Origin of the sequence: Caenimonas sedimenti (assembly GCF_007833165.1) — a bacterium.
Lineage (GTDB): Bacteria > Pseudomonadota > Gammaproteobacteria > Burkholderiales > Burkholderiaceae_C > Ramlibacter > Ramlibacter sedimenti.
Genome location: NZ_VOBQ01000030.1, coordinates 1 through 46200, shown reverse-complemented (window position 1 = coordinate 46200; position 46200 = coordinate 1). Strand labels below are relative to the sequence as shown.

The 46200-nt window shown below is 68.2% G+C and carries 51 protein-coding genes and 1 pseudogene; 33 read left to right on the top strand and 19 right to left on the bottom strand.

The window, feature by feature from the left end; all coding sequences use genetic code 11:
* Positions 1–169 precede the first annotated feature (169 nt).
* Together FN976_RS27910 and FN976_RS27905 are read left to right on the top strand one after the other, a co-directional pair.
* On the top strand, positions 170–1102 hold the full coding sequence (locus tag FN976_RS27910) for a hypothetical protein (protein WP_145897224.1): 933 nt from the start codon (positions 170–172) through the stop codon (positions 1100–1102).
* Positions 1103–1665: 563 nt separating this feature from the next.
* Positions 1666–1914: a hypothetical protein gene (locus FN976_RS27905; RefSeq protein WP_145897222.1), complete on the top strand. Its 249-nt coding sequence runs from the start codon at positions 1666–1668 to the stop codon at positions 1912–1914.
* 29 nt (positions 1915–1943) lie between these two features.
* Here FN976_RS27905 and FN976_RS27900 read toward each other — a convergent pair whose 3' ends face one another.
* Positions 1944–2345 (bottom strand): helix-turn-helix domain-containing protein, encoded by a 402-nt coding sequence (locus FN976_RS27900; protein WP_145897220.1) that lies wholly within the window; start codon positions 2343–2345, stop codon positions 1944–1946.
* 86 nt (positions 2346–2431) lie between these two features.
* Here FN976_RS27900 and FN976_RS27895 point away from each other — a divergent pair, with 86 nt between their 5' ends.
* Genes FN976_RS27895 through FN976_RS27880 form a run of 4 tightly spaced genes read left to right on the top strand, consistent with a single transcriptional unit; the run spans position 2432 to position 4737 of the window.
* The gene (locus FN976_RS27895; protein ID WP_145897218.1) at positions 2432–2947 is read left to right on the top strand and encodes a DUF2938 domain-containing protein; all 516 of its coding nucleotides are present in this window, start codon (positions 2432–2434) and stop codon (positions 2945–2947) included.
* A 52-nt stretch (positions 2948–2999) separates the two neighbouring features.
* Positions 3000–3605 carry a flavodoxin family protein gene (locus FN976_RS27890; protein ID WP_255440884.1) on the top strand — a complete coding sequence of 202 codons (606 nt, stop codon included), beginning with the start codon at positions 3000–3002 and terminating at the stop codon, positions 3603–3605.
* Complete coding sequence (locus tag FN976_RS27885; RefSeq protein ID WP_145897217.1) at positions 3602–3832, top strand: DUF2798 domain-containing protein; 231 nt, start codon at positions 3602–3604, stop codon at positions 3830–3832. The genes FN976_RS27890 and FN976_RS27885 overlap by 4 nt, the downstream gene beginning before the upstream one ends.
* Before the next feature lie 56 nt (positions 3833–3888).
* Positions 3889–4737 (top strand): fused MFS/spermidine synthase, encoded by an 849-nt coding sequence (locus FN976_RS27880; protein ID WP_145897215.1) that lies wholly within the window; start codon positions 3889–3891, stop codon positions 4735–4737.
* A gap of 16 nt (positions 4738–4753) precedes the next feature.
* Here the strand turns inward: FN976_RS27880 and FN976_RS27875 are convergent, their stop codons facing one another.
* The 4 genes from FN976_RS27875 to FN976_RS27860 all read right to left on the bottom strand — a co-directional run bounded on the left by FN976_RS27875 (position 4754) and on the right by FN976_RS27860 (position 7248).
* Positions 4754–5050, bottom strand: a complete 297-nt coding sequence (locus FN976_RS27875) for a hypothetical protein (protein ID WP_145897213.1) — start codon at positions 5048–5050, stop codon at positions 4754–4756.
* 111 nt (positions 5051–5161) lie between these two features.
* Positions 5162–5728 carry a DinB family protein gene (locus FN976_RS27870; RefSeq protein WP_145897211.1) on the bottom strand — a complete coding sequence of 189 codons (567 nt, stop codon included), beginning with the start codon at positions 5726–5728 and terminating at the stop codon, positions 5162–5164.
* 9 nt (positions 5729–5737) lie between these two features.
* Positions 5738–7030 (bottom strand): sel1 repeat family protein, encoded by a 1293-nt coding sequence (locus FN976_RS27865; RefSeq protein ID WP_186511254.1) that lies wholly within the window; start codon positions 7028–7030, stop codon positions 5738–5740.
* Positions 7031–7032: 2 nt separating this feature from the next.
* Positions 7033–7248 (bottom strand): DUF7661 family protein, encoded by a 216-nt coding sequence (locus FN976_RS27860; protein ID WP_432417896.1) that lies wholly within the window; start codon positions 7246–7248, stop codon positions 7033–7035.
* Positions 7249–7346: 98 nt separating this feature from the next.
* Here FN976_RS27860 and FN976_RS27855 point away from each other — a divergent pair, with 98 nt between their 5' ends.
* Positions 7347–7943: a 2-hydroxychromene-2-carboxylate isomerase gene (locus FN976_RS27855; protein WP_145897205.1), complete on the top strand. Its 597-nt coding sequence runs from the start codon at positions 7347–7349 to the stop codon at positions 7941–7943.
* On the opposite strand, the gene FN976_RS27850 is transcribed toward FN976_RS27855, so the two are convergent.
* The gene (locus FN976_RS27850) at positions 7940–8392 is read right to left on the bottom strand and encodes an STAS/SEC14 domain-containing protein (RefSeq protein WP_145897203.1); all 453 of its coding nucleotides are present in this window, start codon (positions 8390–8392) and stop codon (positions 7940–7942) included. The two genes, FN976_RS27855 and FN976_RS27850, sit on opposite strands and share 4 nt — an antisense overlap.
* A gap of 246 nt (positions 8393–8638) precedes the next feature.
* Between FN976_RS27850 and ku the strand changes: the two genes are divergently transcribed.
* Genes ku through ligD form a run of 3 tightly spaced genes read left to right on the top strand, consistent with a single transcriptional unit; the run spans position 8639 to position 12940 of the window.
* On the top strand, positions 8639–9565 hold the full coding sequence (gene ku, locus FN976_RS27845) for a non-homologous end joining protein Ku (protein ID WP_145897201.1): 927 nt from the start codon (positions 8639–8641) through the stop codon (positions 9563–9565).
* Between the two features lie 10 nt (positions 9566–9575).
* Complete coding sequence (locus FN976_RS27840) at positions 9576–10409, top strand: tetratricopeptide repeat protein (protein WP_255440883.1); 834 nt, start codon at positions 9576–9578, stop codon at positions 10407–10409.
* A gap of 8 nt (positions 10410–10417) precedes the next feature.
* Positions 10418–12940, top strand: a complete 2523-nt coding sequence (gene ligD / locus FN976_RS27835) for a DNA ligase D (protein WP_145897199.1) — start codon at positions 10418–10420, stop codon at positions 12938–12940.
* Here the strand turns inward: ligD and rtcR are convergent.
* Complete coding sequence (gene rtcR / locus FN976_RS27830; protein WP_145897197.1) at positions 12860–14557, bottom strand: RNA repair transcriptional activator RtcR; 1698 nt, start codon at positions 14555–14557, stop codon at positions 12860–12862. The two genes, ligD and rtcR, sit on opposite strands and share 81 nt — an antisense overlap.
* A 201-nt stretch (positions 14558–14758) precedes the next feature.
* Between rtcR and FN976_RS27825 the strand changes: the two genes are divergently transcribed.
* The 3 genes from FN976_RS27825 to rtcA all read left to right on the top strand — a co-directional run bounded on the left by FN976_RS27825 (position 14759) and on the right by rtcA (position 18946).
* Complete coding sequence (locus tag FN976_RS27825) at positions 14759–16333, top strand: vWA domain-containing protein (protein WP_145897195.1); 1575 nt, start codon at positions 14759–14761, stop codon at positions 16331–16333.
* A 270-nt stretch (positions 16334–16603) separates the two neighbouring features.
* The gene (locus FN976_RS27820; RefSeq protein ID WP_432417895.1) at positions 16604–17833 is read left to right on the top strand and encodes an RtcB family protein; all 1230 of its coding nucleotides are present in this window, start codon (positions 16604–16606) and stop codon (positions 17831–17833) included.
* Between the two features lie 48 nt (positions 17834–17881).
* Positions 17882–18946, top strand: coding sequence for an RNA 3'-terminal phosphate cyclase (rtcA, locus tag FN976_RS27815; protein WP_145897193.1), 1065 nt, complete (start codon positions 17882–17884; stop codon positions 18944–18946).
* On the opposite strand, the gene FN976_RS27810 is transcribed toward rtcA, so the two are convergent.
* Entirely contained in the window at positions 18906–19298 is a 393-nt protein-coding gene (locus FN976_RS27810; RefSeq protein WP_145897191.1) for a VOC family protein, read from the bottom strand. The genes rtcA and FN976_RS27810 overlap by 41 nt on opposite strands.
* A 109-nt stretch (positions 19299–19407) precedes the next feature.
* On the bottom strand, positions 19408–20295 hold the full coding sequence (locus tag FN976_RS27805) for a LysR family transcriptional regulator (protein ID WP_145897189.1): 888 nt from the start codon (positions 20293–20295) through the stop codon (positions 19408–19410).
* A 91-nt stretch (positions 20296–20386) separates the two neighbouring features.
* Between FN976_RS27805 and FN976_RS27800 the strand changes: the two genes are divergently transcribed.
* Complete coding sequence (locus FN976_RS27800; RefSeq protein WP_186511252.1) at positions 20387–20593, top strand: hypothetical protein; 207 nt, start codon at positions 20387–20389, stop codon at positions 20591–20593.
* On the opposite strand, the gene FN976_RS27795 is transcribed toward FN976_RS27800, so the two are convergent.
* From FN976_RS27795 to FN976_RS27785, 3 genes are all read right to left on the bottom strand, one after another.
* A complete protein-coding gene (locus tag FN976_RS27795; RefSeq protein ID WP_145897185.1) occupies positions 20563–21519 on the bottom strand; it encodes a M14 family metallopeptidase in 957 nt (318 codons plus the stop codon). The two genes, FN976_RS27800 and FN976_RS27795, sit on opposite strands and share 31 nt — an antisense overlap.
* 40 nt (positions 21520–21559) lie before the next feature.
* Positions 21560–21748, bottom strand: coding sequence for a hypothetical protein (locus FN976_RS27790; RefSeq protein ID WP_145897183.1), 189 nt, complete (start codon positions 21746–21748; stop codon positions 21560–21562).
* A gap of 119 nt (positions 21749–21867) precedes the next feature.
* Complete coding sequence (locus tag FN976_RS27785; protein ID WP_145897181.1) at positions 21868–23535, bottom strand: tannase/feruloyl esterase family alpha/beta hydrolase; 1668 nt, start codon at positions 23533–23535, stop codon at positions 21868–21870.
* 204 nt (positions 23536–23739) lie between these two features.
* On the opposite strand from FN976_RS27785, the gene FN976_RS27780 reads away from it, so the two are divergent.
* On the top strand, positions 23740–24549 hold the full coding sequence (locus FN976_RS27780; protein WP_145897179.1) for a lysozyme family protein: 810 nt from the start codon (positions 23740–23742) through the stop codon (positions 24547–24549).
* 40 nt (positions 24550–24589) lie between these two features.
* Here FN976_RS27780 and FN976_RS27775 read toward each other — a convergent pair whose 3' ends face one another.
* The gene (locus FN976_RS27775; RefSeq protein ID WP_145897177.1) at positions 24590–25087 is read right to left on the bottom strand and encodes a hypothetical protein; all 498 of its coding nucleotides are present in this window, start codon (positions 25085–25087) and stop codon (positions 24590–24592) included.
* A 98-nt stretch (positions 25088–25185) separates the two neighbouring features.
* Here FN976_RS27775 and FN976_RS27770 point away from each other — a divergent pair, with 98 nt between their 5' ends.
* The 5 genes from FN976_RS27770 to FN976_RS29675 all read left to right on the top strand — a co-directional run bounded on the left by FN976_RS27770 (position 25186) and on the right by FN976_RS29675 (position 29589).
* On the top strand, positions 25186–26490 hold the full coding sequence (locus FN976_RS27770; RefSeq protein ID WP_255440882.1) for a M16 family metallopeptidase: 1305 nt from the start codon (positions 25186–25188) through the stop codon (positions 26488–26490).
* A gap of 23 nt (positions 26491–26513) precedes the next feature.
* The gene (locus tag FN976_RS27765) at positions 26514–27275 is read left to right on the top strand and encodes a glucose 1-dehydrogenase (RefSeq protein WP_145897173.1); all 762 of its coding nucleotides are present in this window, start codon (positions 26514–26516) and stop codon (positions 27273–27275) included.
* Between the two features lie 117 nt (positions 27276–27392).
* Positions 27393–27560, top strand: a complete 168-nt coding sequence (locus tag FN976_RS29070; protein WP_186511249.1) for a hypothetical protein — start codon at positions 27393–27395, stop codon at positions 27558–27560.
* Positions 27561–27608: 48 nt separating this feature from the next.
* Positions 27609–27908, top strand: coding sequence for a hypothetical protein (locus FN976_RS27760; RefSeq protein ID WP_145897171.1), 300 nt, complete (start codon positions 27609–27611; stop codon positions 27906–27908).
* Between the two features lie 217 nt (positions 27909–28125).
* Positions 28126–29589, top strand: coding sequence for a hypothetical protein (locus FN976_RS29675; protein ID WP_145897169.1), 1464 nt, complete (start codon positions 28126–28128; stop codon positions 29587–29589).
* On the opposite strand, the gene FN976_RS27750 is transcribed toward FN976_RS29675, so the two are convergent.
* Complete coding sequence (locus FN976_RS27750; RefSeq protein WP_145897167.1) at positions 29586–30563, bottom strand: LysR family transcriptional regulator; 978 nt, start codon at positions 30561–30563, stop codon at positions 29586–29588. The genes FN976_RS29675 and FN976_RS27750 overlap by 4 nt on opposite strands.
* A 103-nt stretch (positions 30564–30666) precedes the next feature.
* Between FN976_RS27750 and FN976_RS27745 the strand changes: the two genes are divergently transcribed.
* From FN976_RS27745 to FN976_RS27735, 3 genes are read left to right on the top strand one after another with little or no spacing between them, the layout of a single operon-like run.
* Positions 30667–31221 carry a flavodoxin family protein gene (locus FN976_RS27745; protein ID WP_145897165.1) on the top strand — a complete coding sequence of 185 codons (555 nt, stop codon included), beginning with the start codon at positions 30667–30669 and terminating at the stop codon, positions 31219–31221.
* Positions 31222–31232: 11 nt separating this feature from the next.
* Positions 31233–31442: a tautomerase family protein gene (locus FN976_RS27740; protein ID WP_145897163.1), complete on the top strand. Its 210-nt coding sequence runs from the start codon at positions 31233–31235 to the stop codon at positions 31440–31442.
* Entirely contained in the window at positions 31439–31828 is a 390-nt protein-coding gene (locus FN976_RS27735) for a nuclear transport factor 2 family protein (RefSeq protein ID WP_145897161.1), read from the top strand. The genes FN976_RS27740 and FN976_RS27735 overlap by 4 nt, the downstream gene beginning before the upstream one ends.
* On the opposite strand, the gene FN976_RS27730 is transcribed toward FN976_RS27735, so the two are convergent.
* Complete coding sequence (locus tag FN976_RS27730) at positions 31825–32385, bottom strand: DUF1439 domain-containing protein (protein WP_145897159.1); 561 nt, start codon at positions 32383–32385, stop codon at positions 31825–31827. The genes FN976_RS27735 and FN976_RS27730 overlap by 4 nt on opposite strands.
* Positions 32386–32405: 20 nt before the next feature.
* Here FN976_RS27730 and FN976_RS27725 point away from each other — a divergent pair, with 20 nt between their 5' ends.
* Both FN976_RS27725 and FN976_RS29065 read left to right on the top strand, forming a co-directional pair.
* Entirely contained in the window at positions 32406–32876 is a 471-nt protein-coding gene (locus FN976_RS27725) for a hypothetical protein (protein WP_145897157.1), read from the top strand.
* A gap of 160 nt (positions 32877–33036) precedes the next feature.
* Positions 33037–33198: a hypothetical protein gene (locus FN976_RS29065; protein ID WP_186511247.1), complete on the top strand. Its 162-nt coding sequence runs from the start codon at positions 33037–33039 to the stop codon at positions 33196–33198.
* A 13-nt stretch (positions 33199–33211) separates the two neighbouring features.
* Here FN976_RS29065 and FN976_RS27720 read toward each other — a convergent pair whose 3' ends face one another.
* The gene (locus FN976_RS27720) at positions 33212–34543 is read right to left on the bottom strand and encodes a PQQ-dependent sugar dehydrogenase (protein WP_145897155.1); all 1332 of its coding nucleotides are present in this window, start codon (positions 34541–34543) and stop codon (positions 33212–33214) included.
* Between the two features lie 63 nt (positions 34544–34606).
* Between FN976_RS27720 and FN976_RS27715 the strand changes: the two genes are divergently transcribed.
* The 4 genes from FN976_RS27715 to FN976_RS27700 all read left to right on the top strand — a co-directional run bounded on the left by FN976_RS27715 (position 34607) and on the right by FN976_RS27700 (position 39030).
* Positions 34607–35341: an alanyl-tRNA editing protein gene (locus FN976_RS27715; RefSeq protein ID WP_145897153.1), complete on the top strand. Its 735-nt coding sequence runs from the start codon at positions 34607–34609 to the stop codon at positions 35339–35341.
* 53 nt (positions 35342–35394) lie between these two features.
* Entirely contained in the window at positions 35395–37533 is a 2139-nt protein-coding gene (locus FN976_RS27710; RefSeq protein ID WP_145897151.1) for a protein-disulfide reductase DsbD family protein, read from the top strand.
* 10 nt (positions 37534–37543) lie between these two features.
* Positions 37544–38155 (top strand): thioredoxin family protein, encoded by a 612-nt coding sequence (locus tag FN976_RS27705; protein ID WP_145897149.1) that lies wholly within the window; start codon positions 37544–37546, stop codon positions 38153–38155.
* An 80-nt stretch (positions 38156–38235) separates the two neighbouring features.
* Entirely contained in the window at positions 38236–39030 is a 795-nt protein-coding gene (locus FN976_RS27700) for a sulfite exporter TauE/SafE family protein (RefSeq protein WP_145897147.1), read from the top strand.
* A gap of 31 nt (positions 39031–39061) precedes the next feature.
* Here FN976_RS27700 and FN976_RS27695 read toward each other — a convergent pair whose 3' ends face one another.
* The gene (locus FN976_RS27695; RefSeq protein WP_145897144.1) at positions 39062–39436 is read right to left on the bottom strand and encodes a hypothetical protein; all 375 of its coding nucleotides are present in this window, start codon (positions 39434–39436) and stop codon (positions 39062–39064) included.
* Between the two features lie 138 nt (positions 39437–39574).
* On the opposite strand from FN976_RS27695, the gene FN976_RS27690 reads away from it, so the two are divergent.
* Positions 39575–40051, top strand: a complete 477-nt coding sequence (locus tag FN976_RS27690) for a CoA-binding protein (protein WP_145897142.1) — start codon at positions 39575–39577, stop codon at positions 40049–40051.
* A gap of 4 nt (positions 40052–40055) precedes the next feature.
* Entirely contained in the window at positions 40056–41378 is a 1323-nt protein-coding gene (locus FN976_RS27685) for an O-acetylhomoserine aminocarboxypropyltransferase/cysteine synthase family protein (protein WP_145897140.1), read from the top strand.
* 42 nt (positions 41379–41420) lie between these two features.
* Here the strand turns inward: FN976_RS27685 and FN976_RS27680 are convergent, their stop codons facing one another.
* Positions 41421–42515, bottom strand: a complete 1095-nt coding sequence (locus FN976_RS27680; RefSeq protein WP_145897138.1) for a tetratricopeptide repeat protein — start codon at positions 42513–42515, stop codon at positions 41421–41423.
* A 44-nt stretch (positions 42516–42559) separates the two neighbouring features.
* Here FN976_RS27680 and hemE point away from each other — a divergent pair, with 44 nt between their 5' ends.
* Both hemE and priA read left to right on the top strand, forming a co-directional pair.
* A complete protein-coding gene (gene hemE / locus FN976_RS27675) occupies positions 42560–43654 on the top strand; it encodes a uroporphyrinogen decarboxylase (RefSeq protein ID WP_145897136.1) in 1095 nt (364 codons plus the stop codon).
* Positions 43655–44021: 367 nt separating this feature from the next.
* A complete protein-coding gene (gene priA, locus FN976_RS27670) occupies positions 44022–46067 on the top strand; it encodes a replication restart helicase PriA (protein WP_145897134.1) in 2046 nt (681 codons plus the stop codon).
* A gap of 6 nt (positions 46068–46073) precedes the next feature.
* On the opposite strand, the pseudogene FN976_RS29620 reads toward priA, so the two are convergent.
* Positions 46074–46200 (bottom strand): annotated as a pseudogene (locus FN976_RS29620) (IS481 family transposase); the annotation flags it as partial.

Sequence of the window (46200 nt, the reverse complement as noted above, 5' to 3'; positions counted from 1 at the left end):
ACGACCTGGGGGGCCTCCGGCGGCCCCTGCGGGGGGCTTGAAGAAAGGAGAATCCGAAAGCCGAAGTCACCAGACCATCCCGGTCTGACTCACACCAACCAGCCTCCACGAAACCCGGGGCGGTTCACTTTCCGACCTAGCAGATACGTTGAAAAGCAGAGGTTTGAGCTTGAATCTCGCCAAGACTCAGATTCTTTCGTCGATGGAGGTTCGACACCACTTCTGCTTTGCGCAGAATGTGACTCTGGACAAGATTGACTTGCGACTGAAGAAGGGACGCGTGACAGTCCAGGATTGCGCTGAGCTGGACGAGATATTCGCCGCATCCTTGTCCTCCCCTGCCAAGAATGCCGACAAGGTTACAAAGCGCACTCTTCGAATCTTGGCATCTCTGAATTTGGAACTGCCATCACCCTTGATTAGACGCCTCTTTGTGGAGTCGGCCGAGCTTCGGGAAAACGTGGCCGGCCACCTTGCCAAGCTTGGGTATTCCTACGCAAGAGGTCGGCTTTTGCTGAAGATTGCCACCGATGCCCGAGCTCTTGATGATGGGGCACGTTTTGCGGTTAAGGATGTGGTCTTGGCGTGGGATGTTTCGAGTGACGCCACAGGGGTGGACTTCGTGACTGCCCTACTATCATGCGTCAAAGAGTATGCAGGGGAGGTTGGCTTCTGTACTGCTCTCGCAGTCTTCGCCAAATTCGCACCACCGAATAAGCTCCTCTCATTTCTTGAAAGCAAGCGCCGAATTTGGGAGGCCAGCAGCTTTGCACACAGGCAGGTGATCTCGGTATTGCCTCGACTCATGAACTATCGTCCCTACAAGGTCGAGAGGTATTTGGTAGATGCACTCAACTGTGGCAAGGCAGATGTCGTGTCGGTAGCAAAAAATCTCTTCGATCTTGCTGAACTCACCGGAATGTCACCTGAGATCAGAATGGCCTTCTTCCCCACAAACGCAGCTGGTTCCCCCTACCCACTGTCAAAGTTCCTTATTCTGAAGTGGATGTACCACCACGGCGTCACTGCATCGCACCAAACACAGGCAGACATTGAGAAGCAAATTGGCGACCGGTGGTACACATCGGCGTTGCAAGCTTGATGTTTTGGCAGCGCCCCTCCTACCTGCCACCCTAACATTTGCTCGCAACTCCCCGGCTGAGTCGCCGCGTGAATCCCAGACAATGCCGCTCCATGGATCAGCTTCGAATTTCACAGCGTCCTGGCGCGCAATCTTGCTTTCCGTCCACCCCGGATCCGTCTACCACCGCGCTTGGCTGGCACGAGGGCGCAGTGGCCATCGCGTTGCATGGAATCTGCTGGTCCGTGCTCGCGCTTTCGGTCTGGCCGCTGGTTCCGGCCCCTGTGCGGGCAGATGTGGGGCCAAGAATCCAGCGGACACTGGCTCTCGCGCAGGAGTGGGCCTTGTCTTCCTCATCGCAGTTCGAATCCAACGAGGCCGCAACGCCGGCTCGCTCGCGGAGCGATCCGCAGCAGTGCGCACCTGTCTGCCTGCGTCTGGAGCGCTGAGCGATTCGCCAGTGAGAGCCCACGGAAGAGCCAGACTTTCATTGCGCTGACGAAGAGCAACCTCGTGCGGCGCCCGGCTGTTCGAACAGCTAGGATGGCGCAGTGACAAACCAATCTCCCAACTCCCGCCCCATCGTGGACGCCGAGCACCGCGGCTGGACGCTCCAATCCCACTGGTTTCCTTCGTTCTGGGGCGCGCCGGAGGGTTGGATCTGCTATGTCATCGGGCCAGAGTCGTCCCACAAGCTGAATATCGGTCGCTGGCCGACCAGCGACCTGGCTTTCGAGCACGGGCGTGCCTACGTCGATCGCAGGGTCGACGCACCCAATCAGGCCGCCGCGCGGCCCAACCTGTTGAAGGTTCGCCATCAATCGTTTCGTTGAGAGATGAACGCCTCGGGCCGCCCTGACAGCTAGCGAGCCGGCGCGATTCGGCCCTCGCCCGCTGCGCGCACCAACCTCCGAAACGTCGGGCACTCCGCATGACTGGGCGCCGGGCACACCGCCGCGTGCCTGAGCCCGTCGCTCATCGCCTTCAGGCGCTTCACCTTCGCATCGATCTCGTCGGCCTTGGCCGCGAGCAGGCGCTTGTCGATGCTCGGTTGCCCGTCCGCCGTGAACATCGTGCGGATCTCGCCCAGCGAAAACCCCGCCGCCTGCCCCAGCGCGATCAGCGCCAGCTGGTCCAGCACTGTGGGCAGGAAAAGGCGGCGCAGGCCCTGCCGGCCGACGGAGGCGATGAGCCCCTTCTCCTCGTAGTACCGCAGCGTGGAGGCCGGCACGCCGGAGCGCTTGGCCACTTCCGAAATGTCCATGATTCAAAAAGGCCTTGACCTCAAGTTGGCTTGAAGTTGCATCCTGACGGCACTCACCCCCATCGGTCAACCCAAGAGGCGCTGTCATGAACCCTTTTCTTTCTCTCACCCCCATCGCGGAGCCCATCGCCCGCGTGGCCGCCATCGGCGTCCTCGCCACCGCCGTCATGGACGTGTGGCTGCTGCTCCTGCAGCGCCTGAACGTGCCGACGCTCAACTTCGCCTTCATCGGCCGTTGGGTCGGCCACCTGGCGCGCGGGCGCGTGGCGCACGCAGCCATTGCGCAGGCCGCGCCGGTGCGGGGCGAGCTGGCGCTGGGCTGGCTCACGCACTACGCCGTGGGCATCGCCTTCGCCGGTTTGCTGGTGGCCGCGCAGGGCCTGGACTGGGTGCGCAGCCCCAGCCTGCTGCCCGCGCTGTGCGTGGGCGTGGCGACAGTGGCCGCGCCCTGGTTCGTCATGCAGCCGGCCATGGGCACGGGTATCGCCGCGAGCAAGACGCCCACGCCCTGGCGCAATCGCGCGCGCAGCCTGGTCAATCACTCCGTTTTCGGCCTGGGCCTTTACCTGGCCGCCGCTGGCATCGCCTGGGTGGTGCGCTGATCCGGCGCGCCTTGCCCTGCTTCTCTCTCAACTTCCATCAGGAGTCCATCGAATGAACAACATGAATCTCGCCGTCGTCTTCCATAGTGCCCACGGGCACACCGCGCACATCGCCGGCCATGTGGCCGCGGGCGCCCGCGCAGTGCCTGGCACCGAAGTGCAACTGCTGCAGGCCGAAGACGTGGCGCGCGATCCATCCGTGCTGCTGCCTTTCGACGGCATCGTGCTGGGCTCGCCCACCTACCTGGGCGGTGTCTCCGCGCCCTTCAAGGCGTTCATGGACGCCACCGGCCGCATGTGGCGCCATCAGCAGTTGAAGGGGAAGCTCGCGGCCGGCTTCACCGTGTCGTCGCTGCCGGCGGGGGACAAGCAGTCCACGCTGATCTCGATGTTCACCTTCGCCATGCAGCACGGAATGGTGTGGGTCGGGAACCCGATCCTGCCGGAGCAGCAGAGTGGCGTGCCCTATGACGAGGCCGCGAACCGGCTCGGCTCGTGGTCGGGGCTGATGGCGCAGGCCGGGCATGCGTCACCGGCGGATGCGTTTCCGCCCGGCGACGTGAAGACGGCCTTGCTGTTCGGGGGAAATTTCGCGCGGGCGCTGCGGCGGATGGCTTGCGCTGCCAAGATCGCCGATCCCATGGAGGTGCTTGCATGATCCCGGCGAAATTCGCGCCTGCGTTGTTCGGTTTGATTCTTTCGGGGCTGATGTCGCTGGTGGTCTCGGGCATCGCGACAGCGCGCGCTGTGGGGGTGACGTCCGGCTTCCTGGAGGTTTGGGCCGGCAGCTGGATCACGGCCTGGGCCGTCGCTTTTCCGGTGGTGCTGGTGGTGGCGCCGCTCACGCGGCGGTTGGTGCAGCGGCTGGTGGCGGCTCCGGGTTGAGGCGGTGACGGGGACTATCATGGTCGCCCGCCCCTCGGCTCCGACGCAACCAGCCAATGAGTGATCCTGCGCAATTTCGCCTGGCCTTCGATGCCAAAGGCTATTGGAGCCAGCCAGTGCCCTACACATGCGAATCGCTGGCGGCCAGGACACTCCACTTCACGCCGGGGGACATCCAGAGCCGCATGCAGCTGCAGGCCCCCGAGGTGCTCGATCTGGAGTACACGAGGATGATGATGGGCTTCCTGCTGTTCAAGCCGGTCCCTTCCACGATCGCGATGGTCGGCCTGGGTGGCGGGTCGATCGCGAAATTCTGCTTCAAGCACCTGCCCGACACCCGGTTCAGGGCCATCGAAAGCAATCCGCACGTCATCGACCTGCGCGAGAAGTTCATGATCCCGGCGGACGGCCCGAGGTTCAGTGTCTTCCACGAGGACGGCGCCGCCTTCCTCCGGCACCCGCCCAAGCAATATGACGTGCTCCTGATCGACGGGTATACCGACCAGGGCCTGCCGTCCCAGCTGTGTTCCCAGCGGTTCTACGATCACTGCCACGCGGCCCTGCTCCCGGGCGGCATCCTGGTGGCGAATCTCAATGATGACGCCCACAACTTCTCCGCTTACCTGAAGCGCATCGCCAGAAGCTTCCAGGGCAACGGCTTCGCCGTCCAGGAGCAAGACGGATTCAATTGCATCGCTTTCGCCCGCAAGGGCGTGGCGCTTCAAGAGGTTGTCTCGCCGGCGGAGATTGCTTTCCCCGATCTCGACACGACAGCGCGTGCGGAAATGACCCATGCGATGCAGCGCGTGTCCGCCGCGGCGCGGTTGGCTGCAGAAAGGGCGAAGCAGCAGAAGATGACGATCTCGCCAGCCCGGCTGGGTGACTCGGCCGGGACGGAGTCGTGAAGAAGCAGCCCGCGGATCAGGCGCGCTTGCGGATGCTGCGCATCGCCATGCCGGCCACAGCGGCGGGCGAAACAGGCGACAGCTCATAAGACAGCTTCAGCGTCAATGCACCTGCGGCCGGGAAAGCCTCGGCATCCATCCTGGCCACTTCGCGCTGCAGCCATTCGGGCCGCTGGATGCTGCTGGGCGCCGAGATCGAGATGCTCGTGCGCGGCGGCGCTTCGGCGGCTGTCCAGAAGGCGCAGGCGGAGAGCGTGACGATGGGAAAGAGCGCGGCAGCAAAGCGCGCGCCATGGCGATGGAGAAGAGTCATGCGGTACGGCAGCATGGGTACGGGCCTGCGGCGATTCTAGAGGGTGCCTCCTCATCCTTGACGCTCCGCGCCCCTGGATTCCTGCCTTCGCAGGAATGACAACCGCCCTGACTAAGGCACCCCGAGCAGGTCCTGCTCGCTCCAGCCGGCGGCCGCCAGATCGCCAACGCGGAAAGGCGCATCGCTCACCATCAGGAATTCATCGAGCTGAGGCGGCTTGACGCCGGCCGACGACAGCATCGCATGCACTTGCCCGCGATGGTGGGTCTGGTGCATCGCCAGGTGGGCCAGGACGCGATGCGCCAGATCACGGTCGACGCGATCCGGGCGGTCGATGTGCACCACCTGCACGAGGCCGGCTTCGTCGAGCCTGTCGCAAAACACGATCAGCTCCTCGTCGACCTCGCGCTGGCGCCTGCGCAACGACGCGAGATCGTCGGCCGGCACGAAAGCGTAGAAACCGCTGCGCGCCAGCGGACCCTGGCCCAGCAGCGAATCCAGGTAGTACCGGTCGATCACCAGGATGTGGTTGAGCGTCTTCGCCAGGCTCGGGAAGAAGCCGGCCCGCGGTGCGTGGAACGCTTCGGCGGGCAATGTCGCGATCGCCACGTGCAGGCGCTCGTTGGCCAACCGGTTGGCGCGCGCGGCGGCGCGCACGTGCTGCAGCATCAAGCTCATGGCCTGACTCTAACGTGCCTCCGCCCGGATCCGGCTCAGCAAGTCCTGCGCCTCCACGATCGTCGGCGCGGCGGCGCTCAGGTGCTGCAGCGCACGCGCGCGATCGGCGGCGACGCCCAGGCCGAGCCGGTAGGCCATGCCCAGTTGGTAGTGGGCCCAGGGCACGTTGTACTCGGCGGCTTCCTGCAGCAGTTGGAAGCCGAGCACGGGATTGGCGGGGCCGGCGAGCCCTTCCCGCAAGACGGTGCCGTAGACCGCCTTGCCGACCGGGTCGCCCGCCTGGGTGGCACGCTCGCCAAAAGCACGGGCCTTTGCATGGTCCCTGGGCTGGCCGTTGCCTCCGACCAGGTGCTGCAAGGCCTGCCGGCCCAGCGCTTCCGCGTCGGCGTTGGGAATCGTGACGCGCACCCTGGGCGCTGGCGCCGGGACAGGCGCCGCAGGAGCCAACATGCTGATGGCCGCCGAGGCCTGCATCTCCGTCGCCGGTGCCAGCGGCGTCCCCAGGATGACGGTCTCGCGTACCCCTGAGGTCGTGACTTCTTCCTTCGGCCGGTTCTGCGCGAACACCGGTGCCAGCTCACGCGCCCGTGCCGTCAACTCCGCTTCGCGTTCCGCGTGCGGCGGATGGGTGTTCAGCCAGTAGCCTTCCCCCGTGGAAACCGTGCCCGCGACTTGCCGCCAGAAGCCGATCGCCAGCGCCGGGTCGTACCCGGCCTTGGCCATGGCTTCGGTACCCAGCCGGTCGGCCTCGTGCTCCTGGTCGCGCGAGAACTTGGCGTTCACCACGTTGGCGCCCAGCCCGCCAAGTTCGGCGCCGGCGCCACCCGTGTAGTAGCCACGCAGGCCCAGGCCGATGTCGACGACGGCGCCCACGAGCACACCGAACGTGGTCACGATCTGGGACCGTTCGCGCCCCGCCAACCCGTGCCCCGCATGCAGATGGCCGAGCTCGTGGCCCAGCACGGCGGCGAGGTACTCGTCGCGCTCGCCCGCGATCCGGAGCATGCCGGTCGTGATGCCGATGGCGGGCTTGCCGTCGCGGAGCGACGCGGACGCATTCGGCGCGTGGGCTGCCGTCACGTAAAGGTGCGGCGTCTCCATGCCGTAGACCTTGGCCAGGCGCTCCAGGACGTCGGCGGTCCTCTGCACCTGGTCGCGCGACACTTCGCCGACGGTATAGCCGCTCGCCGTCCGCAGGGCGATCGTGCCGGAGTTCGTTTCGCGCAGCATCGCCGCGGCCGGCCAGGATTGGGCGTGGACGGAACCCGCGACGAGCAGGACGCCAAGGAGGAGAGCGCGCAACCTCATTCCCCGATCCGCCTCACGTCGCCCTTGCCCGGCACCGCGCTTTCGTGAAACAGGTCGAACAGGTACTGCGCGATTTCCGCCTCTTCCACGAAATCCGGCACCACGAAGCCCGCGGGGCTCCGCTTGCCGTCGGCACCGATCGCGTAAGCCTGCCACACCTCACCTTCGCGCTCGATGGCGAGGATGCGGCCGAAGGCGTTGTAGCGGGACATGGCCATAGCGTACGTCACCTTGCGCCCGCATCCCCTGTTTGCGCGATGCGAACCGTGCGGCACCGTCGCAGGATGGCGACGCTGACCCTGGAGTGCTCATGCCGACCCTCGAAATCTGGCTGGAATATGCCAGCACCTATTCGTACCTTACGGTGTCCCGCGTCGGCGCGCTGGCGCGCGAGCGCGGCGTACTGCTGGACTGGCAGCCCTTCTGGATGGCGCCCCTGCGGGAGCAGATCGGCATGGGGGCGCCTTTCCCCCATGCGTCCAGCAAGGCGGCCTACATGTGGCGCGATCTGGAGCGCCGGGCGCACACGCTCGGCCTGCCGTACCGCAAGCCGGAGCAGTACCCCGTGAACTCGCTGCAGACGATCCGCGTGGCCCTGGTCGCGGCGCGGCAGGGCTGGTGCCAGGCCTTCACGGAGGAGGCCTTCCGCCTCCACTGGACCGAAGGGGTGTTGATCGGCACCGAGGCCAACCTGCACGCAGCGCTTGGCAAGGCGGGACAGGACCCTGCTGTGGTGTTGCCGCTGGCGTCGTCGCCCGGGAACAAGGAGGCGCTGAAGGCCCAGACGGCCCGCGCGATCGAGCGCGGCATCTTCGGCTCGCCATCGTTCGTGGTGGGCGGCGAGCTGTTCTGGGGCGACGACCGGCTGGAGGATGCGCTGGACTGGGCGGTCGCCCAGGGTGGCTAGGCGCCAGCCTCGAGGGACAACCAACCCAGCGCCTTCACCTCGCTGTCGAACACGCTCATGTCCATGCCAGTGCGCCGGGCGGACCGTTCGCTGATGCGCGTCAGCCGCTCCGGCAACACCAGCAGGGCCAGCCGGCGCATGTGGATGAAGCTGCAGGCGATCTCCTGGCCGATGTGCAGCAGGTCGGCGCGCGGGTAGACCGTGACGAGGCCGCGCAGGTCGATCAGCATCACCTCTTCGGGCCAGCCTTCGCTCTCGATGCCCAGGATGTGCAGGGTGGAGATGAACTTGTCGATGGAGAGCAGGCCGCTGACGCGGGCGAACACACAGCCACCGGCGTGCTCCGTCTCGATCTTGAAGGGGTCCGCGGCGCGCGGCCCCAGCCATTGCTGCTGGGCGCCATCGTGCTGGCGCGCATGCTGTTGCATCGGATTCGGTGCAGTGCCCATGGAGATGGTCCTTCCGTCGACGTCGTAGCTTGCGCCGGTTCGATGACGGTCTGTTGACGCATCGAACGGTGTCCTCCGGGCCCAGTTTCCTCCGCGGCACGGAACATTGCAATGGGGGTCACGTGTCGCGAGAACCCCACAGATCAAGGTGGCCTCGGGCCCTCTGATGTGGCCTTCGGTACGCATGAGGTTCACAGCCGCGTACCACCCTCTTAACATGGACCCCCCACCCCGCAAGGTTGACCCATGGCCGCCGCCCGTTCGATCGCATCGCTCTCCCTCAGCTTCGGCCTGGTGTCGATCCCGGTCAAGCTGTACTCCGCCACCGAGTCCGCGGGCACGGTCAAGTTCAACATGCTCACCAAGGATGGTTCGCGGGTGAAGCAGCAGTACGTGTCCGAGAAGGACCCGGGCGTGGTCGTGCCGCGCACGGAGATGGTGAAGGGCTACGAATTCGAGAAGGACCGCTTCGTGCTGTTCTCGCCCGAAGAGCTGAAGGCACTGGAAGAATCCAGCGATCCTGGCGTCGAGATCCTGTCGTTCATCCCGACGAATTCGGTCGACCCCCTGTTCTACGACAAGGCCTACCTGCTCGCCCCCGACAAGCGCGGCGCCAAGCCCTATGCGCTGCTGGCCGGTGCCATGCGCCAGAGCGGCCGCTGCGCGCTGGCCAAGTGGAAGTGGAAGGCCAAGCAGCACGTGGTGCAGATCCGCGCCACCGATGAAGGCCTGGTGCTGCAGCAGCTGCTCTACGCGGCCGAGGTGCGTTCGCTGAAGGACCTGGACATCGAGAAGGTCGACGTGTCGCAGGCTGAGCTGCAACTGGCGCTGCAATTGATCGACCAGATCGCAGCCGACAGCTACGACCCCACCCAGTACGTGGATGAAGAGAAGAAGCGCGTGCTGGCCGCCATCGACGAGAAGATCGCCGGCAAGCAAGTGGTGGCGGCCACGCACGAGGCCGCGGCCGACACGGGCCAGGTCATCGACCTGATGGAGGCCCTGCGCGCCAGTTTGCAGAAGAAGCCGGCCACCTCGGCCAAGGGTCCGGCGAAGGCCGCGGCCGTCGAAGCCGAACCGGCCAAGGAGCGCAAGAGCGCCAAGCGCGCGCTGGCCGCCGTGCCGGCCGCGGAGGCCGCACCCGCGCCGGCCAAGGCACGCGCGCGAAAGTAAGTCCCTGCCGGTGAGCCAGGATCACGAAGGCTCCACCTTCACGCTGCGCCGTGTCCAGGCGATGCTGGGCCTGTCGCGCGGCATCGTCTCCGGGCTGATCGCCGCCGGTTTCGTCACGCCCACGCGCGGCAGCCGCAACGAGTTGCGCTTCACGTTCCAGGATCTGGCGCTGCTGCGCACCGCGCATGCGTTGCAGGTGCAACGCGTTCCGCCGCGGCGCATCCTGCAGTCGCTGGCGCGGCTGAGGGCCTCGTTGCCGGCGGAGCTGCCGCTCACCGGCCTGCGCATCACCGCCATCGGTGCCGACGTGGCGGTGCGGGATCGCAGCGGGCGCTGGCGTTCCGACAGCGGGCAATTGCTGATGGATTTCGACGTGGCGCAGGTCGGTGGAAACGTGACGCTGCTGGAACGCGCGCCGTCGGCACAAGACGAGGCCAACGACGCGCAGGCCCTGTTCGAGCGGGCGCTGTCCCTGGAAGACACCGATCCCGCCGCCGCGGAAGTGGCTTACCTGCAGGCGCTGGCCCTGGCGCCGGGCCTGGAGGATGCCTATCTCAACCTCGGTGCGATGTGGGCCGACGCGGGCCGCTTCGTCGAACTCGTCCGCCTGTCGGCGGCGGCGCTGAAGCAGTGCCCGGAGTCGGCGCTGCTGCACTTCAACCTGGGCGTGGCGCTGGACCACCTGGAGCGCCTGGACGATGCGGCCGATGCGTATGAGCGTGCCCTGCAACTGGATCCGACCCTGGCCGACGCCCACTTCAACCTGGCGGAGCTGCGCAAGCAGGCGGGCGACGAGCGCGGCGCGCTGCGCCACTACAGCGCCTATCGCCGGCTGCAGCGTTAGGCGCGGTCATGCCGGCACGCAAGGCTCCGCCTCCTGCCGAAGGCGCCAGCGCGCTGGCGCAGTACCGGGCCAAGCGCGATTTCAGCGCGACCAACGAGCCAAGGGGCGATGAAGCCCGCGGCGAAGCTGGCGCTTTGTCCTTCGTCGTGCAGAAGCACTGGGCCAGCCGCCTGCACTACGACTTCCGGCTGGAGCTCGATGGCGTGCTGCTGTCGTGGGCCGTACCCAAAGGTCCCAGCTTCGATCCCGCCGACAAGCCGATCGCCATCCGTGTCGAAGACCATCCGCTGGCGTACGGCAGCTTCGAGGGCACGATCCCCAAGGGCCAGTACGGCGCCGGCAAAGTCATCGTGTGGGACCGTGGGACCTGGGAGCCGGCGCTGGATCCGCAGCAAGGTTTGAAGGACGGCAAGCTGGTCTTCACGCTGCACGGGCACAAGCTGCAAGGGCTGTGGGAACTGGTGCGGATCGCGAAGCCGGGGGACAAGCAGGAGCCCTGGATCCTGTTCAAGAAGCGGGATGCGACGGCGCGGAAGAAGGCGGAGTACGACGTGTTGAGTGCGTTGCCGGACAGTGTGGGCGGGCTCGTCATTCCCGCGATGGCGGGAATCCAGGGCTCCCAGGAGAACGGCCTGCCGCCCGGCGCCATCAAATCGACTCTCCCCACCACCCTCTCCCCCCAACTCCCCACCCTCGCCGCCGCCGCTCCCACCTCCAACCAATGGCTCTGGGAAATCAAGTTCGACGGCTACCGCATCCTCGCGCGCATCGAAGGCGCCAAGGTGCAGCTCATCACGCGTGGCGGCCACGACTGGTCCGCCAAGATGCCGGCGCTGGTGCAATCGCTCGCCGCGCTGAACCTGGGCAGCGCTTGGCTGGACGGCGAGATCGTGGTGATGGGCGCCGATGGCGTGCCCAGCTTCAACGCGCTGCAGAACGCCGTGCAGAACCCGCGCAGCACCAGCATCGACTACTTTGTGTTCGACCTGCCCTATTTCGAGGGCCACGATCTGCGCAAGGTGCCGCTCGTGGCGCGGCGCCAGGTGCTGCAGCGCCTGCTGGAAGACCGGCGGCAGCCGCACCTGCGGTACAGCGCGGCGTTCGAGGCCGATGCGGCGCAGATCCTGGAATCCGCGCGCCGAATGGGCCTGGAAGGCGTGATGGCGAAGCGCAAGGACGCACCCTACGAATCGCGGCGCACCGAGACCTGGCTCAAGCTGAAGAACCGGCAGCGGCAGGAATTCGTGGTGGCCGGCTACAGCCTGCGCTCCAGCGGCGAGCCGGAGGTGGGTGCGCTGATGCTGGGCGTGTACGAGGCGGGCGGGGCGTTGCGCTACGTGGGCAACGTGGGGACGGGCTGGGACGCGAAGACGGCCGCGGCGCTGAAGAAGCAGCTGGCACAGATGGAGGTGAAGGCGTCGCCCTTCGGCAAGCAGCCCGTGCGCGTGCAAGGCGCCGCCGCACGCGCGGGTGGCGTGCACTGGGTGCGGACCAGCCTGGTGGCCGAAGTGGAATTCGCCGATTGGACGGCCGACCAGCAGATCCGCCACGCGGTGTTCATCGCGCTGCGCGACGACAAGGCTGCCGCCGAAGTTCAGCGCGAAACGGCGGTCATGCCGGCGGGGCCCACGCTGGCGCAGGCCGGCGGCAGCGTCGTCGAAGGCATCACGGTGAGCAACCCCGAGCGCGTCATCGACGCGGCCAGCGGCATCACCAAGCTCGAACTGGTGCGCTACTACGCTTCGGTCGCGGCATGGATGCTTCCGCACCTCACCGGGCGGCCGTGTTCACTGGTGCGCGGGCCGCAGGGTGTGGGCGGCGAGCTGTTCTACCAGAAGCACTTGAACGAACAGGTGATCGCCGAAGTGCGCGAGCTGCCGGCCAGCGTCTGGCCCGAGCATGCCCCGCTGCTGGAGGTGGCGACGCCCAAGGCGCTGGTGGCGGCGGCGCAGATGAACGTGATCGAGTTCCACACCTGGAATGCGATGGCGAAGAAGGCCGACAAGCCCGACCGCGTGATCTTCGATCTCGATCCGGGCGAAGGCGTGCGTTGGGAGCACGTGCAGGAAGCCGCGTTGCTGGTGCGCGGCCTGCTGTCCGAACTGAAGCTGCAAAGCTGGCTCAAGACCAGCGGCGGCAAAGGCCTGCATGTGGTGGTGCCGCTCACACCGCGCGAAAGCTGGGACACCGTGAAGGCCTTCTCCGAAGCGGTGGTGCAGCACCTGGCCCAGGTGATCCCGCAGCGCTTCGTGGCGAAGAGCGGGCCGGCCAATCGCATCGGCCGCATCTTCGTCGACTACCTGCGCAACAGCCATGGCGCGACCACGGCCGCCGCCTATTCCGCGCGTTCGCGCCCGGGGCTCGGCGTGTCGATGCCGATCGCCTGGGACGAACTCGCGGTGTTGCAACGCAGCGACCAGTGGACGGTTCGCACGGCGCGGGAGTACCTGTCATTCCAGACGGTGGATCCGTGGGCGGACTACTGGGGCTCCAAGCAGACGCTCGCGGCGGGGCGGCGCGCGCTCGGCTGACCTGTCACCTCTGGCGCTGACCGCTTCCCAGTTCAGCCCATGCTTTTGCAGATACTTGCGCAGGCGGTCAGCATCGTTCACCACGGTTCGCTTGCTGCGCGACCGGTCGTACAGCTTCCGGCCCGCCTCCGACAGCGACCGCGCCTGCCGGCAGACGCCGACGACGGCTTCGAGCTGCATGCGGTCGAACAGGTCCATGGCCGCCAGCGTCGACTCGGGCACCAGCGTTTCCAGGTCAACGCCGCCTGCGGCTGAAGCGCCACCGTCCTGGCGTTGCCACAACCACTTCAGCCGGACCAACTCGGCATCGACCTGCGCCAGCGAGATCCGCCCGCCATCCGCCAGCGTGGCCAGCCGCGTGACGCTGGCCGACAGGTCGCGGAAGTTGCCGCTCCAGAGCGCCGCGGCGGACTGGGCGAATTCGAGATAGCGCACCTTGGCTTCCGCGTTGAAGCGCACCGCCCGGCCGGTCTCCGCCGCGGCCTTGGCGAGCAGGTGGTGGATGTTGGGCTCCAGGTCTTCCGGCCGCTGTGAGAGCCCGGGCAGCGTGTACGACCACAGGTTGATGCGCGCGTACAGGTCTTCCCGGAAACGCCCCTGCGCGACGTCGAAGCGCAGGTCGCGGTTGGTTCCGGCGATCAGCTGGAAATCGCTGGTGACCTCGTGGTCGCCGCCGACCGGGAAGAAGCGCTTGTCTTCGATCGCCATCAGCAGCATCGCCTGCTCGTCCGGCCCGAGCTCGCCGATCTCGTCGAGGAACAACACGCCTTCGTGGGCCGCGCGCAGCAGCCCGGCGCGGCTGGCTGCAGCGCCCGTGAATGCGCCCTTGGTGTGGCCGAACAAGGCTGACGCGGCGCCGTCACCGCGCAGGGTGGCGCAGTTCACCTCGACAAAGCCGCCCTTGACCTGGTGACGCGACTTCTTGAGTTCGAACATGCGACGGGCCAGGTGCGACTTGCCCGCGCCGGTCGGGCCCGTCAGCAGGATCGGCGCGCGCGAGCGCACCGCGACGCGCTCGATCTCCTCGATCAACGCGTTGAAGCGCTGGTTGCGCGTGTCGATGCCGCTCTTCAGGAAAGCCAGCGCATCGTGCTGCTCCTGTTCGAAGCGCTTGGCCAGCACGTCGTAGCGCGAGAGGTCCAGGTCGATCAAGGCGAAGCTGCCGGGATCCGCACTGGTCTGCTTCTTCGGCGGCGAAGTCTGGACCAGCACGCCCGGAATGAACCGCGACTCGACCAGCAGGAACATGCAGATCTGCGCGACGTGCGTGCCGGTGGTGATGTGCGCCCAGTACTGCTCGGTCTCGGGCCGGAATGGGTAGGCCCGCACCCAGTCGTAGAGCACGCCGTACATCTCGCCGAAGTCCCACGGGTCCTGCACGTCCATGGCGACGAGACGGACTTCGGTCTCGGGCGACACCATCGCGATGTCGCGTTGCACGCCCTGCGCCAGCGCCTCATGGCGCGGGCTGTAAAGCAGCTCCAGCCGATGGATCACCGTGTCCTCGTGCTGCGTCATCGAAACGGTGGGCCGCCACTTCTCCCAGCGGCCCGCGCCGCCGCCGGCATCGAGCTGCGTGCCGAGGAATCCGATCACGACGGTTTTCTTCTTGGGCATAGCTTGAAGAATACAACACTAGCTATGTTTCTATTCCTCTAGGCATCCCGAGAGCGCACAGACGACCGGTTTCGGATGTCCATCGCCACGAATACTGAACAAATTCAATGGCTTGCATCAGTCGAAGGAGGGGCGGCCCCGAATTGGCACATCGATTGCAATCAACGAGGCCACACAAGTTGAATGCAAGAGGAGAACCCCATGGTCAACACCCAACTGTTCAAGTCGCTCCGGGGCGTGTTGCTGCCGGCCGCGACGGCCCGCAACCACGAGCAGGCGCCCGCCTATGCGCTGAGCGCACGGCATCAGCTGGCGCAACTGGCGGCCACCGGCTGCCTGTCGCAGACCTTCTACGCCAACGCCGAATCGCAGCTGGACGCCGTGACCGCACTGGCGCAGGCCGTGGAGCCCGCATTCGTCGCCAAGACGGCGATCTACGCGCGCCAGGCCGGCTCCATGAAAGACATGCCCGCGCTGCTGGCCGCCACGCTGGCGGCGCGCGATGTGCAATTGCTGGCGCAAGTGTTCGGCCGCGTCGTCGACAACGGCAAGATGCTGCGCGGCTTCGTGCAGATCGTGCGCAGCGGCGCCGTGGGGCGCAAGTCGCTCGGTTCGCGCCCCAAGAAGCTGGTGCAGGCCTGGCTGCTGGCCGCGAGCGAGAAGCAACTGCTGAACGCTTCGGTGGGCAACGCGGCTTCGCTGGCCGACGTGGTAAAGATGGTTCACCCCAAGCCCGCGGAGGCCTGGCGCGCCGCCTGGTTCGCCTGGTTGATCGGCAAGCCTTTCGATGAAGCGGCCTTGCCGCCCATCACCCAGGCTTTCGAGCGCTTCAAGCGCGCCAGCGCCCAGGGCGTGGCCGCCGAGGTGCCCGAGGTGCCGTTCCAGATGCTGACCGCGCTGGACCTGAGCACGGCCCAATGGGCGCAGATCGCGCGGGCCGGTTCGTGGCAGATGGTGCGGCAGAACCTGAACACCTTTGCGCGTCATGGCGTGTTTGCGCTCGACGGCATGGCGGAAGCGATCGCGGCGAAGTTGCGTGACCCCAAGGCCGTGGCCCAGTCGCGCGTCTTGCCCTACCAGCTGATGTCGGCATTCAAGGCGACAGGTGACGCGGTGCCTGCCGCGGTGCGCGACGCGCTGCAGGACGCGATGGAAGCGGCGCTGGCCAACGTGCCGGCGTTTGCCGGCCGTGTCGTGGTTTGCCCCGACGTGTCGGGCTCGATGGGCTCGGCTGTGACGGGCCATCGCGGTTCGGCCACGTCCAGCGTGCGCTGCATCGACGTGGCGGCCCTGGTTGCCGCGGCGGTGCTGCGCAAGAACCCGCAGGCGCGCGTGCTGCCCTTCGAGCAGTCGGTGGTGAAGCTGGCGTTGAACGCCCGCGACTCGGTGATGACCAATGCGCAGGCGCTGGCATCCATCGGGGGTGGTGGCACCAACTGCAGCGCGCCGCTGGCCCTGTTGAACAAGGAGCGTGCGCGGGTTGACCTGGTGATCCTGGTGTCGGACAACGAGTCGTGGGTCGATGCCACCCGGCGTGGTGCGACGCAGACGATGCGCGAGTGGGAAGTGCTGAAGAAGAGCAATCCACAGGCGCGCCTGGTCTGCATCGACATCCAGCCGTACGGCACGACCCAGGCGGCGGAGCGGCGCGACATCATGAATGTCGGCGGCTTCTCCGACGCGGTGTTCGCGACCGTGGCCCGTTTTGCCGAGGGCAAGACCGGGGCCGAGCACTGGGTGGGCGAGATCGAGAAGATCGACCTCGCCGTTCAGTGATGGTTGAATGTTGGCTGTCGTGAAGCGAATGTTTGGCGTGACTACATTTTCCATGTTGCGTCTCGCCAATCTTCCTTGTCGCTTCACGGGAGTCTTTTTTGTGTGTCGCGTTGCGAATGCTGGTGGAACTACAGCCTCCTAAGCTCGTGGTCGTGGGTTCGAATCCCGCCGGTCCCAAATCTGGGGGACCGTAGCTCAGTCTGGTAGAGCACGAACTGTTTCACCGACCCCTGGTCGCAACGAGGCATCCTTTTTCGAGAATGAATTGAGATGAACATGCAACAGAACTACAACATCGACCACCCCGAAGGCGGCGTCCCCATCAAGATGTGGACGCGCGGCGTGCCCGTGGAAGACGAGGCGCGCAAGCAGCTGGCCAACGCAGCCCGCCTGCCCGTGGTGTTCAAGCACATCGCGGCCATGCCCGACGTGCACCTCGGGATCGGCGCGACCGTGGGGTCGGTGATCCCCACGCTGCGCGCGATCATCCCCGCGGCGGTGGGCGTGGACATCGGCTGCGGGATGATGGCCTGCAAGACCACGCTGCACGCCAACGACCTGCCGGACAACCTCGGGCCACTGCGCGCGGCAATCGAGCGCGCGGTGCCGCACGGCTCCACGCCGCGCGGCCGTGGCCGCGACGAAGGAAGCTGGGAGAACCCGCCCGACGCGGTGGATCAGGCCTGGGCGACGCTGGCGGACGAGTTCGATGCGTTGTGCGAACTGCACCCGCGCCTGAAGAACACCAACAACCGCAAGCACCTGGGAACACTGGGGACCGGCAACCACTTCATCGAGGTCTGCCTCGACGAGGACGGCGCCGTCTGGTTCATGCTGCACTCCGGCTCGCGCGGCGTGGGGAACGCCATCGGCACGCACTTCATCGAGCTGGCCAAGAAGGATGCGCAGCTGCACCAGCGCAACCTGCCCGACCAGGACCTGGCGTACTTCGAGGAAGGCGCGCAGTACTTCGGCGACTATGTGCGCGGCGTCGGCTGGGCGCAGAAGTTCGCGGCGCGCAACCGCGAGGTGATGATGGTCAACCTGATCGCGACGGTGCGAAAGGTGATCACCAAGCCTTTCGAATCGCACATCGAGGCGGTGAACTGCCACCACAACTACGTGCAGCAGGAACGCCACTTCGGCGAGGACGTGTTCGTGACCCGCAAGGGCGCGGTGAGCGCGAAGCGCGGCGAGCTGGGCATCATCCCGGGCAGCATGGGCGCGCGCAGCTACATCGTGCGCGGCCTCGGGAACCCGGAGAGCTTCGAGAGCTGCAGCCACGGCGCCGGCCGCGTGATGAGCCGCACCAAGGCGAAGAAGATGTTCACCGTCGACGACCAGATCCGCGCGACCGAAGGGGTCGAATGCCGCAAGGACGCGAACGTGATCGACGAGATCCCGATGGCCTACAAGGACATCGACGCGGTGATGGAGGCGCAGAAGGACCTGGTGGAAGTGGTCCATACGCTGAAGCAGGTGGTTTGTGTGAAAGGGTGAGGGCCGGGGGCTCTCACCCTTTGGATTGAAGAGAAGAGAAGAACAAAAATGAACCCGATCCAGATCGATGGCTCCACCGGCGAAGGCGGTGGCCAGATCCTGCGCAGTGCGCTGGCTTTGTCCATGTGCACCGGCCAGCCCATTGCCGTGACCCGCATCCGCGCGAAGCGCCCGAAGCCGGGGCTCATGCGCCAGCACCTCACCTGCGTCAGCGCGGCGGCCGCCGTCTCGGGAGCGAAGGTGGAGGGTGCCGAGCCCGGCTCGCAAGACCTGGTGTTCGCGCCCGGCCCCGTCCGCGCGGGAAGCTACAGCTTCAATGTCGGCACGGCCGGCAGCTGCACGCTGGTGCTGCAGACGGTACTGCCCGCGCTGATGCTGGCACCGGAACCCAGCCACGTTTCGCTGGGCGGCGGCACGCACAACCCCATGGCGCCGCCGTTCCACTTTCTGGAGCGTTGCTTCGCGCCACTGCTGCAACGGCTGGGCGTGGAGCTGGGGCTCGAGCTGCGCCGCCACGGTTTTTACCCGGCCGGTGGCGGTGAAATCGAGGCGCACATCCGTCCGGCTGCTGGGGGCCTGGCGCCGTTCGACGTGCTCGAGCGCGGCCCGGCTGTCGAGTCGTACGCGGAATGCCTGTTGGCGGCCGTGCCCCATGCGGTGGCGGAGCGCGAGCTCTCCACCCTGGGCCGCCTGCTCGGCTGGCAGGCCGAGCAGCTCCGGACAAAGGGGCTTCCGCAGCACGAAGGCCCCGGCAACGCGCTCATGGCCACGCTGGCCCATGAGCACGTGACCGAGGTGGCGACGAGCTTCGGCGAGAAGCGCATCGGTGCCGAACAGGTGGCGAAAGCGCTGGTGCGAGAGGTCAAGGCCTACCAGTCCAGCGAGGGCGCCCTGGGCCCGCACCTGGCGGACCAATGGATGCTCCCGCTGGCACTGGCGGTCTCCGCGAAGGGCGAAGGTGCTTCCTTCACGTGCACCGAGCTGACCGAACACGCCACGACCAACATCGGCGTGATCGAGCAGTTCCTGCCCGTGAAGTTCGCGGTCGAGCGGGGCGGATCGGCGTGCCGGGTCACCTGCGCGCGGCTGACAAGTCCTCGATCAGCGCCATGATGTTGCCCTCACTGTCCTTGAACCACGCCGCCTTGGCGCCGCCCGCCGTGATGGCGCCGGCGGCGCTCTTCTCGCCCGGCATGTCGTAGTCCTCGAACACCACGCCCCGCGCCTTCAGCTTGGTGATGAGGCCGTCGACGTCCTGCACCGACCAGAAAGCCTGGCTGGCTTGCGAGGTGCCGGCGTTCGGCGTGGGGTAGAGGAAGCAGGCCGTGCCGCCGGCGAACTCGAACACCACGCCGCCGTTGGTTTCCTCCCTGGCCGTCAGGCCGACCTTCTCTTCGTAGAACTTGCGCGCCCTGGCCATGTCCTTGGCCGGGATGTACGCGTACATGGGGAATGCGTGCAGCATGGGTTCTCCTTGGCGAGTTGACGATGGTCGCGCCTTTCACGACGAACAGTACCGGTGGGAATCGACATCAAGTTGTGACGATGCGCAATCACAGCGCGGCCGTGGGCGCTCAGGATTGCCGGAACGTCTTCAGGATCGCCAGCAGGCTGCGCGTCGCCCCGCTCAGCAGCGGCAGGGCGCGATGCGCGATCACCGTGTCGCGGACCAATGCCGGCTTCAACGGGACCACCTGGACACCGCGCGCAGTGTGAGCATCCATCGCGCCTTCCATGGGCAGGATCGCGGCACCATAGCCGGCGGCGACCAGGCTCTTCATGGCCTCGTTGTAGTTGAGCACGATGCGGGGACGCGCCACGATCCCGGCCGTGGCGAACCACTCGGTGGTCTGGCGGTACAGGCGGGTGCTGGCATCGTTCGCGATGAGCGGCTGGGCCGCGAGCCACTGCGGCGTCACACGCTTCGGAGCCTTCCAGCCGGGCGGCAGGAAAGCCATCAGCGGATCGCGCCGCCAGCGACTCACCACCAGGTCGCCCGCCGCCTGCGGGGGCGCGACCAGCACCACATCGAGCGTGCCAGCCAGCAGCGCGGCCAGGCCGTCGTTGGTGCCGATGATGCTGACCTCCACGTCGACATCCGGGTGCGCGCGCGCCATGTCCTGCAGCACCTGCGACAGCAGGTACACCAGCATGCCGGTGGACGCGCCCAGCCGCACGCGGCCGGTGGCGCCCTGCTGCTGGCGCCGCACGGCCTGCACCGCGTCGTCGGCTTCGCGCAGCACCCGCCGCGCATGGGCCAGCAGCACGTCGCCCGCCGCGGTGGGCTGCACCCGCCGGGCGCCGCGCAGCAGCAGCTGCGTGCCCAGCCGGGCCTCCAGCTCGCTCACGTGCAGGCTCACGGTGGGCTGCGCGAGGTTCAAGGCGCGCGAGGCGGCCGAGAGCGTGCCCAGGTCGGCCACCGTCACCAGCGTGCGCAGCTGGTCGAGGTTGAGTTCACGCATCAGGAATCCTGAACATGGGTTTCAGAAATCTCAACTTTTCAGATGGCAGTGTAGACGGCAACATGCCTGCATGAACACGAACACGCATGCCATGACGAGACCCCGGCCGCTCGACATGCCGCTCCGGGCACACACGGCCGATCTGCTGGTGCGCGTGGGCGCGGCGTTGGCGCGGCGCCTGGGCGCCGCGGGCTCAGCCGCCGGCGAGCTCTATGCGATGGATGATCGCGGGCTGCAGGACCTGGGGATTGGCCGCAGCGAAATCGGTCACGTGCTGGACAGCGGCCGCGTCAGGTAGACCAGTTCGCGGCCCGGGATCGCCACACGGATCGGCATGAAGATCGTGCAGTCATTGCAAGGCGCGCGCACTTCCTCGCTGCCGTCGATGGCGATCAGCTCGCCCGCGGCGAAAGTCTCCATGCCGATCACCGGCCGCGCGAAGCGGGCTTCCGGCGTCTTCACCAGCACCGCCGTGATCAGCTCGTAGCGGCGCTGCGGGCCGGGAGCCTGCCAGGCGGGGTCTGCATCGATCAGGCCGAAGTGCGCCAGGAAGCGCAGGGCCACCTCGGTCGCCAGTTCGCCGCTGGCCCGCGCGAAGTGCTGGCCGCATTCGGCCACAAGCGCGACGCCATCGAAGTTTGCCTCGCCATGGCGGCCGTGCTCGATCAGCGGCGTGCCCGTGCCCATGCCCTTGGGCATGACGAGATGGATGCCCGGCACGCCGATGGCCAGCGCGGCCCGCGCATTCGCGGTGCGGCCGGGGTAGACCCAGAACGGGTCGACCGTTTGGGCGGTCGAATGGATGTCCAGGATGTGGTCGGCCGCTGCCGCCACCGGCCGCAATTCGCGCGCGCGGCGCAGCTCGGGGCTGTCCTCGCCGCCCTCCAGCCACTGCTTCGACCAGACCCTGTTCAGGTTGTGCACGAGCATCCGACTCTTGAAGGGATCCTGGCGATCGAAGGAAGCATAGGCTTCCACATTCGCGAAACTCACCGTCAGCGTGCCCACCTTGGGCCGCACCGCCGTGTCGAGCAGGTGCGTGGCCGCCACCATGCCGCAGAACTCGTTGCCGTGCGTCAGCGCGTTGACCAGCACGTGCGGGCCCGGCCGGCCGGAGTCGAACCGGTGCACGTACGGAATGCCCGTGTTGCCCCTGGCGTAGGGCGCCAGGTCACGCGGCAGGAGCTCGAAATCGGTGAAGGCAGCGCCAGGCGGGTTGTGCATCGCCCGGATGTTCGCACAGCCCGCCCGCGGCGGCGGGCTGTCAGGCCGACCGGCTCAACCAGAGGAAATAGAAGCCCAGGAGCACGCACGCGCCGGCGATGGACCAAAGCAGGATCCGCGGCAGCGACTCGGGGTCTTCACGCATCGGTCCACCCAGCACACGGCCGGCGAGGAAGGCGAGGATGGCAACGACGAAGGGATAGACGTAGGTGGGGATGCTGTCCAGCATGGTGGCCTCTGAATGGAGGCCTCAACGCTGCCGCGCCGCCAGCGCGCCCGATGCGGGACAGGTCCGCAGGGGCGGCGGCGTGTCTTCCTGCGTCCCGCTGGCGGCCACGTTGCAGCGGCTCACCGCAAGTACTGGGGCGCGGGCAAAGGATTCAGTGCCGCCCCGGAATTGCCGTTGTCCGCGCAGATGAAGCTGGTCGCCGCTTTCGGATCGCCCCTGCCGAAATACCTCGGGAATTGCGGATAGGCGCAGATCGGCCGCTGCGCTTCGATCCCCAGCAGCGGCTGGTCCTGCACGTACTTGGTCGCGACCAGCTGGTCCGGGGCCGTCCCACCTTCCACCCAGTTCTGCAGCGCCACCATGGCATCGTGCGTGCCGGAAACCAGCGGCGATTCGGGCGCCAGCACGGCGCCGCTGAACAGGTTGCCGAACGAGTTGGGCCCCGCGCCGCCCGCGCAATGCGCCATGCCTGGCACCACGAACAGGCGCGCGAACTGGCGGGTGCGGCCGAGTGCGGTGTTCCAGGAGCCCGGCTGCGCCTGCACCATGCGGTGGTAGTGGTTGATCGACTCCTGAACCGGGATCAGCGGGTCGGCCGTGCCGTGGTACGCGATCAGGCGGCCGCCCCGCGCGCGGAAGGCGCCCAGGTCCGGCTGGTTGGCATTCAGCATGGGCGCCAGCAATGCATCGACCGAAGCCATGTGTTCGTTGAAGTCGTAGCTGGCCGCTTGCCAGGTCAGGCCGAAGACCCACTTGAAGAGCGAGCCGAACTGCGGTTCGGCCCGGCCTTGCGACTGCCAGCCGAACAGGCTGTCGCTCTCGGCGCCACGCGTGGACGCGCTGACGATGCGCTGGCCGTTCGCCGGATTGCGCGCGCCGTCGTAGATCCTGCGCGCCGCGGTCACCTGCTCGGGCGAGAGGCAGTTGGTCGCGGTGGCCCCTGTGCATTGGAGCGCGCCCGGATCCCAATTGCACGCGCGCGGATCGGTGAGGAAGGCGTCGCTGGCCAACCCGCCGCTCTTGACGTTGCAGGCCTGCGCCACCGCCGTGGTGATCAACTTCGCGTGGTCGGAGTTGAACGTGCTCTGCGGGGTGGCCTTCTGCGCCTGGAAGTTCCACACCAGCCCCGTGTGGATGTGCGTGCGGTTGTGCGCGGGCGCGCCGGCAAGGATGCCGTCATAGTCGTTCGGGTAGCGTTGCGCCGTCATCAGTGCCTGTTGGCCGCCGGTGGAGCAGCCATTGAAGTACGAATACGCGGGGGCGCGTCCGTAGTAGGCGGCGATCAACTCCTTGGAAACGACGGTCATCAGGTGCGTCGCGCGGTGGCCCCAGTCCTCCCATTTTTGCGGATGACCCACCAGCAGGTCGCCGTTGTTGTTGCCCGAAGGTGCGGTGCCCATGTCGGTGGTGGCGACGGCGAACTGTCGCTTCAGCGCCACCAGCATGGCCGGCGCGGGCACCGCGATGCTGCCTGCGTAACCTCCATTGCCGACGCCCTGGAAGCGCCCGTTCCAGTCGGCGGCGGTGGGCAGCCACAGCTCGATGTGGATCAGCGAGTCGGGCGTCGGCGTGGCGACCGCGGTGACCTTGCAGAACGACGGGACGCCGGTGTAGGTGTTGCCGTCCGCGGCGAGATAGAGCGGCCCGAGGACCGGCACCGAGGCCGTCACCCGCGCGCTCTCAAGCGCGACGGTGAGCAGGCCCGCGCAAGGCACAGCTGCGGTTGCAGGTAGCGCGACGGCAAGCCCCGCGAACGCGAGGCACATCGAAAAAAACCGGCTCAGCATTTGACGTCTCCCATCCTGTTGGCGCGCGCCCCCGGTCCTCTTCTTGTGGCCTCTGTCGCCATTCTCCGAAGCTCCAGGCCGGTTCGTGCGGACTATTCCTTGTTTTCGCGTCGGAATTTCTCCCGCACAGCTAGAACTCTCCACCGCTCCTACCTGTCTATCAGAGGCCTCCTACACACCCATCAACAAGGACCTACACGAACAATGCAGAGCTTCAAGAACACCGCCTGGGCCGTCGCCTCCCTTGCCGTCATCTGTGGTTGTGCCAATCACACCATGGATGTGTTCGCCAGCTCTGCAGCGCCCGTGATGCAGGTGCCGGTCCAGAAAGCCGTGTCCGCTGCCGCGACGGTTGCCGCGCTGACGCCGGCCGCGCCGGTCGCGACCCCCCTGGCCACTGTGGCCCCACTGACCGCCGTTGCACCAGTGCACAAGCCCGTGGCGCCGCTCGTGTTCGACGAATCGCTGCGCGCACAAATGAAGTTCGAACGCGTCCGCCTTGGCGACAAGGTCCTGCAGACGCTGGACGAGCCCTCGCGCATCCTGCTGGCGAAGGCGGCCGCCCGCAAGGCGCGCCTCCATGAAGTGGGCCTGAGCTACGAGGACGTCTACGGCATCATCGAAGCCGAGACGTCGTGGATCCCGCGCACCGGTGCCAGCAAGGACGGCACGGCCAACCTCGGCCTGGCGCAGTTCGAGCCGAACACGGCCGAACGCATGGGCATCGTCGATCCCGGCGATCCGCTGCAGGCGGTGTTCGGCGCGGCGCTCTACATGAGGACTGGCGCGAAGTGGGCCTCGGGCAAGCTGAAGGGCCTGAAGCTGCGCCCGGACGAATACGCGAGCAAGGTGCGTGAAGGCGTGTCGGTGCACTACAACCTGTCGGTCAAGGGCCGCAACAAATGGGATGGCCGCAACACGCTCGATTTGCCGATCGAAACGCAGCGGCACATCAGCAACGCGCGTGCCGGCGCGGCGGAGGCCGCGCAGCTGGCGCGTTTGCTGAAGACCTGAGCCAGGCGGCTCTTCACGCCCTGAGTTGAACGCCCCCGGGTCAGCCTTGGCTGCGCGCCTTGGAGGCCGGCGGCTCCGCCGGGCGCAGGAACGGCTCCAGGGCGGCGCACTCCTTCGCCGGCCGCCTGGCAAGCCGCTGCTCGGTCCGCACGATGGGGTCCGCCGACGCTCCCGGGGCCTTGCCCAGCACCATGTGGAGCGTGGCGCCCGTCACCAGGAAGGCGGCAGCGCGCCCGGCGGACGCTGGCACCAGCGAAGGCTTGCCGTCGACCTGACGGCCCGTCTGCGCGAAGGAATAGGTGCCCGGCGTCATGTCGGTGAGCGCATAGACGCTCACCTCCTGGCCGCCCCGGCAGGCCGTGACCAGGGTCGCGCCCTGATAGGCGCGGATGCAATCCGAAGCGGGCTGGTCGACCTTGCCGCTCTGGCGCTCGACGCGCGCATCGATCATCTTCCAGCAGCCATCGAGTTCGGTCGATGCGGCGGCCGGGCCCGCGAGGGCGAAGGCGGCGGCCGCCGCCACGCAAATCTGGTTCATTGTTTGTTCCTGCTCCGCGGCGAAGGCTAGCGAATCGGAGTCGGCCGCGCAAGACATGCGCGAGAATGGCCGCAGCTTTTTTCACTTGCCCGCCCGCCTTGTCCTTCCCCTCGCTCGACCTGTCCGCCAACGCGTCCGCCTCGCCCCAGCTCCACACCCTGGCCAACGGCCTCACGCTGCTGGCGGTGCCCATGCCGCAGGTGGCCAGCGCCAGCGTGGCGATCTTCATCCGCGCGGGCTCGCGTGACGAAGCACCCGCGCAGGCCGGGGTCAGCCACTTCCTGGAGCACATGGCCTTCAAGGGCACGCACACGCGCACGGTGCAGGCCATCAACTTCGCGGCGGAATCGCTGGGCGCGGACATGAACGCCTATACCGACAAGGACGCGACCTGCTACTACCTGGAAGGCCTGGGGGCGCACACGCCGCAGATGCTGGAGCTGCTGGCCGACATCGTGCTGGAAAGCACCTTCCCGGCGGATGAACTGGAGCGCGAGCGCGAGGTCATCTTGCAGGAGTGCACCGAGTACGACGAGGACCCGCAGCAGCTTTCCTACACCCTGCTGGACCAGGCGCTGTGGGGCGAACATCCGATGGGCCGCCCGATCATCGGCATACCGGCGACCATCGCCGCGATCTCGCGCGACGATGTGGTGGACCATGTGCGCAAGCACTACGTGGCCGATCGCATCGTCGTGGCCGCGGCCGGCAACTTCGACGTCGATGCCTTCTTCTCGCAAGCAGAAAAGCGCTTCGCGCACGTGCCCGGCGCGGCCCGGTACAGCGCTCCGGAAACGCCGGGCCATGTGGGCCAGACCAAGGCCAAGCGCCTGCCGGGCGTCTCGCAAACCTACATCACCATCGCCTGGCCCATCGCCAGCCGCGGCACGCATCCACACCTGGCCAGCCTGGCGGCCACGCTGTTCGGCGGTGGCATGAGCGCGCCGCTGGTCGACGCTGTGCGCGAACGCCTGGGGCTGGCCTATTCGGTGGGCGCCACAGCCGATGTGGGCGACGTCCACGGCGCGCTGGTGGTGGACGCCACCACCACGCCCGACAAGGTGCCGGCGTTCACCCAGGAGCTGGCGCGGCTGCTCGCCGCGCAGGCGCAAACCATCGCGGCGTCCGACCTGGCGCGGGCCCGGAACCAGCTGCTGGTGTCGCTGGTGCGCAGTTCCGAACGGCCGCTTCGCCTGCTGCAGCGCTGCGTCGAACACCTCTGGGCCTCCGGCGCGGCGTTCGACTTGCGGGCGGCGATCGCCAGCGTCCAGGCCATCGAAGCGGAGACCGTGCGGCAAGCGTTCGAAAGCCTGCTGGCGCATCCGGCGGCGACGGTGCTGGTGGGCGCCGGCGCGACGGCCAAGGCGGCACGCGACTTTCAGGCGAAGCTTCGGGTGTCCTGAAGGGGCGGCATACACTCCTGCGCATGACGGACAGCATGAACGGGAAAGTGGCGCTGGTGACCGGTTGCGGCGCCGGCATCGGGCGCGCCATCGCGCTGGAATTCGCCGCCCAGGGCGCCAGGCTGATCCTGGGCGACATCGACGCGGCAGGGGCCGGGGAGACGGTGCGGCTGGTGCAGGCGGCGGGCGGCGACGCCTTCTTCGTGCGCGCGGACGTGACGCGTTCCGCGGAGGTCGAGGCGCTGGTCGGCCAAGGTGTCGCGCACTTCGGCCGCCTGGACTACGCGGTGAACAACGCCGGCGTCGAAGGCGACATCATGGTGCCGCTGGCGGAGTACGCCGAATCCACCTGGGATCGGGTGCTGGACATCAACCTGAAGGGCGTCTTCCTGTGCATGAAGCACGAGCTGCCGCACCTGGTCGCGTCGGGCGGGGCACTGGTCAACATCGCTTCGGTGGCCGGCTTGAGCGGCGGCGCCATGGGCTCGGCGTACTACGCCAGCAAGCACGGTGTCGTCGGCCTCACGCGTGCCGCCGCCATCGAGTACGCCCGGCGGGGCGTGCGTGTCAACGCGATCGCGCCAGGCATTGTCGAGACCGGCATGACCGAACGGGGGCTGGGGCAGGACGAGCGAGCCACCGCGCGTGCGAAGTCCATGCATCCGCTGGGCCGGTTCGCCACGCCCGCCGAGGTGGCGCGGGCGGCGGTCTGGCTGTGCTCGACCGCCGCGTCGTTCATCACGGGCCACGCCCTGCCGGTGGACGGCGGGTACCTGGTGCCGTAGCAGGTCGCCCTCCGCGGTCCTACGGGCAGCGACCTCGTTCGCCCACAAGACCGGCCCCCGGCAACCCCTAAGTTCTGCACTGCCGGACCGGCCGGCGGCAGAACCCAAGGAGAATCCATGCCCCAATCGACCAAAGACTCCCGTGGCGGCAAGACCACCGCCAGCAAGAAAACGCACGCCTCCGGCGCGGTGTCGGACAAGGCGGCGGCCAAGAAGGCCGGCGGCCGCAGCGACCGTTCGCCGACCGGGCCCAACAAGCACGGCGAGAAGAAGACCACGCCCTGAGCCTCTGGGGCTGCGGCGCGCGGCCCGGGTCCTGCGTTATCGTGCCGCATGACTTACCGCGTGAAGCTCTACGAAGCCGACGCCTCGCCCGCCGAGCTGCGCGAGGCGGAGCGGCGTTTCCGGGAGGCGCTGGAGGCCACCCTGGGCGACCCGGCGCTGGTGGTGCCGGTGTTCCAGGCCTGCCAGCGCATCCTGGGCACCCATGGGGACGAACCGGCGCGCGACAGCCTGTCGGAGGGCGAGTGGCTGGTGCTGGAGCAGTGGCGGGCTGCCGAAACCGCCGCTGTGGCCGCCGCCTTCGGGCCGAACCGCTACATGGGGGATGCCATGTATGCGATCGAGATTTGACGTGGATAATCACCGAGGCGCCGCTATTGACCGGCGCCTGAGGGCTCCGGTAAGCTGGCCGCGAGCCCTGAAGCCGCGCGTCCTGCATCCTGGCAGGCCCAACGCGCGATCGATGCAAGTGATGCAAAGGCGATGTGCGCGGTGATCTCCCCTGGCCTGATGAAGGCATGTCGCGGGCTTGTCCCGGCTGGTTCCCAGCGATGAATGCTGCGCGCAGATGAGCCGGCACGCCGAGTACATCGTCGGTTGCCGTTCCTGCGGCAACCACTGCATGGTGATCGAGCGGGTGCGCATCGTCACGGTCTCCGACGAGGTGCCCTACTCCGACGGCTACCTGGGCGGCTTTCACGGCGTGCAGACCGAGATCATCACGTGCCCGCACTGCGGCATCGCCGTGTCATGGCGCAAGAACTGCGTCTCCGCCGACCTGCTGCGCAAGGCCGGCGACCTGGAGCGGTTCCACCTGCCACAGGCCGCCTGGGGCCCGCCCTCCCTGTATTGGGCCGGCTTCGAGCGCTATGACGCGATGTTCCACCCGCCCGGCAAGCCCGCGAAGCCGGGCACGCCGCTGCCGCGGCTGACGCAGCCCCCCAAGTCCACCGACGTGGTGTCGCTGCGCAAGCGGGGCTGGCTGGCGCGCGGGCTGCTCTGGCTCGACAACGACCGGGAGCGGACGGAATTCTTCTTCGGTGTCTTTCCGACCAACGAGGCCCGGACCAAGGAAGACGAGCGGCGGCGCGCGCTGCTGCTGCGCGCCCTGCTGGAATCCGCGCTCTTCAGCGGCGAAGCATCGGACGCCACTGCGCTCGAGATCGGCGAGTGGCACCGGGAGATGGGCGAATGGGATGCGGCCAGGAAGGCGCTCGACCGGAAATTCCAGGACGGCACCCTGGCGCGCCGCGCCAAGCAGTTGCAGGAGTTGATCGCCGCGCGCATCCCGACGGTGGTTCCCTTCGAGACGGTCGTGTCGGCGCGCGCGCCGGAGCCGCCTCCCGCCCCGGCACCGCAGCCCGCGCCGGAAGCCGAGTTTTCGCTGGATTTCGCGGCGGAAGCGCCGGCTGCGCCGGTGGTCACGTCGCCGCCGGCTCCGCCTCCGCCACCGCCTCCTCCGCCACCGCCACCGCCTCCGCCGCCTCCGCCACCGCCGCCCCCCGCGCGGACACCGGCACCTGCGCCGGCGCGCACGCCAGCGCCTGCACCGGCCCGCACACCGGCTCCGGCACCCGCACGCACTCCGGCCCCCGCGCCAGCGCGCACACCGGCGCCGGCCCCGGTGGCCGCGGCGGCTGCCGAACCGGAAGCCGAAACGAAGCGGCCGGCCAAGATCGAGCCGAAGTCGCCGCGCGCCCTGCTCACCACGCTGCTGGAAGTGCTGGGCACCATGCCGGCCGAAACCCTGACGCGCGACTACATTCCCCGGCCGTACGGCGCCTTGCTGCGCTCGCTGGTGAAGTCGCACGGCTGGCAGGAGGACACGTTCGCCGTGGCGGTGATCTTCGGCTTCGCCCGCGCCCATGGCTGGCCGGAAGATGCCGATGAAGCGGCGCTCAAGGAGCTGGAGGACATCTACGCCATCGACGACGGCCTGCAGGAGTACCTGGCCTCGGCGTTCAAGCGCGGCACCTGGGAGCAGTGGGCGTTCGACATGCCGACGATGCCGGCACCGAAGATCAAGAACTAGAGCCCGGCTTCAGGGTTCGTCCGCTCCAGCAGGAAATCGACGAGCGCCCGCTCCAGCAGGAAATCGACGAGCGCCCGCTCCAGCAGGAAATCGACGAGCGCCCGCACCCGCAAGGGCATGTGGCGCCCGGCCGGGTACAGCAGCGAGAACGGCCTGGAACGGCCGCCGAAAGCCTGCAGCACCTCCACCAGCCGCCCGGCCTTCAACTCTTCGTCCAGGATGAACCGGTGCGTCTGCACCAGTCCCGCCCCCGCGCGGGCCAGCGTGGCGACGGCCAGCACGTCGTCGGTGCAGGTGTAGCCGCCCTCGGTCGCCACTGCCACATCGTCCCCGTCCACGCGGAACTCCCAGGCCACGCGCTGGCCCGTGCGCGGCAGCAGGAACTGGATGCACTCGTGGTGCGCCAGGTCCTCCGGCGTGGCCGGAATGCCGGCGCGGCGCAGGTATTCCGGTGACGCCGCCACCACCAGTTCAGCCTGCATCAGCAGGCGCGCGACCAGCCCCGAGTCAGGCGGGTTGCGGGCGCGGATCGCCAGGTCGAACGGCTCCGACGTGAAATCGACGTTGCGGTTGCTCACCTGCACTTCCACCCGCACCTGCGGATGGCGCGCGCGGAAGGCCGGCAGCAGCGGCAACAGCACGTAATGCCCGAAGGTGGTCGGTGCGCTGATGCGCACCAGTCCCGCCGGCTCGGCCTGCCTGCCGGTGAGATCACGCTCGGCCTCCTGCAGCTGGTTGAGTGCCTGCCGGCACTGCATGAAGTAGGCCCGGCCGCCGTCGGTGAGCCGGATCTTGCGGGTGGAGCGCACGAACAGGCGCACTTGCAGCCGATCTTCCAGGCGGCCGATGGCGCGGCTCACCGCGGCCGGCGTGATGCCCGCTTGCGCGGCCGCCGCGGTGAAGCTTTCCAGCTCCGCGGCCAGGCAGAACAGCTCGATGCTGCCCACCATGACGTCGCCGAATCCACGCTCCATGAGTTACACGAAGGAATGAGTGAAGTGCATCTCGGCTAGTTTATCAATCACGAAGCCATGAATAACCTTGCTCCATTCCTCAACCACCACCCGGAGCGCATCCATGGCATCCCCCATCAGCATCGTCTTTCACAGCGGCTACGGCCACACCCGCAAGGTGGCCGAGGCCGTGGCCCAGGCGAGCGGCGCCAGCCTGCTGGAGATCGACGAGCAGGGCGACCTGCACGCCGACGGCTGGGACCGGCTGGCCGCCTCACGCGCCATCGTCTTCGGCTCGCCCACCTACATGGGCAACGTCAGCTGGCAGTTCAAGAAGTTCGCCGACGCCTCGTCCCGCGTGTGGGCGCAGCAGGGTTGGAAGGACAAGCTGGCCGCCGGCTTCACCAACAGCGCCAGCATCAACGGCGACAAGCACGCCACGGTGCAGGCGCTGTTCACGCTGTCGCAGCAGCACGGCATGCTCTGGGTGGGCACCGGCATGATGCCCGCCAACAGCAAGGCCGCGACCCGCGACGACATCAACCACCTGGCCGGCTTCAGCGGGCTGCTCACGGCCACGCCTTCGGACGCGAGCGTCGAAGAGATGGTCCCCGGCGACCTGGCGACGGCCCGCGCCTTCGGCGAACGCGTCGCGGCCGTCGTGCGGCGCTACAACTGAGGAGCGCGGCCATGCCCTATGTGAACATCCAGGTCACGCGCGAAGGCGTCACGCGCGAGCAGAAGGCCCAGGTCATCGCCGGTGTCAGCGACGTGCTGCACCGGGTGCTCGGCAAGGACCCCGCCATCACCTACGTGGTGATCGAGGAGGTGGAGCCCGACAACTGGGGCGTCGGCGGGCTGCCGTTGCCCGAGTTCCGCCGGCGCCAGGCCGCGCCATGAGCGGCGCTTCCGGCTTTGCCGAGGTGTCCGCACTGCTGGCGGAGTACTTCGATGGCTTGCACCACAGCGACTCGGCGCGCCTGGCGCGGGTGTTCCATCCCGAGGCGCACTACTTCACGGCCACCGGCGGGACGCTGGTGCACCTGGACATGGCGCGCTACCTGCCCATCGTCGAAGCGCGGCCTTCGCCGGCCAGCCGGGGCGAGGCGCGCAGCGACCGCATCCTCGCGATCGAATTCGCGGGCCCGGTGACGGCATTCGCCAAGGTGAATTGCTCGATCGCGCCGCGGCAGTTCACCGATTTCCTCACCCTGCTGAAGGTGGACGGAGCCTGGCGCATCGTCGCGAAGGTGTTCCACTACGAAGTCGTGGAGCCATCGCCCTAGCGGCGCTGCCGGGGACCGAACAGGATCAGCAGGCCGTCGTCCCGCACGATGAACTGCTCCGGCTCGAACCCCATCGTCTCCGCCAAGGCAAGTTCGCGTGGCGAGAATCGATGCAGCACCACCTCGGCCAGCGCCTCGCGCGCCAGCGCCGGCAACACGGCCACCAGGGCCTGGCGCGATTCCGCAGGCAAGCCCGGCCAGCGCAAATCCAGGATCTCCAGCCGCTGCCCGCGCAACGTCTGGTCCGACGGCTCGTAGCGCAGGGCGAACACGACGTCCAGTTCACCGGCGGGCGCCTCCTTCGCCTGGCGCCCGCTGACCTGGGCCACGAGCGTGGCGCCGAGCAGGTTGCGCGCCGGCAGCATGAGCAGGCGGGGCGCGCTGGCCTGGACCTCCAGCACGCCGCGCAGCCCGAAGCGCACGGGAAAGCGCGCCGCGAGTGCGCCGTGAAGTTCGGCCGCGGAGATCTTGTGGCGTGGCCGCTGTTCGCCGTCCTGCGCGAACAGGCGGGCGACCGGCCAGCAGGCCAAGGTGGTGATGAGCAGCCGGCGGTCCATCTTTCTGGGATAGTGCCAGCATGCGCCTCGTTCCGCAGGTTTACTGGGGGTTTGCCGCGCTGGCCGTGGCCGCGCTGCTGGCTTTCAACGACCAGGTGGCGCCCCGCGCCGCCGGGCCTTCCAACACATTGGGCCAGGACGAGGTCGCGCAGCTGCTGCCCGGCACGTGGCTGCGCGAATACGGCGCGGATGCCGTGCAGGCCCGGCGGGTGCTGCAACTGGCGGCGGATGGCGGATTTCGCGAGACCGTGCGGGCCACGGGTGCATCCGGCGAGACCATCGAGCATGTGCACGAGGGCACGTGGCTCTACGACGGCACCAACCTCAAGCGCAAATACACGCTCATGAACGGCCGGCCACCGTCGCGGCTGAACCTGCCGTTCGCCACGTTCCAGATCGCTTTCGAGACCCGCAACGAATTCGTCGGCACGGACCACATCCACCGCAACCGCATCCGCTACCGGCGGGTGGCGGACGGTACGCAGCCGTAGGCCGGGCCGCCCGGGCGGGAGTGGGAGGGTTCCGCGCGGGGCGCCGCCGTCCGCCTACGCCTGTAGTCGGCCTGCCGACCTGCTCGGCCGTCGCCTTCCCGCAAGCGGACAGGCGATGGGGCGACCGACAAGGCCCGCCCCGGCGGCCAAGATCGAACCCATGAAAGCCATCGCCACCACCATCCAACATGCGGAGCCGCGCGACTGTCTGCTCCTGCTGGCCGCTTCGGCGTCCGCGCTGGTGCTGTCGAGCCTGGACCAATGCACGCGTGGGCCTTCGATCACCGCCATGGTGCTGACCCACCTGCACTGGTTCTACTGAACGGCGAGCCCGCTCAGTTCGTTTTAGCCACCCGCCAGACCACGTTGCCGACATCGTCGGCCACCAGCAACGCTCCTTTGCCGTCCAGGGCCACACCGACAGGGCGGCCGTAGGCCTTGCCGTTCTTGCTGAGGAAACCGGTGAGGAAAGCCTGGGGCGTCCCGTTGGGCTTGCCGCCGGCGAACGGGACGAACACCACGTTGTAGCCCGTCAGCGTCTTGCGGTTCCAGGAGCCGTGCTGGCCGATGAAAGCGCCACTGGCGTAGTTGGCGGGCATGCGCGCATCGGAAAACGCCAGGCCCAGCGGCGCCACGTGCGAGCCCAGGCCATAGTCCGGCGCGATCGCCTTGGCGACCATGTCGGGGTTCGGCGGCTTGACGCGCGCATCGACGTTCTTGCCCCAGTAGCTCCAGGGCCAGCCGTAGAACGCGCCGTCCTTCACCGAGGTGAGGTAGTCGGGCACCAGGTCGTTGCCCAGTTCGTCGCGCTCATTCACCACCGTCCACAACGCTTTCGATTGCGGTTCCCAGCCCAGCCCGTTCGGGTTGCGCAGGCCGCTCGCGAAGAGGCGCTTGTTGCCGGTCGCGCGGTCGACCTCCCAGATGGCGGCGCGGCCTTCCTCGGACGCCATGCCGTTGTCGCCGATGTTGCTGTTGGAGCCGACCGTCGCATACAGCTTGCTGCCGTCGGCGCTGGCGATGATGTTCTTGGTCCAGTGATGGTTGGCGCCGGCCGGCAGGTCGGTCACTTTGACCGGCGCGGCGCTGATGGTGGTCTGCCCCGGCTGGTAGGGCACCTTGACGATCGCATCGGCGTTGGCGATGAAGAGTTCGTTGCCCACGAGCGCCATGCCGAAGGGCGAGAACAGGCCGCTCATGAAGACGTTCTTCACTTCGGCGACACCGTCGCCGTCGGCATCGCGCAGCAAGGTGATGCGATTGGCGCTGGGGCTGCCGGCGCCGGCCCGCTTCATCACCGCGCCCATGGCCTTGCCGCGCACGCCCTCCGCGTGCACGTTCCTGGCGCCCTCCTTCGGCGGCGGCTTGTTGCTCTCCGCCACCAGCACGTCGCCGTTGGGCAGGGTGTAGACCCAGCGCGGGTGGTCCAGTCCGGCCGCCAGCGCCGTCACCTTGAAGCCAGCGGGCGCCTGGGGCATCGTGCCCTGCGGCCAGCCCTGGGCCGGCGCGATGTTCACCGTGGGCACCAGGCCGCTTTTCTCCGGCGCCGGCAAGCTGGGATTGACGCCGATGCCCTGCGGCCCCGATTGGGCGAAGGCGGCGGCGATGCATGCCGCCAGCGTGCTGCCCGCGAGGGCGGAAGGAAGGAGGCGCGGAACGTACTTCATCAGCGAAAGTGTGGTCGGCGGCACCGCCGCACCCCTGTAGGCGAAAACCGCGAAAATCGCGGCATGACGCAAGAGCTGTTCCGCCAGGATGCCTATCTGCGGGAGACCCCCGCCTCCATCGTCGCTCTGACCGAGCAGGGCGTGGTGCTCGACCGCACTGTGTTCTATCCGCTGGGCGGTGGCCAGGCCGGTGACAGCGGGGAACTGGTGCTGGCCGGCGGCGCCGTGCTGGTGGTGGCCGACACGCGCAAGTGCAAGGACGCCGAAGGCAAGCCGACCGCTGACATCGCCCACGTGCCGGCGCCGGGCCAGGAGGCCCTGCTGGCCACGCTGCAGCCCGGCCAGCCGGTCGTGGCGCGCATCGACTGGGAGCGCCGCCATCGCCACATGCGCTTCCACACGGCGACGCACCTGCTGTGCCACCTGGTGCCGCAACTGGTGAACGGCTGCTCGATCACGGCCGACGCCGCCCGGCTCGACTTCAACATGACGGATCCGCTGGACAAGGAGGCGCTCTCCGCAGGCATCGCCCGGCTGGTCGCTGCCGGCCATCCCGTGCAGATCGCTTCGATCACCGATGAAGAGCTGGACGCGAACCCGGCGCTGGTGAAAAGCATGTCGGTCCAGCCGCCGCGCGGCACCGGGCGCATCAGGACCATCCGCGTCGGCGATGCGATCGACTACCAGCCCTGCGGGGGCACGCATGTCGCCAACACCGCGGAAATCGGGCCTGTGGTGGTGACCAAGATCGAGAAGAAGAGCGCGACCACGCGCCGCGTCGTGCTGGGCTTCGCTTGAACAACCGCGCTGCGGCCGGAACTTCCGGCCCACCGCTGAGCTCCACCACTGCAATGCATTTCCCCCGTTTCCTGGCTGCGGCTGCGCTGGCCCTTGTTTTGGCGCCGCTGGGCGCGGCCGCCCAGGGCAAGGCCGTGGTCACCACCGAGCGGGTGCGCGCCGAACTGCTGGCCCACGCGCCGGAGGGCTTGCAGCCGGGCAAGCCGGTCTGGGTCGGCCTGCAATTGGCGCACCAGCCCGAGTGGCACACCTACTGGAAGAATTCGGGTGACTCCGGCCTGCCGACGCAGCTGGAGTGGAAACTGCCGCGCGGCGTGGTCGCGGGCGACATCCAGTGGCCGCTGCCCAAGAAGATCCCGATCGGCACGCTGGCCAACTACGGTTACGAAGGCACGGTCCTGCTGCCGGTGCCGCTCACGATCACGCCCGAGTTCAAGCCTTCGGTGCTGGCGGGCGACGTCGAGATCAAGCTCAAGGCCAACTGGCTGGTGTGCAAGAAGGAATGCATCCCGGAGGACGGCGAGTTCATGCTCAAGCTGCCGGCACGCAGCACGACGGCCCTGCATGGCGGCGCGTTCGACGCGGCCTTCGCGGCCGCGCCGCGGCCGCTCGCAGCGCCGCTGGGCGACCGGGTCCCGGAAAGCCACGCCCGCATCGACGGCCAGGCGCTCGAACTCTCGGTGCAGAACCTGCCGGTGCAGGCCCGCGGCAAGACGCTGCAGTTCTTCCCCGAGACCGCTGAAGTCATCGAAACGGCGGCGCCCTTCACGCAAGCGTGGAAGGGTGCGGTGTGGACCGCGCGCATCCCCCTGTCGGCCCAGCGCAGCGCCAGCCCGAATCCACTGCCGGTGGTCCTGGCGGACGGCAGCCAGGGCTGGCGGGCGGAGCTGAAGGTGCTGGGCGCCTGGCCGACGGTGGCTGCCGCGGCGACCGTGTCGCCTGCGCTCGAAGCCGCCCTGCGCGGCAACGCGGCGCAGCCGCAAGGTGCGCCGCCGATCACCTTGCTCGCGGCGCTGGTGGGGGCCTTGCTGGGCGGGTTGCTGCTGAACCTGATGCCCTGCGTGTTCCCGGTGCTGGCGATCAAGGTTGTCAGCTTCACGCGCCACGCGGACGACACCCATGGGCACCGCGTGGCGGGCCTGGCCTACACGGCCGGCGTGCTGGTCTCCTTCGTCGCCCTGGGCGCCCTGGTGCTGGCCCTGCGGGCGGCCGGGGAGCAGCTGGGCTGGGGGTTCCAGCTGCAGTCGCCGGCGGTGGTCGCGACGCTGGCGGCACTGTTCACGCTGATCGCGCTCAACCTCGCCGGTGTCTTCGAGTTCGGCAGCTTGCTGCCGAGCAGCGTGGCCACGCTGGAGGCCAAGCATCCGGTGGCCAACTCCTTCCTGACCGGCGTGCTGGCGGTGGCAGTGGCTTCCCCCTGCACCGCGCCGTTCATGGGCGCTTCGCTCGGCTATGCGATCGGGCTGCCCGGCCCCCTGGCGCTGGCCATCTTCGCGGCGCTGGGCCTGGGCATGGCCTTGCCGTACCTGGCCGCCAGCTGGCTGCCCGCCGTCGCGCGCGCGCTGCCGCGGCCGGGCGCCTGGATGGAGACGTTCCGGCGCCTCATGGCCTTCCCCATGTTCGCCACCGTCGCCTGGCTCGTCTGGGTGGTCGGGCAGCAGGCCGGCATCGACGGCGCCGGCGCGCTGCTGGGCTTGCTGGTCGCGCTGAGCATGGTGGTCTGGGCGTTCACGCTGCGCGGCCGGTCGCGGCTGGCCCTGGGCGCGTTGGCGCTGGCGTGCTTCGGCGTGCTGGCCTGGTCGACCGGCGACGCCATCACGCGCCAGGCCGCGGCGCCGCAGGCTGCCGCCGGCGGCCGCTGGCAGCCCTGGGAGCCCGGCCGGGTAGACCAGCTGCTGGCAGCGGGCCAACCCGTCTTCGTCGACTTCACGGCCGCCTGGTGCGTCACCTGCCAGTACAACAAGAAGACCACACTGTCGAACGGGGCAGTGCTGGGCGACTTCGAATCGCGTAACTTCGCCTTGTTGCGGGCGGACTGGACCCGCCGCGACCCCGCCATCACCGCGGCGCTGTCCCAGCTGGGGCGCAACGGGGTGCCGGTGTACGTCATCTACCGGCAGGGCCGCCGCCCGGTGGTGCTGTCGGAAGTGCTGGGTGTGGATGAAGTTCGTGCTGCGATCAACCAACTCTAGGAGTACCGCCATGCTGCGTCGTGCCTTGCTTGCCTTCTCTGCCCTCGCCTGGGTCGCCGCCGTGCAGGCCGCGCCCGCGGTGGGGCAACCCGCGCCCGATTTCACGCTGAAGGACGCGAGCGGCAAGACCGTGAAGCTGAGCGACTATCGCGGCAAGCACGTGGTGCTGGAGTGGACCAACCCCGGCTGCCCCTACGTGAAGAAGCACTACAACAGCGGCAACATGGCTGCCACGCAGCAGGATGCGATGAGCAAGGGTGCGGTGTGGCTGGCGATCAACTCCACCGAGAAGGACGCCTACGACTACCTCGAGCCGGCCAAGCTGGTCGCCTGGATGAAGGAGCGCAAGTCGGCGCCGACCGCCACGCTGATGGACGAAGAAGGCGTGGCCGGCCGCGCCTACGGCGCGCGCACCACGCCGCACATGTACATCGTCGATCCGCAAGGCAAGCTGGTGTACGCCGGCGGCATCGACAGCATTCCGTCCAGCAATCCGGACGACATCAAGAAGGCCACCAACTACGTGAAGCAAGGCCTCGGCGAGGCACTGGCCGGCAAGCCGGTGAGTGCGGCCACCACGCGGCCTTACGGCTGCAGCATCAAGTACAAGAGCGCGGCCTGAGCGCCGCGCCCGGTGACGCCGGGTCGCCAGACACGTTCGCGCGGCGGCGCTGACGCGACGGAGGCATTCATACTCCGGCGGTGACCTGGATTCCCCTCTACTTCGCCGTCGGTGCCTCGGTCGGCTTTCTCGCCGGCTTGCTCGGCATCGGTGGGGGGATGACCCTGGTCCCCTTGCTGGCGTGGATGTTCACCGCCCAGCAGTTCGCGCCAGACCACGTGGTGCACCTGGCCCTGGGGACGGGGATGGCCTCCATCATGTTCACGTCCAGCGCCAGCGTGCGGACGCATCACCGCCTGGGTGGCGTCGACTGGGCCTTGGTGCGCCGGCTGAGCCCCGCCATGGTCCTCGGCACGCTGGTGGCAACGATGGCGTCAGCCTGGGTCCCCCAGCGCGTCCTTGCCCTGGCCTTCGGCGTCATCGTGTTCGCGGGCGCAACCCAGATTCTGCTTGGCCGCAAGCCCTCTGCCGCGCGAGGCGTGCCAGGCGCCCCCGCGCTGTTCGCGATCGGGCTTCTCATCGGCGTCATCTCCGGGCTGGTGTCAGCGGGCGGGTCCTTCCTCACGGTGCCGTTCATGCTGTTCTGCGGCATTGCGATGACCACTGCCATCGGCACCGGTGCCGCACTGGGGGTTCCGGTGGCGGTGATGGGAACGCTTGGGTATGCGATCAGCGGCTGGCACGTTCCCGGCCTTCCTCCTTTCACGGCGGGATTCATTTACGGCCCGGCCCTGGCCAGCATCGTGGCCGGCAGCGTGTTGACGGCGCCGGTCGGTGCCCGGGCGGCGCACCGCCTGCCGGTCGCCACCCTGCGCCGGGTGTTTGCCTGCCTGCTGTACGCACTGGCGGCGAAAATGCTGTGGACCTACCTCTGAGAGGGGTCCAGGCCACTCGCCGCCCCGCTCGCTAGTCCCGGATTTCCTTCGTCACGTGCCGGTGCAGTTCCTGCACGCGGCTGGACAGCTCTTCGCGCTCGCGCCGGTCCACCCAGCCGTCGCGGCTCATGCGGGCCTCCAGGTCGCGGACTTCCCGCAGCTCGCGGCGCAGGCGCCTGGCCTCGCGGTCGTTCAGGCGGCCGCGCCGTTCGCCGCGCTCGATGCGCTCGCCAGCTTCCCGGATGCGCAGGCGGATCTCACGTACTTCGCGCGACGCCTCCTCGGCGCGCCGCCCCGACGGGCCCGGGCGGCCGTCCGGCTGCGCCTGGACGATGCCGGGAACCATCGCGACGGCAAGCGTGAGTGCCACTGCGCTGGAGAGTAGAGAGAGTTTGGCGTGTCGCATGGCGGCCCTTCCGGGGAGGCGGGAAGCCATGCTAGCGGGCATCCCGCGACCGGTCCACAGTCCATCCGGACCAGATGCCTGGCATCCCGGGCAAAAGTCGCGCAGCGCTCTTTTTTCAGCGCATGCTTACACTGCGGCATGAGCACGATCAGCGAACTGCGCCGCATCCTCGGCACCTGCCGCACCCTCGCCGTGGTGGGCCTGTCGCCGCAATGGCACCGCCCCAGCTTCTTTGCCGCCAAGTACATGCAGGCCCATGGCTACCGCATCGTGCCGGTGAACCCGAGTGCGAAAGAGATCCTGGGGGAGCGCTGCTACCCCAGCGTGACCGCCGCCGCGCAGGACCACGCCATCGACATGGTCGACTGCTTCCGCCGCAGCGAGGACATCCCGCCGATCGCGCAGGAAGCCATCGCCATCGGTGCGAAATGCCTGTGGCTGCAGATCGGCGTCGTCGACGAACCGTCGGCGCAAATGGCCCGCGCGGCCGGCCTCGACGTGGTGATGGACCGCTGCGTGAAGATCGAGCACGCGCGGCTGTTCGGCGGGCTCAACTGGGCCGGCGTCAACACCAAGGTCATCTCCGCGCAACGCCCGCGCCAGCTGTTCTACTGAAACCATGGCCGACCAAGACCACGAATACGGCTTCGGCACGCGAGCGATTCACTCGGGCGCCATCCCCGACCCGGTGACCGGCGCGCGCGCGACCCCCATCCACCAGACCACCAGCTTCGTCTTCGACTCGGCGGAGCACGCCGCCAGCCTGTTCAACCTGCAGACCTTCGGCAATGTCTACAGCCGCATCAGCAACCCAACGGTGGCGGTGCTGGAAGAGCGTGTGGCCTCGCTGGAAGGCGGCCGCGCGGCGCTGGCCTGTGCCACCGGCATGGCGGCGCAGATGACGGCCCTGCTGGCCATCCTGAAGGCCGGCGACCACATCGTGGCGGCATCGACGCTCTATGGCGGCACCGTCGGCCAGCTGGGGATCGGCTTCTCGCGGCTCGGCATCGAGACGACGTTCGTCGATCCGGAGGACCCGGAGAATTTCCGGAAGGCGATCCGCCCGAACACCCGCGCCGTCTACGGCGAAACGCTGGGCAATCCGCTGGTCAACGTGTTCGACATCGAGCCCGTCGCGCAGATCGCGCACGAGCATGGCCTGCCGCTGGTGATCGACAACACCGTGGCCTCGCCTTACCTTTGCAATCCGTTTGCTTTCGGTGCCGACATCGTGGTGCACAGCGCCACCAAGTACCTGGGCGGCCACGGCACGACCATGGCGGGCGTCGTGGTCGAGTCGGGCAAGTTCGATTGGGGCAGCGGGCTCGCGGCGAAGAACTTTCCCGAGATGCTGGAACCCAGCCGCGCATACCACGGCGTGAAGTTCTACGAAACCTTCGGCGACTTCGGCTACACGATGAAGGCGCGGATGGAGGTGAACCGCACCTTCGGTGCCACGCTGTCCCCGCTGAATGCCTGGCTGATCCTGCAGGGCATCGAAACGCTGCACCTGCGCATGCAGGCGCATTGCCGCAATGCGCTGCGCGTCGCCGAATTCCTGAGCGAGCACCCGCTGGTGGGCTGGGTGAACTATCCCGGCCTGCCGGGTTCACCGCATCACGCGCTGGCGAAGAAGCAGTTCCGCCCGGTCGACGGGGGTCCCGGTGCGTCGGGCATCCTCACCTTCGGCATTCGCGCCGGTGACGCGGCGCGCGCCGGCGAACGCTTCATCGACGCCTGCGAGTTCTTGAGCCACCTCGCGAACATCGGCGACGCGAAGACGCTGGTGATCCACCCGGCATCGACCACGCACCGTCAGCTGAACGAGGAGGAACTCGCGCGCGCCGGGGTGCGGCCGGACATGATCCGCCTGTCGGTCGGCATCGAGGATGTGGAAGACATCCTCTGGGACGTTGACCAGGCCCTGCGCAAGGCGGTGTGACGCGCACGGGCCGCTGGGGTTCGCCTGCGGGCTCACCCCAGCCTACGCGACGCGCTCCAGCCAGCAGAAGAGGCCCGGAATGGGCACGCCCTGGTCCTCGCGCACGGGGTGCCGCTCGATCCGCGTGACGCGAAAACCGTGCGCATCGGCCAGGCGCCGCACATAGCCCTCGGAATGGGCATAGCGCAGGCTGGCGCGCAGTTCCACCTCGGCCTGCGCGGACTCCTCCAGGCTGAAGCAGAACAAGCCGCCGGGAAGCATCAGGCGCTCCAATTCGCCGAAGACGCCGTCGAGCGCGCCGACATAGACGAACACATCGGCGGCCACCACGCCATCGTGCGGCAGCTCGCGATGCTTCAGGTAGGCCAGCACGTCGCCCTGCACCAGCGCGTCGTACCAGCCATGCGTGCGCGCCCGCTCCAGCATGTTGCGCGAGAGATCGACGCCCGTCATGCGGTCGGCCAGCGGCCACAACCAGCGGCCGCACAGACCGGTCCCGCAGCCGAGGTCGACGGCGTCGTGGAAGTGCCGCCCCTGCTTCGCCAGCGGTTCCAGCAGGCGTCGCGGCGCGTCGTATTTCAGCGCCTCCACCAGGTGCTGGTCGAACTCCTGCGCATAGCCGTCGAACAGCGCCTCGACATACCCGTGCGGCGCGGCCTCGGGCGCCGGTGCGGCCGCAAGGCCGGCGAGGTAGAAGGCATTCAACTCGGCGTCGCCGCCCTGGGCCAGCGAAGTTCGGAAAGACTCCGCGGCCTCGTCGGCACGCCCCAGCTCCTTCAGGACGCTGCCGCGCAGCAGCCAGATCGCCGGCGCCTCCGATTGCCCGGCCAGGGCGCGATCGAACATCGCCAGGGCTGCGGTCTTGCGGCCCAGTTCGGCCAGCGCTGTGCCCGCGTGCCCCAGGGCCTCGGCGTTGTCCGGTTCGCTGGCCAGGGCCTGTTCCAGGTCGGCCAGCGCCTCTTCGGCACGCCCGAGCTTCAGGCGCGCCGCGCCCAGGTTGGTGAGCACTGAAGGTCGTCCCGGTGCCAGCGACAGCGCGGCGGCGAAACGGGCCTCGGCTTCGGCGAAGCGCCCGGCCTGGTAGTGCGCCACACCTTCCAGGAAGAAGGTGCGCGCCTGCGAAAGGATGGCGTCCATGGGTGCGGGCGATCATAGCCAAGGGGCCCTGCGACAATCGCGGCATGAGCTTCGCGCCCCTTCAGAACGACACCTTCCTGCGGGCCTGCCTGGGGCAGGCCACGCCCTATACGCCGCTGTGGCTGATGCGCCAGGCGGGCCGCTACCTGCCGGAATACAAGGCCACGCGCGCCCGTGCCGGCAGCTTCATGGGCCTGGCCACCAACGTGGACTACGCGACGGAGGTCACGCTGCAGCCGCTCGAGCGATTCAAGCTGGACGCGGCCATCCTCTTCTCCGACATCCTGACGGTGCCCGACGCCATGGGGCTGGGCCTGACCTTCGCCGAGGGCGAAGGCCCGCGCTTCGCTCACACGGTGCGCGATGAGGCGGCCGTCGCCAAGCTCGCGGTGCCCGACATGGACCAGCTGCGCTATGTGTTCGATGCCGTCGCGTCGATCCGGCGCGCACTGGATGGCCGGGTGCCCCTGATCGGCTTCTCCGGCAGCCCCTGGACGCTGGCCTGCTACATGGTCGAAGGCAGCGGTTCGGCGGACGACTGGCGGCGCGTGAAGAGCCTGCTGTACAGCCGCCCGGACCTGATGCACCGCATCCTGGCGATCAACGCCGAAGCCGTCACGGCCTACCTCAACGCCCAGATCGAAGCGGGCGCCCAGGCGGTGATGATTTTCGACAGTTGGGGCGGTGCGCTGGCCCATGGCGCCTTCCAGAATTTCAGCCTGGGTTACACCTCGAAGGTGCTTTCCGGGCTGAAGCGCAGCCACGCTGGCGCGGTGATCCCGCGCATCGTTTTCACCAAGGGCGGCGCCCCCTGGCTGGATGCGATGGCGCAGCTCGATTGCGATGTGCTGGGACTCGATTGGACCGCCAGTCTGGGGGCCGCGCGCGCCCGCGTTGGGGAGCGCAAGGCACTGCAGGGCAACCTTGATCCGGCCGCGCTGTTTGCCCCCCCGGCGCAGGTGGCCGAGCAGGCCATCGCCGTGCTCGAGGACTTCGGCCCGCCGCACCAGGGGCCGGGCCGCGGCGCCACCCATGTCTTCAACCTCGGCCACGGCATCAGCCAGCACACACCGCCTGACCATGTGCATGCGCTGGTCGAAGCCGTGCATTCGCATTCGATGCGCATGCGCGCCGGCTGAGCCCCGTCGTGAACAAGCAGTCATCAGGGAGTACCCTAGGCAACGCGACTGCAAAAAGTTTGCCAGCGCCTTGACTTATGCACAAAAGGCGTGTTGCGGCGCACCCAGTCCGGCGTCGCGGCGGCCGCCGTGCTGCAAAAACAGTAGCGCTCCTAAGTGGTTGATTTTGTTGGCTTTCGCTGAATGCGCTTTTTCCGGGCAACGCAGCCAAGCCCTTGATTTCTCGGGCCTCGCGCGGCGGCGGAGGCGGTCTATCAACAAAGTTATCCACACATTTTGGGGTTGCGGGGCAAAGCGCTTTGGAATCAACGACTTACCGGGTTTTCCGCAAGCTCACGTGAACTGTTCTGGCTAACTGCCGTTTTTGATGCCCCAGCTCGTCTCCGTCGTCGTTGCTACCCCCGCGCACAGCGCGCTGGCCAGCCCGCTGAGCTACGAGAGTGAGCTTCCACTCGCGCCCGGGACCTTGGTGCGCGTGCCCCTGGGCAAGCGCGAACTGTGCGGCGTGGTGTGGGATGCACCGCAGCAAACCCGGCACGACAATTCGCCAGCAAATTTGCGGCCAATTACAACTGCGCTGGACGGCGTACCGCCGCTGTCCGCGTCCTGGCGACAACTCGTTACCTTCGCCGCGACCTATTACAAACGGGGGATCGGCGAAGTGGCGCTCGCCGCGCTGCCGCCGCAGTTGCGCGACCTCGACGCCACCCAGCTGGCCCGCCGGTTGAAGCGGCCGGCCCAAGCGCACGAGGGCGCCACCACACCGGGCCCGGCCGTTGTGACGGCGGAGCAAGGCGCGGCGCTGGCCGCGATCGCCGCGGGGGGCGGGCCATTTCTGCTGTTCGGCGCCACGGGCAGCGGCAAGACGGAGGTCTACCTGCGCGCCGCCCAGGCCTTGTTCGAAGCCGATCCGCAGGCGCAGGCCCTGGTGCTGGTGCCCGAGATCAATCTGACCCCGCAACTGCTGGCCCGCTTCGCCGAGCGGTTCGGCGCCGGGGCGGTGGCGGCGTTGCACAGCGGCATGACGCACCCGCAGCGCCTGCGGGCCTGGCTCGCGGCCCACCTGGGGCAGGCGCGCGTCGTGCTGGGCACGCGCATGGCGGTGTTCGCCTCGCTGCCGAAGCTGCGCCTGATCGTGGTGGACGAGGAGCACGACCCCAGCTACAAGCAGCAGGAAGGCGCCCGCTACTCGGCGCGCGACCTGGCGGTCTACCGGGCCCGGCTGGAAGGCGCCACCATCCTTCTCGGCTCCGCCACCCCTTCGATGGAGAGCTGGCAGGCCTGCGAGAAAGGCCGCTACCGGCGGTTGGACATGCCGGCGCGCGTGGGAGCGGGCGCGCTGCCGGCGGTGCGGCTGGTCGACATGAACCTGCAGCCGAAGCGCACGCTGTTCTCGCCCGCGCTGCTGGCCGCGATCATGAAACGCATCGCGCGCGGCGAGCAGTCGCTGGTGTTCCTCAACCGCCGGGGCTACGCCCCGGTGCTGGCCTGCGGCGCCTGCGACTGGAAAAGCGAATGCGCCCACTGCAGTGCCTTCCGCGTCTTCCACAAGGCCGACCGCACGCTGCGCTGCCACCACTGCGGCTACACCGAGCCGGTGCCGCGCGCCTGCCCGAGCTGCGGCAACGTCGACATCGCCCCCGTGGGCCGGGGCACGGAACGGCTGGAGGAACAGCTCGCCGCGCTCGTCGCGCCCGCACTGCGCCCCGATGGCCGCCCGGCGCGCGTCCTGCGCATGGACGCCGACAGCACGCGCGGGCAAGGCGAGCTGGAGCGGCAGCTCGCCGAGGTGCATTCCGGGGAGGTGGACGTGCTGGTCGGCACGCAGATGGTCACCAAGGGCCACGACTTCCGCCGCATCACGCTGGTGGCGGCCGTGAACCCCGATACAGCGCTGTTTTCCAGCGACTTCCGCGCGCCGGAGCGGCTGTTCAGCCTGCTGCTGCAGGCCTGCGGCCGCGCGGGCCGCGACGCCGTGCATGCGGCCGCCAGCGAGATGTGGGTGCAGACCTGGCATCCGCAGCATCCGCTGTTCGCGGCGCTGCGGCGGCACGATTTCGCCGGCTTCGCCGCGCAGCAGCTGAAGGAGCGGCAGCAGGCCGGCATGCCCCCCTTCACCTTCCAGGCCCTGCTGCGGGCGGACGCGCGCGAACAGGAGGTGGCCCAGGGCTTCCTCGCCGCCGCCGCAGCCGCGGCGGCGGAACTGGCGGGCCACTACGGCATCACCGTCTACGCGCCGGTGCCGCAGAGTGTCCAGCGAGTGGCCGACGTGGAACGGGCGCAGATGCTGCTCGAAAGCGAATCACGGCCCGCGCTGCAGACGTTCCTGGATGCCTGGCAGCCGCTGCTGCACAGCTTGCGGCCGCGCGGGCTGATCCGGTGGGCGGTGGACGTGGATCCGCTGGCGATCTGAGGTCCGCTAGGTGTGAAGTGTCAAGAGGTTGTTTGTAGCTGAGAGCCTGGAGATTGGCGGTTTGCAGCCGATCCCATGGTGCTGTCGGTGCCAGTTGTAGAAGTGGTTCCACTGCGGCAAAGCGGCTCGACGC

Bases quoted from the DNA above. Each gene is read 5' to 3' on its own strand.
- FN976_RS27900 (WP_145897220.1), bottom strand. From the start codon at position 2,345: ATGGACATTTCGGAAGTGGCCAAGCGCTCCGGCGTGCCGGCCTCCACG.
- FN976_RS27895 (WP_145897218.1), top strand. From the start codon at position 2,432: ATGAACCCTTTTCTTTCTCTCACCCCCATCGCGGAGCCCATCGCCCGC.
- FN976_RS27890 (WP_255440884.1), top strand. From the start codon at position 3,000: ATGAACAACATGAATCTCGCCGTCGTCTTCCATAGTGCCCACGGGCAC.
- FN976_RS27885 (WP_145897217.1), top strand. From the start codon at position 3,602: ATGATCCCGGCGAAATTCGCGCCTGCGTTGTTCGGTTTGATTCTTTCG.
- FN976_RS27880 (WP_145897215.1), top strand. From the start codon at position 3,889: ATGAGTGATCCTGCGCAATTTCGCCTGGCCTTCGATGCCAAAGGCTAT.
- FN976_RS27875 (WP_145897213.1), bottom strand. From the start codon at position 5,050: ATGACTCTTCTCCATCGCCATGGCGCGCGCTTTGCTGCCGCGCTCTTT.
- FN976_RS27870 (WP_145897211.1), bottom strand. From the start codon at position 5,728: ATGAGCTTGATGCTGCAGCACGTGCGCGCCGCCGCGCGCGCCAACCGG.
- FN976_RS27860 (WP_432417896.1), bottom strand. From the start codon at position 7,248: ATGTCCCGCTACAACGCCTTCGGCCGCATCCTCGCCATCGAGCGCGAA.
- FN976_RS27855 (WP_145897205.1), top strand. From the start codon at position 7,347: ATGCCGACCCTCGAAATCTGGCTGGAATATGCCAGCACCTATTCGTAC.
- FN976_RS27850 (WP_145897203.1), bottom strand. From the start codon at position 8,392: ATGGGCACTGCACCGAATCCGATGCAACAGCATGCGCGCCAGCACGAT.
- ku (WP_145897201.1), top strand. From the start codon at position 8,639: ATGGCCGCCGCCCGTTCGATCGCATCGCTCTCCCTCAGCTTCGGCCTG.
- ligD (WP_145897199.1), top strand. From the start codon at position 10,418: ATGCCGGCACGCAAGGCTCCGCCTCCTGCCGAAGGCGCCAGCGCGCTG.
- rtcR (WP_145897197.1), bottom strand. From the start codon at position 14,557: ATGCCCAAGAAGAAAACCGTCGTGATCGGATTCCTCGGCACGCAGCTC.
- FN976_RS27825 (WP_145897195.1), top strand. From the start codon at position 14,759: ATGGTCAACACCCAACTGTTCAAGTCGCTCCGGGGCGTGTTGCTGCCG.
- FN976_RS27820 (WP_432417895.1), top strand. From the start codon at position 16,604: ATGAACATGCAACAGAACTACAACATCGACCACCCCGAAGGCGGCGTC.
- rtcA (WP_145897193.1), top strand. From the start codon at position 17,882: ATGAACCCGATCCAGATCGATGGCTCCACCGGCGAAGGCGGTGGCCAG.
- FN976_RS27810 (WP_145897191.1), bottom strand. From the start codon at position 19,298: ATGCTGCACGCATTCCCCATGTACGCGTACATCCCGGCCAAGGACATG.
- FN976_RS27805 (WP_145897189.1), bottom strand. From the start codon at position 20,295: ATGCGTGAACTCAACCTCGACCAGCTGCGCACGCTGGTGACGGTGGCC.
- FN976_RS27800 (WP_186511252.1), top strand. From the start codon at position 20,387: ATGACGAGACCCCGGCCGCTCGACATGCCGCTCCGGGCACACACGGCC.
- FN976_RS27795 (WP_145897185.1), bottom strand. From the start codon at position 21,519: ATGCACAACCCGCCTGGCGCTGCCTTCACCGATTTCGAGCTCCTGCCG.
- FN976_RS27790 (WP_145897183.1), bottom strand. From the start codon at position 21,748: ATGCTGGACAGCATCCCCACCTACGTCTATCCCTTCGTCGTTGCCATC.
- FN976_RS27785 (WP_145897181.1), bottom strand. From the start codon at position 23,535: ATGCTGAGCCGGTTTTTTTCGATGTGCCTCGCGTTCGCGGGGCTTGCC.
- FN976_RS27780 (WP_145897179.1), top strand. From the start codon at position 23,740: ATGCAGAGCTTCAAGAACACCGCCTGGGCCGTCGCCTCCCTTGCCGTC.
- FN976_RS27775 (WP_145897177.1), bottom strand. From the start codon at position 25,087: ATGAACCAGATTTGCGTGGCGGCGGCCGCCGCCTTCGCCCTCGCGGGC.
- FN976_RS27765 (WP_145897173.1), top strand. From the start codon at position 26,514: ATGACGGACAGCATGAACGGGAAAGTGGCGCTGGTGACCGGTTGCGGC.
- FN976_RS29070 (WP_186511249.1), top strand. From the start codon at position 27,393: ATGCCCCAATCGACCAAAGACTCCCGTGGCGGCAAGACCACCGCCAGC.
- FN976_RS27760 (WP_145897171.1), top strand. From the start codon at position 27,609: ATGACTTACCGCGTGAAGCTCTACGAAGCCGACGCCTCGCCCGCCGAG.
- FN976_RS29675 (WP_145897169.1), top strand. From the start codon at position 28,126: ATGAGCCGGCACGCCGAGTACATCGTCGGTTGCCGTTCCTGCGGCAAC.
- FN976_RS27750 (WP_145897167.1), bottom strand. From the start codon at position 30,563: ATGGAGCGTGGATTCGGCGACGTCATGGTGGGCAGCATCGAGCTGTTC.
- FN976_RS27745 (WP_145897165.1), top strand. From the start codon at position 30,667: ATGGCATCCCCCATCAGCATCGTCTTTCACAGCGGCTACGGCCACACC.
- FN976_RS27740 (WP_145897163.1), top strand. From the start codon at position 31,233: ATGCCCTATGTGAACATCCAGGTCACGCGCGAAGGCGTCACGCGCGAG.
- FN976_RS27735 (WP_145897161.1), top strand. From the start codon at position 31,439: ATGAGCGGCGCTTCCGGCTTTGCCGAGGTGTCCGCACTGCTGGCGGAG.
- FN976_RS27730 (WP_145897159.1), bottom strand. From the start codon at position 32,385: ATGGACCGCCGGCTGCTCATCACCACCTTGGCCTGCTGGCCGGTCGCC.
- FN976_RS27725 (WP_145897157.1), top strand. From the start codon at position 32,406: ATGCGCCTCGTTCCGCAGGTTTACTGGGGGTTTGCCGCGCTGGCCGTG.
- FN976_RS29065 (WP_186511247.1), top strand. From the start codon at position 33,037: ATGAAAGCCATCGCCACCACCATCCAACATGCGGAGCCGCGCGACTGT.
- FN976_RS27720 (WP_145897155.1), bottom strand. From the start codon at position 34,543: ATGAAGTACGTTCCGCGCCTCCTTCCTTCCGCCCTCGCGGGCAGCACG.
- FN976_RS27715 (WP_145897153.1), top strand. From the start codon at position 34,607: ATGACGCAAGAGCTGTTCCGCCAGGATGCCTATCTGCGGGAGACCCCC.
- FN976_RS27710 (WP_145897151.1), top strand. From the start codon at position 35,395: ATGCATTTCCCCCGTTTCCTGGCTGCGGCTGCGCTGGCCCTTGTTTTG.
- FN976_RS27705 (WP_145897149.1), top strand. From the start codon at position 37,544: ATGCTGCGTCGTGCCTTGCTTGCCTTCTCTGCCCTCGCCTGGGTCGCC.
- FN976_RS27695 (WP_145897144.1), bottom strand. From the start codon at position 39,436: ATGCGACACGCCAAACTCTCTCTACTCTCCAGCGCAGTGGCACTCACG.
- FN976_RS27690 (WP_145897142.1), top strand. From the start codon at position 39,575: ATGAGCACGATCAGCGAACTGCGCCGCATCCTCGGCACCTGCCGCACC.
- FN976_RS27685 (WP_145897140.1), top strand. From the start codon at position 40,056: ATGGCCGACCAAGACCACGAATACGGCTTCGGCACGCGAGCGATTCAC.
- FN976_RS27680 (WP_145897138.1), bottom strand. From the start codon at position 42,515: ATGGACGCCATCCTTTCGCAGGCGCGCACCTTCTTCCTGGAAGGTGTG.
- hemE (WP_145897136.1), top strand. From the start codon at position 42,560: ATGAGCTTCGCGCCCCTTCAGAACGACACCTTCCTGCGGGCCTGCCTG.
- priA (WP_145897134.1), top strand. From the start codon at position 44,022: ATGCCCCAGCTCGTCTCCGTCGTCGTTGCTACCCCCGCGCACAGCGCG.